This window comes from Nocardia nepalensis (assembly GCF_048910785.1).
GTDB lineage: Bacteria > Actinomycetota > Actinomycetes > Mycobacteriales > Mycobacteriaceae > Nocardia > Nocardia nepalensis.
Genome location: NZ_JBKBET010000031.1, coordinates 768,358 through 814,051, shown reverse-complemented (window position 1 = coordinate 814,051; position 45,694 = coordinate 768,358). Strand labels below are relative to the sequence as shown.

40 protein-coding genes and 7 pseudogenes (1 of these 47 cut by a window edge) are annotated in these 45,694 nt (G+C 64.4%); 31 read left to right on the top strand and 16 right to left on the bottom strand.

What is annotated here, in order from left to right; genetic code table 11:
- The first annotated feature begins 71 nt into the window (after positions 1-71).
- The 3 genes from istA (at position 72) to ACHQ4I_RS28580 (ending at position 4,343) form a co-directional block, all read left to right on the top strand.
- Entirely contained in the window at positions 72-1,313 is a 1,242-nt protein-coding gene (gene istA, locus ACHQ4I_RS28590; protein ID WP_420771243.1) for an IS21 family transposase, read from the top strand.
- Positions 1,313-2,107: an IS21-like element helper ATPase IstB gene (gene istB / locus ACHQ4I_RS28585; RefSeq protein ID WP_420771240.1), complete on the top strand. Its 795-nt coding sequence runs from the start codon at positions 1,313-1,315 to the stop codon at positions 2,105-2,107. The genes istA and istB overlap by 1 nt, the downstream gene beginning before the upstream one ends.
- 1,519 nt (positions 2,108-3,626) lie before the next feature.
- Entirely contained in the window at positions 3,627-4,343 is a 717-nt protein-coding gene (locus tag ACHQ4I_RS28580; protein ID WP_420774936.1) for an MmyB family transcriptional regulator, read from the top strand.
- A 132-nt stretch (positions 4,344-4,475) separates the two neighbouring features.
- On the opposite strand, the gene ACHQ4I_RS28575 is transcribed toward ACHQ4I_RS28580, so the two are convergent.
- Positions 4,476-4,622, bottom strand: a complete 147-nt coding sequence (locus tag ACHQ4I_RS28575) for a hypothetical protein (protein ID WP_420774935.1) — start codon at positions 4,620-4,622, stop codon at positions 4,476-4,478.
- A 254-nt stretch (positions 4,623-4,876) separates the two neighbouring features.
- Between ACHQ4I_RS28575 and ACHQ4I_RS28570 the strand changes: the two are divergent.
- Positions 4,877-5,209: pseudogene (locus ACHQ4I_RS28570) on the top strand (recombinase family protein); the annotation flags it as partial.
- A 360-nt stretch (positions 5,210-5,569) separates the two neighbouring features.
- Here the strand turns inward: ACHQ4I_RS28570 and ACHQ4I_RS28565 are convergent.
- Both ACHQ4I_RS28565 and ACHQ4I_RS28560 read right to left on the bottom strand, forming a co-directional pair.
- Positions 5,570-6,202 carry a TetR/AcrR family transcriptional regulator gene (locus ACHQ4I_RS28565; RefSeq protein ID WP_420774934.1) on the bottom strand — a complete coding sequence of 211 codons (633 nt, stop codon included), beginning with the start codon at positions 6,200-6,202 and terminating at the stop codon, positions 5,570-5,572.
- Positions 6,202-7,056 (bottom strand): hypothetical protein, encoded by an 855-nt coding sequence (locus ACHQ4I_RS28560; protein ID WP_420774933.1) that lies wholly within the window; start codon positions 7,054-7,056, stop codon positions 6,202-6,204. The genes ACHQ4I_RS28565 and ACHQ4I_RS28560 overlap by 1 nt, the downstream gene beginning before the upstream one ends.
- Positions 7,057-7,229: 173 nt before the next feature.
- On the opposite strand from ACHQ4I_RS28560, the gene ACHQ4I_RS28555 reads away from it, so the two are divergent.
- The 15 genes and pseudogenes from ACHQ4I_RS28555 (at position 7,230) to ACHQ4I_RS28485 (ending at position 20,438) form a co-directional block, all read left to right on the top strand.
- A complete protein-coding gene (locus ACHQ4I_RS28555) occupies positions 7,230-8,606 on the top strand; it encodes a cytochrome P450 (RefSeq protein ID WP_420774932.1) in 1,377 nt (458 codons plus the stop codon).
- On the top strand, positions 8,606-8,863 hold the full coding sequence (locus ACHQ4I_RS28550; RefSeq protein ID WP_420774931.1) for a 4Fe-4S dicluster domain-containing protein: 258 nt from the start codon (positions 8,606-8,608) through the stop codon (positions 8,861-8,863). The genes ACHQ4I_RS28555 and ACHQ4I_RS28550 overlap by 1 nt, the downstream gene beginning before the upstream one ends.
- A complete protein-coding gene (locus tag ACHQ4I_RS28545; protein ID WP_420774930.1) occupies positions 8,856-10,259 on the top strand; it encodes an FAD-dependent oxidoreductase in 1,404 nt (467 codons plus the stop codon). Before ACHQ4I_RS28550 ends, ACHQ4I_RS28545 begins: the two co-directional genes overlap by 8 nt.
- Positions 10,256-11,092 carry an MlaE family ABC transporter permease gene (locus ACHQ4I_RS28540; RefSeq protein WP_420774929.1) on the top strand — a complete coding sequence of 279 codons (837 nt, stop codon included), beginning with the start codon at positions 10,256-10,258 and terminating at the stop codon, positions 11,090-11,092. The genes ACHQ4I_RS28545 and ACHQ4I_RS28540 overlap by 4 nt, the downstream gene beginning before the upstream one ends.
- Complete coding sequence (locus tag ACHQ4I_RS28535; protein ID WP_420774928.1) at positions 11,089-11,964, top strand: ABC transporter permease; 876 nt, start codon at positions 11,089-11,091, stop codon at positions 11,962-11,964. Before ACHQ4I_RS28540 ends, ACHQ4I_RS28535 begins: the two co-directional genes overlap by 4 nt.
- Positions 11,965-11,968: 4 nt before the next feature.
- Entirely contained in the window at positions 11,969-13,012 is a 1,044-nt protein-coding gene (locus tag ACHQ4I_RS28530) for a Mammalian cell entry related domain protein (RefSeq protein ID WP_420774927.1), read from the top strand.
- A pseudogene (locus ACHQ4I_RS28525) lies at positions 13,009-13,293 on the top strand (MlaD family protein); the annotation flags it as partial. The gene ACHQ4I_RS28530 and the pseudogene ACHQ4I_RS28525, both read left to right, overlap by 4 nt.
- A gap of 153 nt (positions 13,294-13,446) precedes the next feature.
- On the top strand, positions 13,447-14,022 hold the full coding sequence (locus ACHQ4I_RS28520) for an MCE family protein (RefSeq protein ID WP_420774969.1): 576 nt from the start codon (positions 13,447-13,449) through the stop codon (positions 14,020-14,022).
- Complete coding sequence (locus ACHQ4I_RS28515) at positions 14,007-14,987, top strand: MlaD family protein (RefSeq protein ID WP_420774926.1); 981 nt, start codon at positions 14,007-14,009, stop codon at positions 14,985-14,987. Before ACHQ4I_RS28520 ends, ACHQ4I_RS28515 begins: the two co-directional genes overlap by 16 nt.
- A gap of 7 nt (positions 14,988-14,994) precedes the next feature.
- Complete coding sequence (locus ACHQ4I_RS28510) at positions 14,995-16,107, top strand: MlaD family protein (RefSeq protein WP_420774925.1); 1,113 nt, start codon at positions 14,995-14,997, stop codon at positions 16,105-16,107.
- Positions 16,104-17,111 carry an MlaD family protein gene (locus ACHQ4I_RS28505; RefSeq protein ID WP_420774924.1) on the top strand — a complete coding sequence of 336 codons (1,008 nt, stop codon included), beginning with the start codon at positions 16,104-16,106 and terminating at the stop codon, positions 17,109-17,111. The genes ACHQ4I_RS28510 and ACHQ4I_RS28505 overlap by 4 nt, the downstream gene beginning before the upstream one ends.
- Positions 17,108-18,061, top strand: coding sequence for an MlaD family protein (locus ACHQ4I_RS28500; protein WP_420774923.1), 954 nt, complete (start codon positions 17,108-17,110; stop codon positions 18,059-18,061). The genes ACHQ4I_RS28505 and ACHQ4I_RS28500 overlap by 4 nt, the downstream gene beginning before the upstream one ends.
- A gap of 431 nt (positions 18,062-18,492) precedes the next feature.
- Positions 18,493-18,765 carry a hypothetical protein gene (locus ACHQ4I_RS28495; protein WP_420774922.1) on the top strand — a complete coding sequence of 91 codons (273 nt, stop codon included), beginning with the start codon at positions 18,493-18,495 and terminating at the stop codon, positions 18,763-18,765.
- Positions 18,766-18,879: 114 nt separating this feature from the next.
- The gene (locus ACHQ4I_RS28490; protein ID WP_420774921.1) at positions 18,880-19,308 is read left to right on the top strand and encodes a toxin-antitoxin system HicB family antitoxin; all 429 of its coding nucleotides are present in this window, start codon (positions 18,880-18,882) and stop codon (positions 19,306-19,308) included.
- Between the two features lie 116 nt (positions 19,309-19,424).
- Positions 19,425-20,438, top strand: a complete 1,014-nt coding sequence (locus tag ACHQ4I_RS28485) for an Lrp/AsnC family transcriptional regulator (protein ID WP_420774920.1) — start codon at positions 19,425-19,427, stop codon at positions 20,436-20,438.
- Between the two features lie 6 nt (positions 20,439-20,444).
- Here the strand turns inward: ACHQ4I_RS28485 and ACHQ4I_RS28480 are convergent, their stop codons facing one another.
- The 10 genes from ACHQ4I_RS28480 to ACHQ4I_RS28435 are packed head-to-tail and all read right to left on the bottom strand — an operon-like array spanning position 20,445 to position 30,068.
- The gene (locus tag ACHQ4I_RS28480; protein WP_420774919.1) at positions 20,445-21,500 is read right to left on the bottom strand and encodes an Lrp/AsnC family transcriptional regulator; all 1,056 of its coding nucleotides are present in this window, start codon (positions 21,498-21,500) and stop codon (positions 20,445-20,447) included.
- A 60-nt stretch (positions 21,501-21,560) separates the two neighbouring features.
- Positions 21,561-22,175, bottom strand: coding sequence for a hypothetical protein (locus ACHQ4I_RS28475; RefSeq protein WP_420774918.1), 615 nt, complete (start codon positions 22,173-22,175; stop codon positions 21,561-21,563).
- Between the two features lie 28 nt (positions 22,176-22,203).
- A complete protein-coding gene (locus ACHQ4I_RS28470) occupies positions 22,204-23,133 on the bottom strand; it encodes an MlaD family protein (RefSeq protein ID WP_420774917.1) in 930 nt (309 codons plus the stop codon).
- Positions 23,134-23,153: 20 nt separating this feature from the next.
- Complete coding sequence (locus ACHQ4I_RS28465; RefSeq protein ID WP_420774916.1) at positions 23,154-24,161, bottom strand: MlaD family protein; 1,008 nt, start codon at positions 24,159-24,161, stop codon at positions 23,154-23,156.
- A complete protein-coding gene (locus ACHQ4I_RS28460; RefSeq protein WP_420774915.1) occupies positions 24,158-25,252 on the bottom strand; it encodes an MlaD family protein in 1,095 nt (364 codons plus the stop codon). The genes ACHQ4I_RS28465 and ACHQ4I_RS28460 overlap by 4 nt, the downstream gene beginning before the upstream one ends.
- On the bottom strand, positions 25,252-26,271 hold the full coding sequence (locus ACHQ4I_RS28455; protein ID WP_420774914.1) for an MlaD family protein: 1,020 nt from the start codon (positions 26,269-26,271) through the stop codon (positions 25,252-25,254). Before ACHQ4I_RS28455 ends, ACHQ4I_RS28460 begins: the two co-directional genes overlap by 1 nt.
- Positions 26,259-27,275 (bottom strand): MlaD family protein, encoded by a 1,017-nt coding sequence (locus tag ACHQ4I_RS28450; protein ID WP_420774913.1) that lies wholly within the window; start codon positions 27,273-27,275, stop codon positions 26,259-26,261. Before ACHQ4I_RS28450 ends, ACHQ4I_RS28455 begins: the two co-directional genes overlap by 13 nt.
- Positions 27,272-28,339 carry an MlaD family protein gene (locus tag ACHQ4I_RS28445; RefSeq protein ID WP_420774912.1) on the bottom strand — a complete coding sequence of 356 codons (1,068 nt, stop codon included), beginning with the start codon at positions 28,337-28,339 and terminating at the stop codon, positions 27,272-27,274. The genes ACHQ4I_RS28450 and ACHQ4I_RS28445 overlap by 4 nt, the downstream gene beginning before the upstream one ends.
- A 2-nt stretch (positions 28,340-28,341) precedes the next feature.
- Positions 28,342-29,208, bottom strand: a complete 867-nt coding sequence (locus ACHQ4I_RS28440; protein ID WP_420774911.1) for an MlaE family ABC transporter permease — start codon at positions 29,206-29,208, stop codon at positions 28,342-28,344.
- A gap of 2 nt (positions 29,209-29,210) precedes the next feature.
- Positions 29,211-30,068, bottom strand: coding sequence for an ABC transporter permease (locus ACHQ4I_RS28435; protein ID WP_420774910.1), 858 nt, complete (start codon positions 30,066-30,068; stop codon positions 29,211-29,213).
- Positions 30,069-30,499: 431 nt separating this feature from the next.
- Between ACHQ4I_RS28435 and ACHQ4I_RS28430 the strand changes: the two are divergent.
- The 4 genes and pseudogenes from ACHQ4I_RS28430 to fdhD all read left to right on the top strand — a co-directional run.
- Positions 30,500-31,186: pseudogene (locus tag ACHQ4I_RS28430) on the top strand (Rossmann-fold NAD(P)-binding domain-containing protein); the annotation flags it as partial.
- A gap of 105 nt (positions 31,187-31,291) precedes the next feature.
- Positions 31,292-32,164, top strand: a pseudogene (locus ACHQ4I_RS28425) (NAD(P)(+) transhydrogenase (Re/Si-specific) subunit beta); the annotation flags it as partial.
- 276 nt (positions 32,165-32,440) lie between these two features.
- Positions 32,441-34,749: pseudogene (locus tag ACHQ4I_RS28420) on the top strand (FdhF/YdeP family oxidoreductase).
- Positions 34,746-35,576, top strand: coding sequence for a formate dehydrogenase accessory sulfurtransferase FdhD (fdhD, locus tag ACHQ4I_RS28415; protein ID WP_420774909.1), 831 nt, complete (start codon positions 34,746-34,748; stop codon positions 35,574-35,576). The pseudogene ACHQ4I_RS28420 and the gene fdhD overlap by 4 nt, the downstream one beginning before the upstream one ends.
- Positions 35,577-35,621: 45 nt before the next feature.
- Here fdhD and ACHQ4I_RS28410 read toward each other — a convergent pair whose 3' ends face one another.
- The gene (locus ACHQ4I_RS28410; RefSeq protein ID WP_420774908.1) at positions 35,622-35,813 is read right to left on the bottom strand and encodes a ferredoxin; all 192 of its coding nucleotides are present in this window, start codon (positions 35,811-35,813) and stop codon (positions 35,622-35,624) included.
- 77 nt (positions 35,814-35,890) lie between these two features.
- Here ACHQ4I_RS28410 and ACHQ4I_RS28405 point away from each other — a divergent pair, with 77 nt between their 5' ends.
- The 4 genes from ACHQ4I_RS28405 (at position 35,891) to ACHQ4I_RS28390 (ending at position 40,315) form a co-directional block, all read left to right on the top strand.
- Complete coding sequence (locus ACHQ4I_RS28405; protein WP_420774968.1) at positions 35,891-37,306, top strand: FAD-dependent oxidoreductase; 1,416 nt, start codon at positions 35,891-35,893, stop codon at positions 37,304-37,306.
- Positions 37,303-37,932 (top strand): TetR/AcrR family transcriptional regulator, encoded by a 630-nt coding sequence (locus ACHQ4I_RS28400; protein WP_420774907.1) that lies wholly within the window; start codon positions 37,303-37,305, stop codon positions 37,930-37,932. The genes ACHQ4I_RS28405 and ACHQ4I_RS28400 overlap by 4 nt, the downstream gene beginning before the upstream one ends.
- Before the next feature lie 89 nt (positions 37,933-38,021).
- Entirely contained in the window at positions 38,022-38,906 is an 885-nt protein-coding gene (locus ACHQ4I_RS28395) for a hypothetical protein (protein WP_420774906.1), read from the top strand.
- Between the two features lie 26 nt (positions 38,907-38,932).
- Positions 38,933-40,315 carry a cytochrome P450 gene (locus ACHQ4I_RS28390; RefSeq protein ID WP_420774905.1) on the top strand — a complete coding sequence of 461 codons (1,383 nt, stop codon included), beginning with the start codon at positions 38,933-38,935 and terminating at the stop codon, positions 40,313-40,315.
- On the opposite strand, the gene ACHQ4I_RS28385 is transcribed toward ACHQ4I_RS28390, so the two are convergent.
- Positions 40,293-40,739 carry a hypothetical protein gene (locus ACHQ4I_RS28385; RefSeq protein ID WP_420774904.1) on the bottom strand — a complete coding sequence of 149 codons (447 nt, stop codon included), beginning with the start codon at positions 40,737-40,739 and terminating at the stop codon, positions 40,293-40,295. The genes ACHQ4I_RS28390 and ACHQ4I_RS28385 overlap by 23 nt on opposite strands.
- 29 nt (positions 40,740-40,768) lie before the next feature.
- Between ACHQ4I_RS28385 and ACHQ4I_RS28380 the strand changes: the two are divergent.
- From ACHQ4I_RS28380 to ACHQ4I_RS28365, 4 genes and pseudogenes are all read left to right on the top strand, one after another.
- Positions 40,769-41,530 (top strand): annotated as a pseudogene (locus tag ACHQ4I_RS28380) (thiolase family protein); the annotation flags it as partial.
- Between the two features lie 26 nt (positions 41,531-41,556).
- Positions 41,557-42,117, top strand: coding sequence for a hypothetical protein (locus ACHQ4I_RS28375; protein WP_420774903.1), 561 nt, complete (start codon positions 41,557-41,559; stop codon positions 42,115-42,117).
- A gap of 2 nt (positions 42,118-42,119) precedes the next feature.
- Positions 42,120-43,264, top strand: a pseudogene (locus tag ACHQ4I_RS28370) (acyl-CoA dehydrogenase family protein).
- Between the two features lie 270 nt (positions 43,265-43,534).
- Positions 43,535-44,530, top strand: a complete 996-nt coding sequence (locus tag ACHQ4I_RS28365) for a lytic transglycosylase domain-containing protein (RefSeq protein WP_420774902.1) — start codon at positions 43,535-43,537, stop codon at positions 44,528-44,530.
- Positions 44,531-44,555: 25 nt separating this feature from the next.
- Here ACHQ4I_RS28365 and ACHQ4I_RS28360 read toward each other — a convergent pair whose 3' ends face one another.
- On the bottom strand, positions 44,556-45,694 hold the 3' portion of the coding sequence (locus tag ACHQ4I_RS28360; RefSeq protein WP_420774901.1) for a protein kinase domain-containing protein. It continues 2,140 nt past the right edge of the window; the window shows 1,139 of its 3,279 coding nt (coding positions 2,141-3,279); the start codon falls outside the window, past its right edge; it ends in the stop codon at positions 44,556-44,558.

The following is a 45,694-nucleotide window of genomic DNA, read 5'->3' as shown; positions in this document are numbered from 1 at the left end:
TGTCGCTTCCGCCTGAAGACTGACCCTCTGATTCCGGGTGAATGCTGACCCACCCTGTGAACGATCATGAGGTGCTGAACGTGGAGGACTGGGCGGAGATCCGACGGTTGCATCGCGCTGAGGGGATGGCGATTCGCGCGATCGCTCGTCGGATGAAGGTTTCGAAGAACACGGTGAAGAAGGCGCTCGGTTCCCATGAGCCGCCGCGGTATCAGCGCAAGCCGAAGGGGTCGGCGGTCGATGAGTTCGAGCCGCAGATTCGGGCGGTGCTCGCCGAGTTCCCGGATATGCCGACGACGGTGATCATGGAACGTGTTGGCTGGCAACGCGGCAAGACGGTGTTCTTCGAGCGAGTGCAGCAGCTGCGGCCGTTGTTCAAGCCGGTGGACCCGGCCTCGCGCACTGAGTATCAGCCCGGCGAGCTTGCTCAGTGCGATTTGTGGTTTCCGCCGGTCGATGTTCCGTTGGGGTTCGGCCATGTCGGTCGTCCGCCGGTGTTGGTGATGGTCAGCGGCTATTCGCGGGTCATGGCGGCGACGATGATCCCGACCCGGCAAAGCCCTGATCTGCTGGCCGGGCATTGGGCGTTGATCTCGGATTGGGGGCGTGTTCCGCGAGCTCTGGTCTGGGACAACGAGTCCGCGGTCGGGCAATGGCGCGGCGGCAAACCGCAGCTGACCGAGACGATGAACGCGTTCCGGGGAACGTTGGGCATCAAGGTGATTCAGTGCCGGCCAGGCGATCCGGAGGCCAAGGGGCTGGTCGAGCGAGCGAACGGATATCTGGAGACCTCGTTCCTGCCCGGCCGTGTGTTCACCAGCCCGGCTGATTTCAACACCCAGCTGGGTGAATGGTTGGTCAAGGCCAACCACCGTCACCATCGGCGGTTGGAGTGTCGCCCGGTTGATCGCTGGGATGCCGACCGGCGCTCGATGCTCGAGCTGCCGCCGGTGGATCCGGTGGTCGGATGGAGGCTCACGACCAGGCTGCCTCGCGATCATTACGTCCGGTTGGACTCCAACGACTACTCCGTTCATCCGGTCGCGATCGGCCGGCGAGTGGAAGTCCGCGCCGACCTGACCGAGGTGGTGATCACCCTGGCCGGCGCCGAACTTGCTCGCCATCAACGGTGTTGGGCCGATCACCAATCCATCACCGATCCCGATCATGCGGCCGCAGCCGCAGATCTGCGCCGATCCCGGCGCCTGGTCGCGGTTCCCGCGATCGACACCGATGTCGAGCATCGAAACCTGTCCGACTATGACCGCATGTTCGACCTCGACGAGGCGAGCAGCAGCGAGGAAATCGCCTGATGGCCACCAAGACCGCCAATGGTTCACGCAACGTAACCTCCGAAATCGCTTATCTCGCAAGAGCACTCAAGGCACCGACACTCGGCAGCGCGGTTGAGCGACTGGCCGAACGCGCCCGCTCGGAAAACTGGAGCCACGAAGAGTTCCTGGCCGCCTGCCTGCAACGAGAAGTTTCCGCCCGCGAATCCCACGGCGGTGAAGGACGCATCCGCAGTGCTCGATTTCCGTCGCGAAAATCGTTGGAGGAGTTCGATTTCGACCATCAGCGTTCGCTCAAACGCGACACCATCACCCACCTCGGGACCTTGGATTTCATTACCGCCAAGGAGAATGTCGTCTTCCTCGGTCCACCTGGCACCGGCAAAACGCATCTGTCGATCGGGCTCGGGATCCGCGCCTGCCAAGCAGGTCACCGCGTCGCGTTCGCCACCGCTGCCGAGTGGGTCTCCCGGCTGGCCGAGTCTCATCACGCCGGAAAACTGCAGGCAGAGCTGATCAAGCTCGGCCGGATTCCGCTGATCATCGTTGACGAAGTGGGCTATATCCCGTTCGAATCCGAGGCCGCGAACCTGTTCTTCCAGCTCGTCTCGTCCCGTTACGAACGAGCTTCGCTGATCGTCACCAGCAACAAACCCTTCGGCCGCTGGGGCGAGGTCTTCGGCGACGACGTCGTCGCCGCCGCAATGATCGACCGCCTCGTCCACCACGCCGAAGTCATCTCAATGAAGGGAGACAGCTACCGACTCAAAGACCGAGACCTCGGCCGCGTCCCAGCGGCCAAGACCAACGACTAACCAAACCAGCAGGGGTGGGTCCGGATTCAACCGGAACGACCGGGTCACGATTCAACCGGAGTTGACACGGGCGTCATTTACACCGAATACTGCACCGAGGCGTGCTCCTCGCGCACGCGGGGATGATCCGGACGCCGCCCCGATCCTCAGCTCTATCGCCGAGTGCTCCCCGCGCATGTGGGGATGATCCGCCGAGGCGGTGGCGTTCGAGCACGAGGAACGGGTGCTCCCCGCGCCCGCGGATGATCCGCTGGAGGAGATCGCGACGCCCGCGATCGAGGCGTGCTCCCCGCGCACGCGGGGATGATCCGACACCCGAGCCTCGCGAGGAGCCCGGCGCGCGGTGCTCCCCGCGCACGCGGGGATGATCCGGCGACATCAGCGACCTGGGCGGCGGTGAACAGGTGCTCCCCGCAGGCGGGGATGATCCGCCAACATGATTGCGGCCCTTGCGTCGCATCGACGTGCTCCCCGCGCACGTGGGGATGAGCCCTCGTAATGACGACGACCTGCCCTCTGCCCTTCTCGCGCTTGTGGCTGGGGTCTGGCTGAAACAGATTCTCCTGCTGGATCTTTACTGGATCTTTTGGTCCGAATACGCCCGAATGCGATGTCAGGTAGGCGCATGGTCAAGACTTGAGTCTGTGCAGGTAGATGTAGGAAACCGAAGCCATCCGAAGGTGGCTGTATCGGTGTCCGTCATAACCCAGAGATCTCAGGTCCAGATTGTCCAGAGGAACGGCAGACTCACCGGTGATGATCCTGCCCGATGGTCATCGATTGGAGTGTGATGGAAGGGGTTTCGGAAATATTCTAAGGTCGTCGCATGCCGCTGCCCCGGGACTGATTGGATAGCACAGTGATTGCTGTGTCTGTGCAGAGTTTGACCCATGCGACGGTAGATTGAGCCTGCGAGCGAGCGGTCGCCCTACGGTTGTCGCTCAGGTGGTCACCATTTACTCTCTATTTTCATCCGCATACGACCGAAATCGATCAAATATCAACACATCCCAGCTTCTCGCCCTCTTGGAATATTCGACCAGCTAAACCGGTGAAATCGAATGCAACCGAATCCGATCGAATCGACTGGTCAGCCGTAGACTGCGAATCCATTGGTCGCGGGTTCGGGGATCGACTCTTGTGGCGAAGCGACGAAGCGATGTCGGACATCCCCCAGTCTGCTCTATGGCGGATCGCACGTGAGTCGAGGACTGTGTCCTGACCCCGTCAGTTCGGTCCGTGGCTCGCCTGGGTATGCCAGCGCTACAGCGATCTGCTGCGTGCGTTGTGTGGACGTGGCGATGGTTGGAAGGCTCGCTGATCATGTTTACGTCACAGCAGGTGCTGGAGCGGTCCGCCATTTCCGGTCGTCCATGACGCTGCCGGTCGAGTACTGGGTTCGTGTCGCGTTAAGTCGGCTATACGGCTGTCTCGAGAAGTGTATCCACGTGAAAGGTGGTTCTGAGCTGCGTCTTTGCGCTCCGGTGGAGGCGTTGCTCATGGCTACCTCTTTCCGTGGTTGTCCTGGCTGGAACAGGGGCGCCAGATCAATGTCAGTGTGCAGGTGTTGAATTCGGTTGCGCGGACGTTGTCGTTGGATGCTGCGGAGAAGGCGCATTTGTATCGGTTGGCGGATGTGCCGACGGTGCCGACCGCGTATGCGGGGACGGCTCTGCCGGAGGAGCTTCAGGTGATTTTGGATCATTTGGAGCCTTTGCCGGGTGTCGTGTTGAGTCCGCGTTATGACGTGCTCGCGCACAACAAGTCGTATGAGGCGCTGTGTCCGGGTTTCGTGATGGGGGAGCGTAATGTGGCTCGTCGGGTGTTTTTGACTCCGGAGTGCTGTAATATCTATCACCATAATTGGGATGACTTGCGGCGCATGGTCGGTTATTTGCGTGGTTCGTATGCGAAGAATCTCGGTGATCCGAGTTGGCAGGATTTCATCTCTGAGTTGTGTGCTGAGAGTGAGACTTTCGCGTCGTTGTGGGAGCGTAATGATGTTGCGGTTCCGGCGAGTCGGACCAAGCAGATCCGTAATTTGGCGGTGGGGGAGTTGGAGATGTTCTTGACGAGTATGTCTTTGCCTTCGCTTCCGCATGCGTGGATGCAGATCTATACCCCGGTCGATGAGGTGGCGTGGGTGAAGTTGCGTGAGTTGTTGGCGATGGGTGAGGAGCAGCGGCTAGGTCCGTGGGTCGAGCATCGCGAGCAGTTTCATGCTGCGGCGGGGTAGCGGGCGCCTTGTTGCGTGGGCTGCGGTGGACCGATCGTGTTGACGTCGTGATTCGTTGCGCGAGGGATCCTGGTTACGGCGTAGGCGATACTGTCGGCAGGGTGCTCATTGGTCTGATGCGTAGCCTCCGTGCTACCAGCGGCGCAGTATGGCGAGCTGTCGTTCGGTGAGGGGGCCGGCCAGTTGTTCTTGGATCTTGTCGAGGTAGGCGAGTTCTTCGGCGGTCCACTCGCGGCGGTCCTTACGCGCCCGCAGTATGCGCTGGGCTCGAGCCCGCACACACGCCGCTGATTGGCTGGCCGTGGGTGCCGATGCCGAATGCGTGATGCGCGCAGCGCGCAGACATGACCGGCATAGTCGTGAGATCTTTTTCCGGACAAGAAAGTTCGCTGTATCACCTATGCGACGACTTGATGAATCCGAGGCCGAAGGTCGCCAGCATCTCCCGGGACCAACGCGCGCGGCTGAGGGGGACGGCGTGGAGGTAGGTGAACGTGGTGAAGGCACATGCCGGGGCGAGCACCGCGGCTGCCATGTCCAAGAGCTGGTGTTGGGTGGCGGGGGAGGAGTGCCCAGGGCAGGCCGCTGACCACCACGCCGGCCTTTTCGATGTCGCGCTCGTCCAGCAGGTGGCGCAGGTGTACGGCGTCGTGCTCCAGGCAGCCTTGGACTACATGCGCCCCGGCGACATGCTCACCGTGCAGGAAGCCGACCGCCTCGGCCGCAATCTCCTCGAAGGCGTGACTGTGCTCGCGACCCTGTTCGAGCAGGGCATCGCGGTGAAGATCCTCGACGGCATCGGCGCCGGCGAGCACACCGAACGAAACTTCCTGCTCGACTTGGCACTTGCGCTGGCCGAGGACCGGCGCCGCGACATCGTCCGCAAGACCCGCGACGGCCTGGACGCAGCCGCCCGGCGTGGCAACCTCGGGGCCGCCCGCGTGTGGTCGATGACGACAAGCGCCGCGCCATCCTCGCCCGCCGCGCCGAAGGCCAGTCCCTGCGCGAGATCTCCCGCGGAGTCGGCGTCAGCCTCTCGCTGTGGTCCACGCAGAAGTGAAGGCCGCCGAACTCGGCACCTCCGACATGCCTGTCCCGGCTCCTGCGCCGGTTCCACCCGTAGTGACCGCGCCGAAACCCTAGCGCTGATCAGTGCATATGCCCACAGGACGTCGGGGAAATCGGTGTGCAGAGTGGTGTTCAACGCTGATGGTGCGGTCTGTGGGCTATGGATGGTTCGGGGTCGGGAGCAGCCGGGTGACCAGGACTTCGGCGGCGTGTCGGATTGTGGCCTCGTCGGACTCTTCAAGGGGGCCGTTACGGAAGTAGGTGTAGCCGGCTACGACGTGGATGAGTAGGTCGACGAGATGGTCGACGGGGAGGGGGAGCGGTTCGCCGAGTTCGGCGGCGGCCAGCAGTAGGGCATCGGTCATTACGCGGGCGACCATGGTCAGTGGTGAGGGATCGCCAGTGCTTCCGAGCTGTGCCAGCGCGGCTGGGTTGGAGGTCGCAAGGTGGCGCAGCATCGGCTGGCGGACCGCGGTCGCCAGGGTGCTGGCGAACAGCTCGACAGCTCGCTCCGCAGCAGTAGGGCGTTGCGCTGAGGCATTGACGATTTGCGTGAGTACAGTGCCGATTTCGCGTTGAAAGGTCCGCTGGATGACCGAGTCCTTCGAACCGAATCGACGAAAAATCGTGGCACGGGAAACCCCGGATCGCACCACGACGTCGTCAATCGTGAAACCCGTGCCGAGCTCGAGGAACAGCTCGCGCGCCACGTCCATGACGCGGTTGTCGGTTGGGTTCTCCGGTCCGCTCAGTCGCAGTAACGCGGTCAGCGTGGGGAGACTCGACGTCATTATTCGGATGCTACACGCGTTGGGATTTTGTCCAGTTGCTGTGCGTCAGCCCGGTGCCGGGCTTCGCCGTGCAGCTTGGCTTGTGCGGTCTCCTGCAGCCGCCGCAGCCATGCGGAGCGGAAGATCGCCAGGCACAGAACGAGATTGAGCGTCACCGCGGCGATCGCGGCGACCCACATCAGCGGGGTTGGCAGGTCGAGGTTGAGCCCGAGATACATCGGCCAGGTCGCGCAGACGGCGAACGAGATGAATCCGACCGGAATCGCGGGGATCAGCCACAACTCGTGCCGTCCGCGCCAGTACATGTGGGCGTGGACGAGCAGGATGCCGCCAAAGATCGGGAAGGCACCGTTCTGAATGATGGAGTACAGCGGCAGGCCGAAGATGCGAACGGGGTTGTTGCCGTAGTAGTTGTGTGCGCCGAGCTGGGTGAAGGTGATCTCGACCATGCAGTTGACGATGGCGCCGCCGACCCACAACATGACGATCGAGCGGAACGACGGTCCCTGCTTCAGAACTCGGTAGCACATCCAAAACCCGAGCGGGAAGTAGCTGGCGTAGGTCAGCAGTAGGTAGAACGGCATCGGCCGGTTCAGGACGTCGACGAACACCCATGGCGAGTTGTATGGGTACCAGGTCGCGCCGAGCCAGTCCCCGGGGGATTCGAGGAAGAAACACAGGGATCCGCCGATGATCAGGTAGATCCACAGCATTCTGCGTTCGCGCACCGCCAAGGCAGGGAACAGCACCAGCGAGATCGCGGTGGCGATGATCGCGGCGATGGTCCAGGCCCAGGCTGCGGAGTTGTCCGCGACCATTTCCGTCGGTGGTTGCAGCCAAGCGAGATTCGACATCGGAACGCCTTCCGGATACACGCCGTAACCCATCGACAGGTCGCGACACGGCGAAGAAATTGAGTCGAGAAAGAGATTGACATCTCATTCGGTGAGATGTCAAATGGTGTACCAGCTCACAAGATGAGACTATTTAGTCAGAAAAGTCTCAGATCGAATATAGGAGTCTCCACGTGTCTTCCCCAGCCACTGCTCCCTTGACGTCGCCGCTACGACTGTCGAAGCTGCCGCCCGGACCGCGCGGACTACCCGTGGTGGGTGTGGCGCCCATGCTGGCGGCGGACTTCTGGGAATACCCGCGCAGGGTTGCCGCCGAATACGGCGACATCGCCCAGTTGCCGATGCCGACGAAGCGAAAGTTCTTCCTCATCAGCCACCCCGATCTGGTTGCCAAGGTCTTCGTGAGGGACGCCGGCAATCACTGGAAGGGCGACATGCTGCGCACGATCAAAGAGGGGCTGCCCGCCTCGCCGATGCCCACCTCCGACGGCGAGGAGTGGCAACGCGTGCGGCGGCTGGCGCAGCCGCATTTCACTCTGCGTGGGATGAAGCATCTCGCGGGCCTGATCGAGGAGACTGTGCAGTCCCACGTCGACGCGCTCGACCGGTACGCGGCGACGGGTCAGGTCGTTGACATGGAGACGCTGCTGAGCACCATGTCGATGGACGTACTCATGCGCGCGATGTTCACCCGCGAACGTTCGCACGACGAATTGGTGCGCGTGGGCAAGGACTACCAGAGCTTCGCGATCGGCGGTGGGCTCGGCTGGGCGCTGTTCTGGGTGCCGGAACGGATTCGGCATCTGGTCACAGTGAAGGCAGACGCGGCACGGGAACGGCTGCTGGCGTTCATCCGCGAGATGATCGCGGAGCGCCAGGCCGATCCCATCGACAGTCCGGATGTGCTCAACGCCTTGATGAACTCGCGTTTCGACGACGGGTCGACGTTGACCGACGACGAGCTGACCGCGGAGCTGTTCGGGCTGATCTTCGCCGGCTTCGAAACGACATCGGCAGCGTTGGCGTGGACACTGGCGTTCCTGTCGGCGAACCCCGCGGCACGGGCGGCGGCCGAGGCCGAGGCTGAGGCCCTCGGTCGGGTGCCGAAGTTCGACGATGCTGCCAAACTGACCTATCTGCGTGCGTGCTTCGACGAGGCTCAGCGAATCCAGGGCATTCCCTTCTACTCGCGCGACTCCTACGAGGACCAGGAACTGGGTGGGTACACCATCCCCGGGGGGTCGACCCTGTTGTGCAGTCCGTATGCCCTGCAGCACGATTCGCGCTTCTGGCGGGAGCCGGACAAGTTCCTGCCCGAGCGCTTCCTCGAGGACGAGATCGAGAAGAACGCCTGGCTGCCGTTCGGCACGGGACCGCGCCGTTGTATGGGAATGCATCTGGCGAACACCGAGGCCGGCTTGTTCCTCGGCTATGCGCTTCAGAAGTACCGGTTCGTGACGGTGGAGGGGTTCGAGCCCAAGCGGTTCTTCCACATGTCGACCTCGCTCAAGGGCGGATGCCCGGTGCGGATCGAGCGGCGGACCACGTAATGGCCTATGTGATCACCACCGCCTGTATGGGGACCAAGGAAGCGTCCTGTGTCGGTGTCTGCCCGGTCGACGCGATTCATCCGCGCCCGGACGAGCCCGATTTCGGCATCGTCGAGCAGCTCTACATCGACCCCGAAGGTTGCATCGACTGTGATGCGTGCTTCGGGGAGTGCCCGGTGAACGCAATCTATCCGGACCGGCGTGTGCCAGCGGAGTTCGCCGGGTCGGTACAGGCAAATGCGGACTACTATGACTGAGCGCACGCGGGTCGCAATCGTCGGCGCCGGACCGTCCGGGTTCTATACCGCTGCGGAATTGATTGCGCGGCTGAAAGATTCGGTCGAAATCGACTTCTTCGACCGGCTACCGACACCGTTCGGTTTGGTCAGATCCGGTGTGGCTCCGGACCATCCGAAGATCAAGTCCGTCACCCGGATTTTCGATCGCGTGGTCGCGAACAACGCCCAGATCGTACGCTTCTTCGGCGGCGTGCAGATCGGCGTACACGTGCGCCACGAGGAACTCGCCGAGCACTATCACGCGGTCGTGTACGCCGTCGGTGCCACCCGCGATCGCAAGCTCGGTATACCGGGCGAACATCTATCCGGGTGCCACGGCGCGGCGGACTTCGTCGGTTGGTACAACGGCCATCCGGATATGCGGCAGCTGCCGGTCGACCTCGGCGTCGAGCGCGCGGTCGTGGTCGGCAACGGGAATGTGGCGCTGGACATCGCACGCATGCTGACCACACCGATAGAGATACTGGCGCAGACCGATATCGCCGACCATGCGCTGACAACCTTGGCGAACAGCACAATCCGCGAGGTCGTTGTGGTGGGACGACGTGGTCCCGCCGAGGCCGCCTGGACGAATCCGGAGCTCTCGGAACTGGGGGAGATTCCGGGGGTCGAGGTAGAAATCCCGACGGTGGGCATCCCGGCCGGCTGGGATCGTCCGGAATATGTTGCGGGCCTGAGCCAGACCAGGCAGCTGAATGTCGCGCTCACGCGGCAGTATCTCGCTGGGCAGGAGGATCGGCACGGCTCTGCGGAGCAACGCCGCATTCGCCTGCAATTCCTGTCCACACCGACCGCGATCATCGGTGAGGAGAGGGTGGGCGGGATGCGAGTCGCGCACAACTCGTTGCGGTACAACACAACCGGGGTTGCAGTTGCCGAGCCGGGGGATTCCGGGGAGATCATCGAAGCCGGACTGATCATCAGTGCGGTCGGCTTCGAAACCTCTGCTGTTCGCGGGGTTCCGGTCGACGCGCGGCGCGGCACGATTCTGAACGAATCGGGTCGGGTGCTCGCGGACAGCCTCGCCGCGGATTTGTCCGGCGTCTACGTCTCGGGGTGGGCCAAGCGAGGACCCTCCGGTGTGATCGGCACCAACAAGCCCTGCGCCCACGACACGGTAGACAGCCTGATCACCGATCTCCAGGCGGGGCGGCTCAGGCGCTCGACACGGGACAGGTCTTCGCTCGAGGAACTGGTGCGGCGACGCTGCCCGAACCATGTGACCTGGACAGGCTGGAATGCTATCGATGCCGCAGAGCGCGACAATGGCGCACGCCTCGGACGTCCCCGGGTGAAGTACACCGATCCGGCCGCCATGATCGCGATCGCGCACTGCGAAGCAGTCGCGGAATGAACGTTTCAGCGCCCCGCGTGGCGGCTCTCAAATCCCTCGGTATGCGCATTGCGACAACGCCGGTTCGGGGTGTGCCGACCATCGGACGTTTCGCGCTGCTGACCGCCGAAGTGCTCGCGCTCATCGTCGTCGATGGGATCCGTATGCGGTTGCCGGCTCAGGAATACTGCTCGCAGGCGTGGGCGCTGTTCAAGGTCACCGCCGCCCCCGCGGTCATGATGGCCGTCCCGTTCGGTGCCATGGTGTCAGTACAGACCTCGGGCATCATCAACCAGGTCGGTGCCAGTTCACTGGTCGGCGCGGCCAGCGGAATCGGTGTGCTACGCCAAGGGGCGCCGATCACCGCAGGGCTACTCATGGGTGGCGCGGCCGCCTCGGCGATCGGCGCCGATCTCGGTGCGCGCGCGATCCGTGAAGAACTCGACGCCATGCGGGTCATGGGCGTCGACCCGGTGCGCCGGATGGTGGTGCCGCGGGTGCTGGCGCTGCTGTCCATCGCGCCGATTCTGTGCACGCTCATCATCGCGACGGCGGTGATGGCTTCGTTCACACTCGCGGTGGCTGTCAACGACGTAACGCCGGGCAGCTTCTGGAATTCCTTCGGAGCGTTCGCATCCGTGGTCGACATGTGGTTCGCCATCGGTAAGTCCATGGTTTTCGCGCTGCTGGTCGCCGTGATCGCCGCGCTGCGGGGAATGGATGCCAAGGGCGGGCCGCGGGGTGTCGCGGACGCGGTGAACTCCTCGGTGGTGCTGTCCATTATCGCGATCGTGCTCGCCAATCTGGCCATCACGCAGGTGCAGACGATGTTCTTTCCGATGGAGCTGTCATGATCGCGAGCAGGGGTACGCCGGGTCCGCTGGTCGCCGCGCGGCTGCGAACGCGGGCGCACCGGACGGGTGCGGCGGTCGTGCGGACCCTGGGTACCGCGGGCCAGTGGATCGTATTCATCGGGCAAACGCTGTGGCTGTTGCCGATCACCGTGCTGCACTACCGCAAGCAGACGGCAAAGGTCATGAACGGAATGGCCTGGGGCCGTGGCGCGATCATCGTCGACGGTGGCGTCGTGGCCGTGCTGCTGATCCTGGGGATAGCCATCGGCGCGTCGGTCGCCATCGAGGCGTTCGCCGCCCTCGATCTGCTCGGATTCGGGGCGATGGCGGGCATCATCGGCGGCTTCGCGAATGTGCGCGAGATGGGGCCGATCGTGGCCGGCATCGGTTACGCCGCACAGGTGGGGTGCCGGATGACGGCCGAGATCGGCTCGATGCGCATCGCCGAGGAGATCGATGCGCTCGAGACTATGGGAATCCGGCCCATTCCCTTCGTCGTCGGTACCCGCTTGATCGGCGGAATGATCTGTGTCGGACCGGGATTCCTGCTCGCGCTGGTAGTCAGCTTCTGGGTCTCCCAGACGGTCATCGTGACGGCCTTCGGCCAGCGGGCGGGCACGTATCACCACTACTTCGTTCAGTCGCTGTCCGCGGGCGATATCTGTTACTCGCTGATCAAGGCCGTCGTCTTCTGCGCGGTCGTCACGATCGTGCATTGCTATTACGGCTATTTCGCCCGCGGTGGGCCAGAGGGCGTGGGGTCGGCATCCGGGCGGGCAGTGCGCGCGAGCATGGTCGCCATCATCACGCTGGACTTCTTGTTGACCGTGGCGCTGTGGGGGTTGCAGCCGACATTCGTATTCAAAGGGTGAGCCGATGCTACTTCGTGGTACGGAACAAGACGAGACGCGCAAGCTGGCCCTCATCGGCTTGGCCGGGATTCTCTGTATGGTGCTCGTCGGTGGATTGGTCGTCATGTTGCGTCCCGGGCGATCCGGCACCGAAGGCACGATCGACCTCGGCATCGAGGTGCCCTACGTCGGGCAGGGGGTCACCGAAGGCACCGGATTGATGCTGCACGGGCTACCGGTCGGAGCTGTCGAGACGGTATCGCGCCGCACCGGGGGCGGGGTGCTGCTGGGAATCAGCTTGCGCGCCAACGCGATCGAGGGACTCACCGACAGTTTCGATATCGACTACCGACCGGTCAACTATTTCGGGATCACCGGCGTGAATATCGTTCCGGGCGCAGGTGGTAACCCGCTGCGATATGGCGAAACCCTCAGCAAGGCACCGCTCGGCAACTTCACGATGCAGGCGCTGCTGTCCAGCGTGGGCGGTGTCTCGGGCGGTGTCCTCACCGAGAAATTCATCTCGGTGATCGACCGGGCTACTCGGTACACCGACGGCCTGACTCCATTCGTCCGGGTCCTGCTGCAAGCCGCGAATGCGCTGACGAGGGTACAGATCGTACCGACAGAGACACTGCTCGAGAACGCCGCAGGGCTCAGCGCCTCGTTCCCGAGTTTTCTGCACGGGACCCTCGACGGTTCGAACAAGCTGATCGGAACCAAATTGTCGACCGTCACCGATGCCTATTTCACGGATGTCGTGACCGCAACGCTGGATCTGTTTGCCAATCAATTGTTCGGGGCGGTCGGAACGTTGTTGCGCAGTCACGGTGAAGAATTGACGCCACTGACCGGAATTCTCGGCGTAGCCGCCGACACGGCTGCGGTCCTAGCCACCAGAGCCGACGCCGGACCGGAATCGCACGAATTGCTGCAACGGTTGCGCACGCTCTTCACGGCGGCCGACGGCCGGCCCGGAGCAACCGTGCACATCGTTGTCGATCGGTTGCCCGCATTCGCCGGACCCCTCGCGATCCTGGGCGCGGCGGCGCAAGAAGGTCAGCGATGATCATCAACGTGCGAGCAGCGGCTCTCCGGCTCGTCATCGCCGCGGTGGTGGGGGTTCTGCTTTTCATCGCTTTGACCAATGCGATCCGAAACCCGGTGACCGGCCACGTCCGCGGTTTCGTCGCCGAATTCACTGATGCCTCTGGCCTGCACACCGGCGCGGACGTCCGTGTTCGCGGTGTCCAGGTCGGCAAGGTCACCGGAATCGATCTGCATCATGAATCCGGACGCACCGTCGCGCTGGTTCGATTCGACCTCGACGACCGATACGACATCGACGCCGAAACTCGGCTTGCGGTGAAGTTCCAATCCCTCACGGGCGTTCGGTACGTGGATGTTACGAACGAAGTCAGCGGCACCTCGCCACACCGCCGCACCCATGTGCCGTTGGATCACACTGTTCCGTCGCTGGACGTCACGAGATTGTTCAACGGTTTGCAACCGGTGCTGGAGACATTGAGCCCCGACGAGATCAACACCTTTACCAACACCGTCTCGACGGTTTTCGAAGGGGACGGTAGCGGCCTCGCGCCGATGCTGGATGGCATCAACCGGCTGACCCGTTACGCATCGGATCGGCAACAGATAATCGGACGACTGATGGACAACCTCGCCACGGTCGCCGACACCCTCGGGGGAAAATCACCGCAGGTCATCCAAATACTGAAGTATTTGAATCGTCCGCTGGACGCGGCATTATCGGTGCTCGACGAGTTCCGTAAATCCAAGCTGTACGGCCCGGAATTCACCGGAACGGTGGTCCATCTGCTCGACAATATCGGCCTCGGCCGCGATACGAATGTCGACCAGCTGCTGTCGAAGGCGTTCACTTCGGCGGGCGCAGCGGCAAACGCGTTGCGCGCCTTGCCGACCGTGCTCGACGGACTGTCGGCGACGCCGCGCCAGGCCGACGGGTCACCCACCGGCTGCACGAACGGGCAGGCTGACCTGCCGCTGCCTGTCAAGGTACTTCTCAACGGTCAGAAGGTGATCCTTTGCAAGCCCTTGTGAACCTCGGCCGCCGCCCGATGCTGTGCGGCATCATCGCGATAGCGCTGGCCGTTGTCGTCGCCGTCGCGTTGGCGGTCGTGTACGTGAGACCGCCCGGCCGGCAGGCGGTCGTGTTCTTCACCGACGACTCCGCCGCCATCCGTGTCGGCGACAGTGTCCGGATCGCGGGGCTGCCTGTCGGAAAGGTCACCGAGCTCAGCCTCGAGCACGATCGGGTCCGGGTCGAGACCGCGGTCGCCTCCAGCGCTTTCGTCGGCGATCAGTCACAGATCGAGGTGAGGATGCTGACGATCGTCGGCGGCTATTACGTGAACCTGGTGCCGCTGGGGGATCGGCGGCTCGGCTCCGCGGTGATCCCCGAAGGGCGAGTTCGCCTGCCCTACAGCGTCATGCAGACGTTGGCGGACGCCACAAAGGTGACGGATAACGTGAAACCCGCACCGGTGGAACAAGACCTCGATCAGTTGCAGGCGGGGCTGACGGGCTCGCGGATCGACTCGCTTCGTTCCATCGTCGCCGCCGGCGATGATCTGATCGACACGATCAACCGGCAACGCGGTCAGGTGTCGAAGATCCTGGACGTGTCCAATGAGTATCTGCGTGCGTTCAACGAGTACCGCGACGGGTTGGTGAACCTGATCCGCAACGCCGCCATTCTCGAGACGACGCTCGTTCAGTACGGCGACGGATTCGCCACGGCCCTGATGGGTTTGGGTGAGGTCGCTCAGCGAATCTCCCGGGTCGCGGACTTCTACGTCGCCCACCGCGACGAGGCATTGGCGCTGATGGCGCAGATCAAGACCGCTGCCCAGAGCGTCGACCAGCATCTGCAGCCGATGATCGACGACCTGCGGGGAGTCCGTGGGCGGATGCAGGATCTGCTGTCCGCGCTCGGGCCGGGTGGGCAGCAACCGCTGCTACTTGCCACCGACCTCTGTATCCCACTGCCCACCAAACCGTGCTGAGCTGCTGATGAACAAGAAACTGAGGATCACGCGGCGCACGGCGGTACTCGCCGCCGCCGTATCGGTCGCACTCGCCGGTGCGGTGCCGCTGACGAAGTATGCGGTGACCACCGTGGGCGCCACCGCGAAGACGAACGGGTTCTGCGCCGAACTCGACGACGCGATCGGCCTGTATGTCGGCAACCCGGTGACCCAGATGGGATATCCCATCGGCACGGTCGAGCACGTCACCGGTGCCGGCAATACCGCGGTACGTGTCGACTTCTCCCTCGACCGTGACCGGACCATCCCGGCCGACGTGAGAGCGCTCATCCGCTCGACATCGATCCTCGCCGACCGCAGCCTCGAACTGGTCGGCAATTACGTCCAGGGGCCGAAACTCGCACCGGGAGAGTGCATTCCGCTCACCCGGACGGCCACACCGAAGAGTATCTCCCGAGTTGTCGGCTCGACCACACGGCTCATCAACGGCATCACCAGCAGCGACTCGGCCAACCTCGCCGACACGATCACCGGACTCGACTCGGCGATGACGGACTCCGGCCCGCGGATCAACAAGCTGCTGACCGGCGGCGCCGACCTGATGAACAATCCCGACAAGACCGTCGCCGATATCGGGCTCGTCCTCGGCAACCTCGCCGAATTCACCTCGGTGCTCCACGAGAACACCGGGCCGCTGCGAAACATCATCGAGGCGATGCCCGCGACGACGCCCTATCTGTCGGACGCTTTGATCGGAAGCACCGACATCATGTTCGCGCTGACGAGCATCGTCACCGGAATCACCGATCTGGAACGCAATCTCGGCGGCGAGACCCAGCACATGCTCGACGCGCTCCCCTCCGTGATTCATCTGGCCACCACCCGCGCACCCGATATAGCCGCCGTGCTCGACCCGATTCCGGGGCTGATCGGCCTCGCCGCGACAACATCGAGCGGTGGATTCGGCATCGATATCGCCTACCGGCAGCCGATGGTATCCCTCGACACCCCCGATCCAGGTCAATTCTGCGATGCGCTCAATGCCGTTGCGCCGCAGAGCTGTACGACAGTGGCGGGCCGGGCCCGCACGACTCATGTGGGATTGCTGCAGCTGGCGCTGGTAGGAGCGAAGCCATGAACCGGATCCGAATTCGACGGTGCGGCGCGGTCCTCGCTGTGACGTGTGCACTGGTCGGTACCGCCGCTTGTGCGCAAATCAATGTGAAAAACGTTCCGGTGCCGGGGACAACCGTCGGCGACGGATACAACCTGACCCTGCAATTCTCCAGCGTGCTCAACCTCCCCGAACGAGCACGCGTGGTATTCGACGGAACCAGGGTCGGTCGGGTCACCAGACTTCACATCGCCGGGTCCAGCGTCGATGTCGAGATCCGTGTCGAATCCGGTGTCGCGATCCCCGCAAATATTCATGCCGTGCTGCAGCAAGACACCATCCTCGGGGACACCTACGTTGCGCTGCTGCACGATGAAAACGACATCGCAGCACCGAAACTGACTGCAAATGCGACTGTCCCGGTCACACAGACGTCCGCGCCGCCGCAGCTGGAGGACACGATCGCGGTGCTCGCCACCTTCATCACCAGCGGGAGCATTCAGCGTGCCCAGACCACGATTTCCCGGCTCAACGCCGTGACCCCGGCGGACAACATCGAACTGCAGGGAATCGTCCACCGGGTAGCCACCGACCTGGGTGCACTATCCGACCGCCTCGATGAGGTCGACACTTGGCTCGACGGTGTGGATCGCACTGCCGCGGACCTGCACGAGCAGGCCCCGGTGCTCGCGTACTTCACCTCCCCTGCCGGCCAATTGAGCTGGTACAGAAATACTTTCGGACTCAGTTACATGGGGAAGCTGTTGCCTTCCATCGGCAGCATCTACCAGGGCGGCTTCTGGCTCGTGCCGATGCTGCACTCACTGGTCGACGCGACCGGCGCTCTCGAGGAATCGGGCACTGATATCCTCGGCGACGGACCCGCGTGGCTGCGTCTGCTCACCGAACAGGTGCTGCCGTTCGCCCATGACCCGTCCATCGACGTCAGCTCCATCACGACGAGTGACGGACGTGATCTCACCGGTGACATCACTGCGGTGCTTCGGATGCTGGGGGCGATCCGATGAGCCTGCGCACCATCGCCTCTGCGGCCTCGCTCATCGCCATTGTCGCCGCGAGCACGATCTACATCTCGAATCTGGGCGTCGCGCTCGGCCCGCCGGAGCACCGGATCACCCTGGTCATGACGGTCGGCGAGACCAACGGGCTGGCGGTCGGGTCCAATGTGCTGCTGCGTGGCATACCGATTGGCAAGGTCAGTGCCCTCGAGCCGAGGGTGGATGGTGCGGTGGTCACCTTCTATTACGACGCGGCACACCACATTCCCGAAGACACTCAGATCCAACTCGACAACATGTCGGCGCTGGGCGAGACCTACATCGAGATGACGCCGAACGTCGTGGACGGTCCGAAGTTGCGAGACGGCCAACATCTTTCGACGCGCCAGGTCATTCAGCAACCCACCGTCTCCGACCTCGCCGCGAGTCTCGTCGGACTGCTTCAGCAGGTCGGCCCGGACGAGGTCGCGCGAATCGTGAACGAGACCGATACTGCACTGCCGGCGCAGGAGGATGTCCTCGCTAGGCTCTCACGCGCCGGTGATCTGCTGTCCGCCACGGTCGATGGCCGGCCGGGCCAGGGCCGGGAAATCCTCGCGAACCTACAGGATCTACTGAAGAACGCCGGATTCGTGGGGCCCGCGCTCGCCGCGACCGGCCCAGAACTTCCGCCGGTGGGCGCCGGATGGCAGAGCGCCATCGCGGGATCCTTCGACTTGGTCGAGAAAACTGGTGCCCCGCAATCTATCTCGGACTTCGGCGCCTTCCTGGAGCGGATTCTGCATTTCCTCGACAAATCAGCGCCCGATCTGAAGGTCCTGGCCGAAACGCTGCTGCCCAACGTCACCTCGATCGGGACCGCGGCCCGCCACATTGATACGGGAGCCATGTTGGGCAGCGCACTAGCGGCGGTTCCCAGGGAAGGAGCACTCACCCTGCACATCGACTCAGGTCCATAAGCCCCACCCTCCCAGCGCAGTGAAGGAATCCCCATGACGAATACGACCAAACGGTCGAGATTTGCAACAACCGAATCGAAGATCGAATCGACGCCCGAACAGGACACGGAGTCCGCGGAATCCGGAAGGCTGCAAGGGGAACCGCGACGTGGCCGTCTGCGGCTACCGCTCCCCGAGGCAATCGACACTGGCACGGTCAGCGTGAAGACCCTGCTGGTGTCGGTTCTCGTCATCGGCGTAGCGGCAGGTGCCGCTGTGCTGGCCTGGCGGGACCACAACGCTCGAAACGACTTGTCACCCTGCGGCAACAAGGCGCCGACAATACTCACGCCGAAAAGATCGCCCTCGACTACGCCGTCGGAGCGGCTCAGATGAATTTCCAAGACCTCAGTTCATGGCGCGGAAAACTCACCGCTGGAACGAGCCCGGACATGAGCAAGAAGCTGACCGATGCGGCAACCTCGATGGGGCAGATAATCGTTCCTCTGCAGTGGGTTTCGACTTCAACGCCCATCGCCGCGAAGGTCACCAGCAGCGGAAGCGGTGTCTACCAGGTAGCCACCTTCGTCAATGTGACAACGAAGAACTCCCAGTCGCCCAACCCGCTACAGTCCACGGCGACTTACGACATCACCATCGACAGCAACAACAACTGGCTGATCACCAACATCGGCGGCATCGCCGGCGTGACCGCACCGAAATAGGGACTGTAAGAATTCCCCCGCAGCCCGATCGCTCGGCCGCGCGACCATCGCCCGCCTGCAAAACCAGTGTTCAGAGCACCTTTAGCAGTGGAATGATCTCGCTATCATCAATCCATGTCCGAACTCGGGAAGGCGCTCGAGAAGGCTAAACAACTGTCGCAGCGAGTCAGCTACGACGACCTCTATCGAATGGGCACGTCCTATCTCGGGCTGCCGCGCCAGGTGATGGTCGATGTCGTGAATCGGGTGCGCGGTGCCGTACGGGATCTGGTGATGGAGGATCAGGCGGTTGTGCAGGCTTTGTCGGAAATAACCGCCAGCGGCACATTCATGGTCGAAGTAGACCCGGAACTGCACGAGCGGCTCATAGGCGAGGCGCTGCGGCAGGGTATCTCGCTGAACGAACTGGCCGCGCAACGCCTCGCCGCCTCGCCCTCGACTCCACTGCGGTCTGCCGAGGAGATCGTCGGCGAGGCTCTGACGCGGGTGGACAGAACCATCGAATCCGCTTGGACGGCAGCGACCAACTGGTTCCGCCGGTAGTCACCTCGCGCCTGGCAGATTGCACCGCTGGTCAACAGATTCTGGGAGTGGTCGTGTGGCTTGGTGGGAGCCATGGATAAGGGCTGTTCATGAGTGCGTCTGAGATACTGCTTGGCATGACACGCGATGTGCCGGTGACGGGGGCTGCCGGGATGGAGGGGCAGCCTGAGACGGTGGCGGGGCGTGGTCCGGGGGTTCTCGATGATGTGGATCGGGCGTTGGTGGAGCGGCTTCGACATGACGGACGTGAAACCAATCGGTCACTGGCGCAGGCGTTGGGGATCAGCGAGGTGACCGTTGCGGCGCGGCTGCGGCGGATGGAGCAGAACGCCATCATGCGGGTGGTCGCGGTCACCGACATGCAGGTGTTCGGGCATCGAGAGTTCGCATTCGCGTTCTTTACGGTCGCGAAAAGGTCAGCGTTGGAGGTCGGCGCCGAGTTGGCGAAGCTGCCCGAAGTGATCGCGGTGACCATCTCGACGGGCCGCTACGACCTGATCGCGCCACTGTTAGGGCGCGATCAGAAGCATTTGGCGGAGCTGTTCGGCAGCACTCTCGCCGGCATTGCGGGTGTAGACGAGGTGAGAGGGCTGCTCGCGCTCGATGTGCTGAAGTTCGACTCCCGGTGGGCGCTGCTGGCCGCCGATTCCGGTACGACCCCCGAAGCTCAGCCGAGCGAGACCGTCGACGAATTGGATTTGTCGGTGATACGCCTGCTCCAAATCGACGCACGCCGCAGCAATCGCAGTATCGCCGCCGAACTCGGGGTCTCCGAGGGCACGATCAGAGCCCGGGTCAAGCGCTTGATCTCCGACCGGGTGATCAGGATTCAAGCGATCTCCGACGTCTATGCCTTCGGGATCGGCGCGCATGCGTATGTCGGGATCGTTGCCGACGGTGGCGCCGCTGATGATCTCGGACGCCGGTTGGCGGCACGGGACGACGTAGTCCAATTGAGCCGCACACTGGGCGAATTCGATTTCGTGGCGGTACTCATCGGGAACGATCGGGCTGGCCTGGCATCGGCGTTGATCAACGAGATAGCCGTACTTCCGGGTCTGCGTCGAACGGAGACCTTCGAAACATACACGTCCACGAAACACACCTACGAGTGGTCGTGGATCGTATAGCGGCCCTTACGGATCGAGCCGCTTGAAGTAGGGCGTGAACTTCACGACGTCGACCAGTTGCAGGGTGTCGATGGAACGCACGCCTGCCAGAGCGCGCAGGCGCTGCTTCACCAGATCCACCATTTCGTTCTGGTCGCGCACGGCGATCGTCGCCGAGATATCGGCGCTGCCGAGTGTCGTTGCCACGAACACGATTCCCGGCAATCGCTCGATCTCGCCGACCACGGCCCCCAGGTGCCGCCGTTCGACGCGCATGCTCAGCGTCGCGAGGGCGCCGACCATGCCGAGGGTGACCGGCTCGATGATCGCCTCCACGCGCAGAAGTCTTGCCGCGACCATCCGTTGCAGGCGGGTTCGTACGGTGCCCTCGGAGACTCCGAGCCTGCGGGCGATTCTGCGGTTCGAGTGGCGGCCGTCGACCAGCAATTCCTGGATGATCCGGGTATCGAGGATGTCCAACTCGATGACCGGGTTGGGCAGATGGAGTTCGGCGGCGTTGTGCGCCATGAAGAAGCTGCGCCCCTCCGGCGACATGGCGGTCCAGGTCGCGACGTCGAAGGCCATGGTGGCTATGCCGTCGATACCGGGCAGCAGATCGGTGGTCAAGTGGTGCAGTTCGGCCCGGTTCTCGGCCACGAAATAGCACAGGACATCCGAGTCTCCGAAGACCAGCGCCACCGCCAGGCAGGTGGGCAGGGCAGCCAGGTCGGCGGCGACCAGGCGCGCCGAGCGGTCCGCGACCACGACCTTCACGATGACGAACCAGTCGAAACCGGCCCGCTCCCAATCGAAGACCGGCGCGAAGGTCAGGGCGTGAGCATCCATGAGCCGGCGTACGCGGGCGCCGACGGTCGCGTAGCCGATGCCGATCGCGGCGGCCAGATCGCGGTTGGTCATCCGGGCGTTCGCGGTCAGCAGTTCGAGCAGCTTCAGATCGACCTCATCGAGCTGGGTGAGCTGCTTCGCCCGCGCCGAGCCCGTCCGCTCACGGGCGGCCGCGTGGACGTCGACCCGCGGCGGCCGCAGCAGTTTCGGCGTTCCGAACGCCTTAGGTTGTCTCATCTTCGAGCCCCCGACCCGTAGGACGTCAGTGAATTGTGTGCGCTATTGAATTGATGTGCGCTACTTCGCCGCGAGCGCGGTGTCGATCCCACCGACCTCGGTGATGGTCCAGTCGTGGGACTTGTCGATGGTTAGCCGATAGGTGGCGGTGGACTGCACGCCGTCGGGCGCCTGCGCGTTCTTGGTCAGCACGCTGACGAAGCAATCGACCGCGAACAGGCCGTTGGCCTCCGATCGCACCTTGGCGACGATGGGGGTCGAGGTCGAGGTCCATTGCAACGGCGTGATGATCTGCTCCATCGACGCCGCGGCCTGCTCGAGCTTGTTCGACATCTCCGGCGTGGTGCCTTTGGTCAGCCGGGTCTGCCAGGACTGGAGATCCTTGAAGTCCATATTCGCCGCTCCGACAGCGTAATCCAGCGCGACCTGCTCGGCGTGCGCGCGGTCGGCTGCCTCCGTGTGCAGCTCGTCGAGCCGGTTCTGCCGGGTATGCAGCTGCCAGCCCAGCACGGCCGAGGTGATAACCAGCAGCGCGATCAGCCCGCCGACCACCAGCGTCTTGACCTTGATCGCGCCATCGCCGATCGATACGGCCAGCTTTCGCGGCGCGGTGGACCCGAGCTCGACGCTCTTGTCGTCAGTGACGTCCTCGGCGTGAATTGTTGTGGTGGACATGACGTACCTCGGTTCTGGTTGATCGGTTTCAGTGGGGGACGGACACATGGATGGCGATTGCGCCGTCCACGCTGTTGGCGATCGCGTTGTCGAGCAGGGTTCCGATGTCGACGGTGCGAATGGCGGCCGCGGCCGCCTGGACCGCCGGAGTCACGGTGAGCGCCAGGACCTTCAAGTCGGGCGCCGCCTTGTCGAGGAAATTCTGGAGCTGGGCAATGAACGGTCCTGTGCCGGTGATGAGACCGCCGGGCAGTGGCGCGATGTCGAGCGCGTCGGCCGAGGCGTTCACCCAGCTACCCATGCCCACCCCGGTCTTGCGCATATCACCTGTCATATCGCTGAGGGCGGTCGGCAGCCAGGAACTATCGGCGAGCAGCGCTTGGAAATTCGTGAGGAAGGCGGTCAGGTCATCGGCGCGGCTGGTAGTCGTTTCGCTGATCAGTGACCATGCCCGGGACAGGTCGACCAGGACGACGCCGTCCTTGGGGAACGCCTGGTGGAGTTCGTCAGTGATCGTGCGCAACTGGTCGGGGTGCACCTGATCGAGCAGCCGGGTCAGCCGCGCCGAGAGTTCCTGTACCGTCGTCGGAACCGTGATCTGTTCGGGCGGGATGACCGCGTGGTCGGCGAGGTACGGGCCGTGCTCAGTGGCGGGCAGCACCGCCAGATAGGTCTCACCGAGCGCAGAGAGATTGTCGATGCGCAGACGGCTCCGGTCGGGAATCCGGTAGCTGTCTTGGTACTTCCATCGCACCTCGACCCCGGTCGCGCTCGGGTTCAGAGCCTCGATATCGCCGATCGCGATCCCACGCAACAGCACCTTCGAGCCCACGGTCAGCCCATCGCTGTCGGGCACTACGACCGACGCGTGGCGCATAGGTGTCCGGCTGCCGAGCCCGAGGCCCAGCACGTTCATGTAGAGCACCGAGCTGACCGCGATCGCCAGCATGCCCGTCATGGACAATCCTGTGCGGAGGTTCATCGCGCGACCCCCAGCATGCGCAGAATGTTCCCGATGCCGGGAGTGAGGTCGGTGCCGTCCGCCGCGCGGATCGACCCGACGTTCACCGAAGGATTCCTTAGGAAGGGAACAAGAATCCGGTTGATGAAGTCTGACAGTGCCGCAGCATCTCCGGGCACGTCCTCGGCCGTGGACCGGACCGACGCCGCCGCAGATGCGAGAGATTCGAGCATCGGCACGAGCCAGATCCCGCCTTCGAAGATGCTGCCGATCGAAGGCAGCACCGTGCCGACGTAGCGCAGGACGTTGTCGTTCAAGTGCCGCCAGTACGTCACGCCGGAGTCGGAGAACATCACCGAGAGGGCCTGGCTGTTCTCGTCGACCGACACGGCGGTGTTGTTCAGCTGAGCCAGGAATCGGTCCAGCTCGTCGGTTTGCCGGGACAAATCCTGTAGATCGGTGGATACCGTCGTGGCGAGCCGATCGACATCGGGCGCCGGCGGCATCACGGTGTTGATGCGGACGATGGCGTCCTGGATCTTCTGCACGCTGCCGCCGTTGATGAAATTGGACAGTACGGCCATGACGTCCTCGAGCTGCGGTGGCGAGACGGTCCTGGCCAACGGGACGACCGCGCCCGGATCGAGAACGGCGGTCGAGTGGTGTGACCCGTCGCGTTCGAGCGCGACGTAGGTGTCGCCCAGCAGGGTGTTCTGGCGGATGGCTGCCGTGATGTCGGCAGGGATCCGGGTCCCGCCCGAGATCTGGGCCGTGACCGCCACTGAACCGCCGGTCAGCCGCATCGACCGCACTTCGCCGATGCGAATGCCGTCCATCGTCACGTGTGCCCGATCGGGCAGGTTCATCGCGCTGGCGAATTCGAACACGACGGCGTAGCCGCCTCGAACACCGGTGCCGGGGATCGGAACCTGGTTGGGGTCGGGCCCGCACGCCGCAGTGGCGATCGCGGTGCAAGACACTAGAGCGGTGAGCAACAGCGTTGTCCGCGTGCGACCCGGCTTCACTTGTTCTCCTTCGCCAGCACGAGATCGAGCAGGTTACGGCCCGAGAGTTGCTGGCGGCCATCGATGTTCGCGCAGCTTCCGGGCAGGACGGTGTTCATGGCATCGCAGACCGCGGGCCCGCCGGCAAGATCGACCCGGAGGGTCGGAGCCCGGAACTGCACCGCGCCGCTGTCGTTGCGGGTGGTCTTGGCCATGAATTCCGCGACCGACGGGATGACAGCCAGGACGCCGCGGATATCGTCGGCCCGAGTCGCGGCGACATGAATGAGGTCGGCGAGGTTGTCTGCCAGCGGCCAGATGTCGCCGCCGTACTGGGTCTGGATCTCGTTGATGACCGCGATGAGTGGAGCGATGCCCTGGAGCAGACCCTGGACTCCGGGCCAGAGGTCCGTGGGCGCCGAGCCGAGCGTCGTCGGCAGCTGGCTGATCAGCTGCCGGATGAGATCCCACTGGGCGAGCGTCTGTCCGGTCAGAGGTGCGCTGCTGGCAATGATCGACCCAATGGCGGCCACCATGCGGTCCGGGTCCGCCATGGCCTGCTGTGCGTGGCGCAGTAGCGAATTGACGTCGCCGCCCTGCCCGGCCAGCGCCTTGGCCAACCCGTCGACGGCGCCCTCGACCGGACGCGTGCCATTGTCGGGTGTCAAGCGATCGATGAAATCCGCTGCGGAGCCGGTGATTTCGGACAGGCTCTTCGGCGTCGCCGCATTCGTGAGAGACACGCATTGCCCGGGTTCGAGCCGGGGGCCCGCGTGATAGTTGCCGACGAGCTCCAGCGTCCGATCCGCCAGGACGGACTTGGATCGGGTCACCGTCTTGACATCGGCCGGGTAGCTGCGGCCGGATTCGAGTGTGAACGACACCCGCACGTGGTCACCCGCCGCCTCGACCCGATCGACGCTGCCCACACGAAAACCCATCTGTGTGACCGGGTTACCGGGATAGAGGCCGACCGCATCGGGCATGAGGGCGCAGAATCCGGCTGTCCGGTCGGAACCGCTGCGCCCGACCAGGACATAGCCGCCGGCACCGACGGTCGCGATCGTGGCGGCCACCGCGACTCCGGTGAGCAACTTTCGTTTCTGGATCATCAGCACACCTGCCCTGGAACCGGGAGACAGATCTGGGACGCGAGGATCTGCCCGCCGCCGAGCCGTGCGATGCCGTCGGGACCCAGCCAGGCGGTGATCTGGTCGCGCAGGGCGGTGAGCTGGTCGATGGTGGGACCGGCCGATCCCTGAAAATTCGAGATCGCTTGCTTCAATTGATCCACCGCCGCTCGCAGGTCCTGCTTGTGATCGAGGAAGTACTGCTCTTCGGGAACGAGCCGGAGCACTGTGTCTCCCAGCAATTGATAGGTCTCGTTGAATCCGGCACGGTTGATGTTGTAGGTCGCGACGACAGTGTTCAGATCGCGGAGAAACTGGAAGATCAGGTCACGCGACTCGTTGAATTTGCCCGAGTATTCAGAGGCGAGATCGAGGGTGGTGCGGATCTGTTCGCGCTGCTTCGCCATGATCTGGGCGATGCTGTCCAGACCCGAGATGACCGAGGCAACGGAACCCGGATTGTGCTGTAGTCCGGCCGCCACCTGGGCCAGATCGCCGTGCACCGTGTCGCCTTCGACCTTGTCGGTGACCGCCGGCGCTTCCTGGAGCACGTCGGCGATGGAGTAGGGCATCGAGACATGATCGGACGAGATCACCTGGTTCCCCAGGGATGAAGTGCCGATCGGGATGATCGTGACGTAGTAGCCGCCGACCGGGGTGAGCATCCGTACCTCGACCCGGGAGTCCTTCCCGACGAAGACGTCGTCGCGCACCTGCATCGTGATCCGGACCAGGTCCTGACCGAGGACCACCTTGCCGACCTTGCCGATCGACATGCCCGCGACCCGGACGTCTTCGCCGCCCTGCAGCGCCGCGGCGTCGGCGGTCTCGAATGACACCGCTCTCCGTCCGAGCGGGTGCGCGTACAGCACGATCGTCGCGATCACGATGGCCATCACCACCCCGAACACCGCCGTTCCCAGCGCGACATCGTTGCCCGCGATCCTGCGAATCACGTTCGCGGCGGCCCGATTTCCCATCCTGATTCTCAGCCTTTGCATACCGTCACCTTGCTGCCGCTCAGTAGTACGTCGACCATTCCCGGAAGCTCGGCACGGCCTTGCGAACAGTTCGTCGTCGTTCCGGTTCCCGTGGTCGTCAGCCCCGGGATCTGGAGGCCCTCGAAAGCGACCGGCAGCATTCTCAGCGCTTGGGCGGCGTCCGCGAGGGATGCGAAGGCTGTGCTCATGAGCTTGTTGAAGTCCAGATCACGCTCTAATCCGAGCTGCGTCACCAGCCGGGACACCGGCCGCATGAATTGCGGGCCGAACAGCGCCGTCTTGCGGAATTCGTCGAGCACGGTCATCGCCGCACCGAGCGTGGTGTCGAGGCTGCGGATGAATTCGATGACATTCGAGGACTTCCCGCCGAGCGAGCTGTCGATGCGCGCGAAATTGTCGACGAGCGTCGAGATCAGCTGCTCGCGATCGCGGGCCTGGTTCGCGAGTCTCTGCAGACTGTCCAGCATCGGCGCCAGCCCGCTGCCGTCGCCCTGCAACACCGTGAGCGCGTTGGAGGCGAAGGTGTTGAGCTCGTCGGGCCGCAGCGTCCGCAGCACGGGTTGCAGACCGTTGAACAGGCGCGTGATGTCGAACGACGGCTGGGTGCGGTCGGCCGACAAGTGATCGACTGGAGCGCCCGCGTCATCGGGGGTGTCCATGTCGATGTAGCGAATGCCGGTCAGGTTCTGATATTTCACCGCCAGCCGCGTGTTCGCGGTGAGCCGCCGGGGTGCGACGAGCCCGAGGTTCACCCGTGCCACCGTCTGGCCGTGCTGAACCAGCAGATCGATGCCGCGGACCTTGCCGACCTGGAGGCCGCGAATTCTGACATCCGAGTTCACGTGCAGGCCCGAGACATCGGTGAAGTCCGCGGTGAAAGACGTCGTGGGGCCCGAGGCGGGACGCTGGATCGCGTTGACCACCAACGACAGCAGCAGCCCGGCGACGATCACGGCCGCGCCGAGTTTTACGGCGAGCGCGATGATGGTCCGGCGGTCGCTCATCGGTTTCCTCCGGCAGCCGAGGGGGCCATGCCCAGCGGCGCAGCGATTCCCGGGAGGCTGTCCAGCACGAGCCGGAGGTTGAGGGTCCGCGCGCCGTCGCCCCCGGAGAACGCCTGATCGCATTGCGCGACGAGTTGTTTGAAGCGTGGTGTCAGCGCGCCGTTGGCCAGGACCGCGGGGATGGCATCGGTCAGCGCCTGGACGGCGTCGGTCACGGCCGGAAGTTCGGCCGCATGCGAGGCCAGCAGGTGTCCGGCGGCGCCGAACAGGTTGCCGCTGACCAGATTCAGCGCCACATCGGCGTCGGCGAAACGCTTGTCGTTGACGCCGAGTGCTCCGTCCGCCCGCCGGTTGTAGAGGGTGTCGAAGACCCCGTACAGTCCGGGTACCGCTTCGCGGTTGAAGCTGGGCAGGACCTGGAGAATGTCGTCGACGTAGCCGAGGGAGGTGCTCGGCAGCGCCTGTTGGGTTCTGGCGACCCGGTCGGCGACGACGATGCCGGTCTGGATCATCGGATTGAGGCCGTTGGTGTACTTGATGACCTGATCGAGCGTCGCGACCATGTCGTCGGTGAGCGTTCCGCTGACCACGAACGAGCCCTTCTCGAGCATGGTGGACATCGAAAAGTCGCCGAGCGGCTGCTTCGGCAGGATCCGCCCCGCGGTCAGCGGACGGCCCGCGGCCGCGTCGCCGGTGATATTGATGGCCGTGACGCCGAAGTAGTTCTCGGGCCGGAAATCGATATCGAACGAGTCGGTGAGCCCGTGCACGCGGTCCGGGTGCAGCGCCACCCGCACGCGCACCGCGCCCGTCTCCACCCGGTCGAGTCCGGTGACCTCACCGACCGGTACGCCGTGCAGGATCACGTGGGTGCCTGAGGCGATCCCGGGCGCGACGTATGGCGTGTCGATGTCCAGCAGCAGTTTTCCGTTGTTCTGGGTATGCCGATGAATGCCGATGCCCAGCGCGAGGGCCGCGGTGAGCATCACGATGCTCGCCACCGCCGCCAGCGTCACCGCTCGTTGCTGGGTCCGGTCGGAACCACGGAGAAAGTCTTGTTCCACAGTTACCCCTTGAATTCCATGACCGGGCTCAGACCCCAGATGCTCACGGAAAGAACGAAATTCATGGCGACGACCACGATGAGGCTCATCCTGATCGCGCGGCCCGACGCGGATCCCACCCCGGCCGGCCCGCCGTGCGCGAAGTATCCGAAGTAGCAGTGGACGAAGGTCACCACCGCGCAGAAGGTCACCGCTTTCAGCAGTGAGAAGCCCACTTCGGCTGGGCTGAGGAACTGGCTGAAGTAGTGGTCGTAGGTTCCCGGCGGCACGCCTTGGAACAGCTTGATCACCGTGCCGCCGGTAATGAAGCTGACCACGAGCGCCAGCAGATACGCGGGGATGACGCAGAGCATGCCGCCGATCAGCCGGGTGCCGACCACGAAGGGAATGGCTTGCAGGCCCAGCGCTTCGGTGGCGTCGATCTCCTCGGCGATGCGCATCGCGCCGATTTCGGCGGTCATGCGGCACCCGGCCTGGGCTGCGAATCCGATCCCGGTGAGAATGGGCGCGATCTCGCGAATGTTCGCGAACGACCCGATGATTCCGCTCAACGCGCCGAATCCGAGCAAGTTCAGCGCGTTGTAGGCCTGCACCGCGATCGCGACGCCGACCGAGAAGCCGAGGATGAGCATGAGGCTGACCACGCCGCCGTCGACCACGAGCGATCCGCGGCCCCAGGCCATGCTGTTCATGGTCTTGAACGTCTGCTGCCGATAGAGCCTGACCGTCTTCGGCAGCAGATACACGGTTTTGGCGACGAAAATGGTCGCGCGGCCGATTTCGCCGAGCGAATTGTGCAGCGCGCGCCGCAGTGGATCCGTCAGGATCCGCGTGCGGGGGAGGGGAGTGTATTTCGAAGGCGCATTCATGGCTATGAGACCTGAGTCGGGAAGAACATCGACTGAAGCTGCGTGATCACCAGATTCGAGACGAAGATGGCGACGACGCTGAGCACCACCGACGCGTTCACCGCGTCGGCGACGCCGCGGGGCCCGCCCTTGGCCTCGAGTCCGCGCAGGCTCGCGACCAGGACGACGATCGCGGCGAAGACGAGGGCCTTGATGATCGCGAAGACGACGTCGGTCACCGTGGCGAACGCGCCGAGGGACTGCCAGAAGCTGCCGGGGACCAGGTGACTCACGGTGACCGCGATGAACAGGCCCGCGAACACGCCCGCCGAGACGATGACGATGCACAGGATCGGCGCGATGCAGATCATCGCCAGGAAGCGCGGCATGACCAGGCGCTCGACCGGATCGATCCCCATTACGCGCATGGCGTCGATTTCGTCTCTGATGGTTCGAGATCCGATATCCGAGGCGACCGCCGAGGCGGCCGCACCGCTCATCAAAAGCCCGGTGGCCATGGGCGCGCCTTGGCTGATGACACCCAAACCGCTTGCGGCACCGGCCAAGGAGTTGGCTCCGACCTGCTGCATCAAGCCGCCGACCTGGACCGAGACCTCGGCGCCGATGGGGATGGCCATCAAGAGAGCGGGCAGGGAGGTGACCTTGAGCAGCGTCCACATCTGGGTCAGTAGCTCGAGGAGCGGGAGTCGAAGGCGCATCGTGTCGACCACGCTGTAGCGCACGACCGCGGCGCTGAGCTGGGCGGTCCGGCCCGCGGTGGCGAGCGAGAGCCTGGCCTTGTTCTGGAAATAGCTGCCGACTACGGATCCGCGCCTGGTTACGGACCGGGCGTGGTCTGGCGGTTTCGACTGGTTACTCATGTTGAGGCACCTTGCTGCTGAGTAGCTCGGGCGAGTGACCCGTGGATCGTTGGCATCGGGGCGAGCTGAGACCGGTGTCGCCGGATGCATCCAACGTGTTGCCGATCACTTTCGAGTGGGTTCACCATGCCACATCTATGTCCCGATTGGCAACAATGTACGTAGCTGCTGCGCATCTTCGCTACGCATAATGCGACTGAAATGTGGTTCAGTGTTCTGTCTGCGTTTCAGATATCCGGATGCTATGTAGGTGTGGCCCTGAAGTCGTGTGCAACGGGTTACCCTGGGCAATAATGCGCAACAGAAACGTTCATTAGCTACGCACTCTTGACAATGGAATGAACAGAACGGCTACTATGCGCATGTCGGATCCGCTTTCGGTATGGCAGGGCGGTCGTGGACGTGAGGAAGGGATTTGATCCGTGGGGACACTGGGAACCGTCGTTGCCGAGAGGTCGCGCCCCGCGCGTATCGGCGTCGTCCGGGAAAGTGATCCGGACGAGCGTCGCGTAGCGCTGGTGCCGCAAGTCATTCCCGCCCTGTTGAAGCGGGGCGTCGAGGTCGTCGTGGAGTCGGGAGCGGGCCTGCGGGCGCAGATATCCGATACCAGCTATCTCGAAGCCGGTGCGACAATCGGTGACCCGTGGTCGGCGGAGGTGGTCGTCAAGGTGGCCCCGCCGAATGTGGCCGAGGTCCGCGCCCTGTCCGCCGGGCAGACGCTGATCGGATTCCTCGCGCCTCGCAGTGCGGACAACAAGATCGGGGAATTGCGGTCGGCCGGTGTGAGAGCCTTTGCCATGGAGGCGATTCCGCGCATCTCCCGCGCCCAGGTCATGGACGCGCTGTCGTCGCAGGCGAATGTCGCCGGCTACAAGGCCGTGTTGCTCGCCGCCTCCGAATCGACTCGATTCTTCCCCATGCTGACCACCGCTGCGGGCACCGTGAAGCCCGCCACCGTGCTGGTGCTGGGCGTGGGTGTCGCCGGTCTGCAGGCGCTGGCCACCGCCAAGCGCCTCGGCGGGCGGACCACCGGTTACGACGTGCGGCCCGAGGTCGCCGACCAGGTGCGCTCGGTCGGTGCGCAGTGGCTGGACCTGGGTATCGACGCTGCCGGTGAGGAACGTCATCGGTGGTTTCGTCGTGACCGACCGCATGCTGGGCATGTTCAAGGCGAAAAGGCATGTCGCGCAGGATCAGAACGCCGTCAATCCAGGTGAGTAATCATGGACAATCTGGTCAATATCCTCTACATCGTCGCGTTCGCGCTGTTCATCTACGGTCTGATGGGCCTCACCGGTCCCAAGACCGCGGTGCGCGGCAACTGGATCGCCGCGGTCGGCATGGTCATCGCAGTCATCGCGACATTGATCTCCATCCGCGGTAGCAGTAATTGGGTCGTGATCGCCATCGGTTTGGTGGTCGGTGTGGCATTGGGTGTTCCACCTGCCAAGTTCACCAAGATGACCGAGATGCCGCAGCTGGTCGCGGTGTTCAACGGCGTCGGCGGTGGCACGGTCGCGCTTATCGCGTGGGCGGAATTCCTGGATACCAACGGGTTTTCGCATTTCCCTCCCGAGGAGTCGCTGACCACGCACATCGTGATCGCCTCCTTGTTCGCCGCCCTGATCGGGTCGGTATCGTTCTGGGGTTCGCTGGTCGCGTTCGGCAAGCTCCAAGGGGTGCTGCCAGGTCGTCCGATCGGGCTCGGACGCCTGCAGCAGCCAGTGAATCTGGTGGTTCTAGCCGGTGCTCTGACCGCGGCCGCGGTCATCGGTATCGGTGCGACCAACGGCGGCGCTTCGCAATGGTGGATGATCGGCCTGCTGCTACTTGCCGCGATCCTGGGCCTGATGGTCGTGCTGCCGATCGGCGGCGCGGACATGCCGGTCGTCATCTCGCTGCTCAACGCCCTCACCGGTCTGTCGGCCGCGGCCGCGGGTCTGGCGCTGAACAACACCGCCATGATCGTGGCGGGCATGATCGTCGGCGCGTCCGGCACCATCCTGACCAACCTGATGGCCAAGGCCATGAACCGGTCCATCCCCGCCATCGTCGCGGGCGGATTCGGTGGCGGCGGCACCGCGCCCGGCGCGGGCGGCATCGACAACCCGCTGTTCTACGCCGACCACACCTCCATGCTGTTCGGCGACGCCAAGAAGTCCGTCGGCGCGGTCACCGAGGAACTGAAGGCGCTATAGCTCGCTGACCACACCGGACTCGCGCCATCCCGGCTGGTGCGATGCGCCACTCTTCCCTTCGCGGTGGCGCACATGTGCCGTCACCGGGCACCTGCGATTTGCCCGGTGGCGGTACTGAAATCCGTTGGCAGTACTGAAAAGACAGATTGAGTCACGCCAGGAGGCTGTAGGTCCATGCATGATCCCGCGCCCAGCGCCGATATCGACGAGTCCGACCTGTCGGTCTCCGCGCCGCACACACGGGCGGCGGGAGTCAAGGCAGTGACAGTCGCGCTGGATCGTGCCGTCGCGGAAATGGGCGTGACGCGCACCGCGAAGACCTTGGTCCGGCTCAACCAGCGCCATGGATTCGACTGCCCGGGTTGCGCTTGGCCGGAGCCGACCGGTGCGCGCCGACCCGCCGAGTTCTGTGAGAACGGTGCCAAAGCGGTCGCCGAAGAAGCGACCCTGCGCACGGTGACTCCCGCGTTCTTCGCCGAGCATTCGATCGATGAGCTCGCGGGCAAGTCCGGCTATTGGCTCGGGCAGCAAGGCAGGCTGACGCATCCCATGGTGGCGTGGCCGGGAGACACTCACTATTCGCCGATCGCGTGGTCCGAGGCGTATCGCCTGATCGCCGACACACTCCGTGGCTTGGATTCGCCGGACGAGGCCGTGTTCTACACCTCCGGCCGCACCGCCAACGAAACCGCGTTCCTCTACCAGCTGCTGGCCCGCAGCTTCGGCACCAACAACCTGCCCGACTGCTCGAACATGTGCCACGAGTCCTCGGGCACCGCGCTGGTCAGCTCCATCGGCATCGGCAAGGGGTCGGTCACCATCGACGACTTCGAGCGGGCGGACGTGATCGTGGTCGCAGGCCAGAACCCCGGCACGAATCATCCCCGGATGCTCTCGGCGCTGCACAAGGCGAAAGCGCACGGGGCCACGGTGATCGCCGTGAACCCGTTGCCGGAGACCGGGCTCATCGGATTCAAGGACCCGCAGACTATTCGGGGGCTCACCACCGGAGTGCGGATCGCGGATGAATTCCTGCAGATTCGCCTCGGTGGCGATATGGCCCTGTTCCAAGGTTTGGGCAGGTTGCTGTTCGACGCCGAGGACCGCGCGCCGGGCACCGTCGTCGATCGCGCGTTCGTCGACGCGCACAGCGCGGGCTTCGCCGAGTACGAAAAGCACATGCGCGCAGTAGATCTCGACACGGTCGTCGAGGCGACCGGCCTCACCCGAGCACATCTGGACCGCACCGCGCAGCTGCTTGCCGAGTCCAAGTCCACCATCATCTGCTGGGCGATGGGCCTGACCCAGCAGGTGCACGGCGTCGCCACCATCGAGGAGGCCACGAATCTGCTGTTGCTGCGCGGCATGATCGGCAAGCCGGGCGCGGGCGTGTGCCCGGTGCGCGGGCACTCCAATGTGCAGGGCGATCGCACCATGGGCATCTGGGAGAAGATGCCCGAGACCTTCCTGGATTCCCTCGACAAGCGGTTCGGTATCACCAGTCCCCGTGAACACGGCTGGGACACGGTCGATTCGATCCGCGCCATGCGTGACGGCCGCGGCAAGGTGTTCTTCGGCATGGGCGGCAATTTCGCCTCCGCGACCCCGGACACCGAGGTTACCGAGGCCGCGCTGCGCAATTGCGAGCTCACCGTGCAGGTGTCGACGAAGCTCAACCGCAGCCATGTGGTGCGCGGGCGGACCGCGCTCATTCTGCCGACGCTGGGCCGCGCCGACGCAGACCTGCGCAATGGTGTGCGCCAGCAGGTTTCGGTCGAGGACTCCATGTCCATGGTGCACCTGTCCACCGGCCGCCTGCGCCCGGTGAGCGATGAGTTGCGCAGCGAGATCGCCATCGTGTGCGAGCTCGCGCAGCGGCTGTTGGGCCCCGATCACCCGGTGCCGTGGACGCAGTTCCAGGACGATTACGATACGATTCGCGACGCCATCGCGGAGGTAGTGCCCGGTTGTGCCGATTACAACGCGAAGGTGCGGGGCCGCAATGGATTTCAGCTCCCGCATCCACCGCGTGATGCCCGCGAATTCCAGACCGCCACCGGGAAGGCCAATTTCGCGGTCAACGACCTGCATTGGCTGCCCGTCCCACCGGGCCGCCTGATTCTGCAGACGCTACGGAGCCACGACCAGTACAACACCACCATCTACGGCCTGGACGACCGCTACCGCGGCATCCGCAACGGCCGGCGCGTGGTATTGGCTCCAACCCAGCCGACATCGCCGCGTTCGGTTTCGCCGAAGGCGACTTGGTGGACGTGATCTCGGAATTCGATGACGGCTTCGAACGCCGCGTAACCGGCTTCCGTCTGGTCGGCTACCCCAGCCCGCGCGGCAATGCCGCCGCCTACTACCCAGAGACCAACCCCTTGGTTCCGCTCGATCACGTCGCCACCCGCTCGAACCCCCCAGTCTCCAAGGCGATTACCATTCGGCTCGAACGCCACACGCCCGAGGCGCGTCGGTGAGCCGGGTTACCGCGCGTCGCAAGATGCTGCGGGTCACTCCCGCGGCCTGGATCGAGCGTCCCGACAGCCTGGCCGTCGAGGAACCGCTGGAACTGCGGATCGACGGTGAGCCGCTGACCGTGACCATGCGGACGCCGGGCCACGATGTCGATCTCGCGCACGGGTTTCTGCTGAGCGAGGGCATCGTCGCCGCGCCCGGTGAGATCGTGTCGGCGCGCTACTGCGCGGGCACGGGAGCAGACGGCCGGAACACCTACAACGTGCTCGACATCCGATTACGCACGCCCACAACGTTTTCGCCCCGGTCATTCTTGACCAGCAGCTCGTGCGGGTTGTGTGGCAAGGCGGCGCTCGACGAGGTACGCACTCGCAGCCGCCTGCCGCTGCCGCTCACAGGACCCGAGCTGGACCCGGCCGTGCTGTCGGATCTGCCGCGGCGGCTGCGTGCGCGCCAAGCTGCGTTCGATCTCACCGGCGGCCTGCATGCCGCAGGTCTGTTCACTGCGGACGGCTCCACGGTCGCCGTCCGCGAGGACATCGGCCGCCACAATGCCGTCGACAAGGTCCTCGGCTGGGCGCTACGCGAAAATCTGCTGCCCGCAGCCGATCTGGTCTTGGTCGTTAGCGGCCGGGCTTCCTTCGAACTGGTGCAGAAGGCGATCATGGCGGGTATGCCGGTACTGGCCGCGGTGTCGGCGCCCAGTTCGCTTGCGGTCGATCTGGCGGCCGACGCCGAACTGACGCTGGCGGGATTCGTACGCGGTCACACGATGAACGTGTACACGGGCCTGCACCGAATCCGTCGCGGGCACGGTCGGCCGGACTGATCAAAGTCCGACCTGCCGGAGCCCCGGACCCGCTTCACGATCGGGTCAGTCTTCGGACACGGAGATCGCCATATTCGGGCATGCCGCTGCGGCCAGTCTTGCAAGCGACAGCGGATCCTCGTGCGTGGTCGCCGTGATGACCGTCTTGCCGTTTCCGTCGAAGTCGAACAACCCGTCGGACACTGCAATGCACTGTCCCTGGCCGTCGCAGAGCGCGTAGTCGATCGAGAGCTTCATGGATTCCCTTTCCCGAAGGTGGATGGTACTAATGTTACTAATATAGTATGACTAGTAACATTCTGGAAGGGGAACACATGAATATGGCGCTCCGTCCGTTGCGTGTGGCCATCGTCGGCACCGGCCCCGCCGGCATCTACGCGGCTGATGCCCTCATGAAATCGGGTGTCGAGGTTGCGATCGATCTCTTCGAGCGCATGCCGGCACCGTTCGGTCTGTTGCGCTACGGGGTCGCACCAGATCATCCGCGGATCAAGGCGATCGTTGCCTCCCTGCACAAGATTTTGGACAAACCGCAGATCAGGCTGCTGGGCAACGTCGACGTCGGTGTTGACATCACGGTCGAAGAGCTGCGCGGCTTCTACGATGCCGTGGTGTTCGCCAGTGGCGCGAATGCCGATCGGGTGCTGGGCATCCCGGGAATCGAGCTCGAAGGGTCGTACGGGGCAGCCGATTTCGTCTCCTGGTACGACGGGCATCCCGATGTGCCTCGCACGTGGCCGCTGGCGGCGAAACAGGTCGCGGTTCTCGGTGTCGGGAATGTCGCACTCGATGTCGCCCGGATTCTGGCGAAATCTGCCGACGAACTGTTGCCCACGGAAATCCCGCCCAACGTCTACGACGGGTTGCGAGTGAACCGGGCGGTCGAGGTCCATGTCTTCGGTCGGCGCGGACCCGCGTATGCCAAGTTCACCCCGCTCGAGCTGCGGGAGCTGGATCACTCGCCGAATATCGAGGTCATCGTCGATCCAGGTGACCTGGTCTACGACGAGCAGGCGCGAGCTCTGCGGCAGAACTCCAAGTCGGTGCAGCTCATCTGCAATACCCTCGAGCAGTGGGCATCGCGTACCCCCGGCGATCGGCCGTGCAAACTGTTCCTCCACTTCTTCCAGGACCCGGTCGAGATCTTGGACGACGGCAACGGCCGGGTCGCTGGACTGCGTACCGAGCGCACGTTGCCGGGCGCCGCCGGCGATGCGACTTCCGTTGACAGCCGGGTCGATTGGAGGGTGCAGGCGGTGTACCGGGCGATCGGCTACCGGTCCGCGCCGATCGTGGGGCTGCCCTTCGACGGGCGGGCGGGTGTAATCCCAAGTGAGGCGGGTCGCGTCATCGCTGATGCCGAGGCCGATGAACCCGGCGTCAGGTATCTGCCTGCCACGTACGTCACGGGTTGGATCAAACGTGGACCGATCGGGCTTATCGGCCACACCAAAAGCGATGCGAGCGAGACGATCGCGTCGTTGCTCGCCGACGCCGGGGGTTTCGCGCCGCCCGCCGATCCGGAGCCGCGGGCGATCGTCGACTTCCTCGAGCGCCGTGGTGTTCCCTTCACGACCTGGCCGGGCTGGTATCTCCTCGATGCCTATGAAAGGGATCTTGGTGCCCATGAGGGACGGGAGCGGATCAAGGTCGTCGAGCGTGAGGTGATGGTCGCTGTCAGCCGGTCGTTCGATGAGACGAGCGATCGGCGTGTCAGTATCGAACCATGATGTCGGCAGAGACCCGCACCGTCCTCGAGGCCTTCCTGCCCGCCGCCGACGGCGGTGCGATCAAGGTGCCCGAGAGTCGCACCGATAGAGCCATTCTTACCGCGGCGGCGGCCGTGATCAGCGCTAATGGCGAGCGCAACCTCACCATCGACGAGGTTGCAGAACGTGCCGGGTATACCCGGATGACGGTCTTCCGGCGATTCGGTAGTCGTGAACAACTGCTACTGGCGACGTACACCTACGAGCTGCGGAAGGTGCTGGACGCGGTCGCGAATGCGGCCGATTCGGCGCACAATCGGCTCGAACGGGCGGAAACTGTTGTCTGGCAGTTGGTTTCCGCCGCCCAAGGAAATCCGATCGCGCAGCGTCTGGCCCAGGTCGAGCCGACGGCGGTCGTTGACCTGTGGCGCGGAACGGAATTCGCAGGTCAGGCATGGGGTGCGAGCCTGATTTCGCGCCTGCTGCAAGACGGTCACCTCGAGGATCCGCTGGACGCGGACGAAGCTGATTTCGTCGGCGACGTCTTCATGCGGCTGGTCGTCTCGCTCTTGCTGGTCCCCGGCCAGTCCGAGGATGAGCAGCGGATCTTCGTCCGTAAGGTTGTCGCTCGCGTTCTTCCGCGCTGATTTCCCGACCTGACGTCCCGACCCGACAGGTGTGACTTGAATCCCGTTCGGCTCTTGTTGTCATGCTCACAGAATGTTACTAATAGAGCATGAGAAGTAACATTAGTAACTCCGCGATGTTGTTCCTGGCCGACCCGCCCGTGCAGATGCCCGGGCAGGGGCAGATTCCACTCCCTGCTGATCCACATGCTGACCAGACCGTCGCGTGGGTCGTGACTGTGCTGCTCTACGTCGGTGCGGCTGCGGCGGTGGGCTGGGCGTCGTGGAAGTTGGTCCGCGAACGTGAAGCGCTGCCGCTGGTCCTGGTAGTGGCCGGGGTGCTCGCCGCCAATATCGAGCCGCTGGGCGACGCCACGGGCGCAATCGTGTACGCCGCGGATATTCCGTGGTTCCACTACACGATCATGGGCAGGTCGATGCCCGCGTTCATTCTCATCGGGACCATGCCGTATGTCGCCATGGGCGGGTACTACGCCTACCGCTACATCGCCGAGGGCAGATCCCTACGCGACATCATCATGCTGTCAGCCGTTTATGTCGGCATTCCGGAGATCGTTGTCGAGATGGCGTTGCACCACTTCGGGATCATCACCTATTACGGCGACAACCCCACCCGAATTCTCGGCATCCCGCTCTACTCCATCGTCCAGAACACGACGCTGCTGCCGGTGTACGGCATCGTCGTCTACTTCTGCGTTCGGTATCTGCGCGGCGCGAACCTGCTCTGGATCATCCTGTTCATCCCTGCGGTCACCATCGGCTACATCGTCGGTGTGAGCTGGCCGGCCTACCAGGCGGTGCAGTCCTCGGCGCCGTGGCCGATCACCTGGCTCGCGGGAATCGTCGTCTGTGTGACGTCACTGGCCGCGACCTACATGCTGCTCCAGATTCCTGCGCTGCGCGAACTGCGTGAGCGCGCGCAGCGGTCCCCCGAAGCGGTCGCGGGACGGCATTCCGTTCCCGAAAATGCTTGAAATGAATTGTGAGAGAGGATATTTCGATGGATACAACCAGTGTTGACCGAGCCGGGAGCGGTATCGATCCGGCTACCGCGCCGCTTCCGCCCGGTCCCCGTGGCCGGGAGGCGCTGGAAGTGTGGCGAGGCTTCCTGCGCGACCCTTACCTCTACCCCGGGGAAATCACCAAGAAATACGGCGACGTCGTCTCCCTGCCGATACCCGGAGCGAAGATCGTCCTGCTCGGGTCGCTCGAGAACATCAATCGTGTTGCCGTGGCCAACGCCGAAAACTACCGGCGCTCGGATTGGGTTGCCGCGCAGATGAACCCGGTCGAACACAAGTTCAGGTTCTTCGCCTTCGACGAAAGCGACTGGGCCCGCGGCCGCGCGCTGCTCAAACCGCACCTCACCAAGAAGTCGCTGCTGGGACTGGAATCCCTGTTCGCAGACGCGATCTCGGACCAGCTGGACCACTGGGAGCGGTACGCGAACAGCGGCGAAACCTTCGATCTTCAGCGCCGCATGAAGGTGCTGACGACCGCGGTGCTGTTCAACGCGCTGTTCTCTCGTCGCCTGACCGAAGCGCGTCTGCTCTGGGTCATCGACCGGCTGGCCGGCATCATGGCCGCCACCACCGCGCGCACCCTCATGTGGTCGGCGCCCCGCTCGTATCCGCGGCTGTGGGAACACCGCGGCATCGTCGCGCAACGCGAACTCGATCTGTTCCTCACCGACCTGATCGCCGAGCGCCGCGCCGCGCCGATCGAGCGCGACGACATCCTCAACGTGCTGATCAATGCCACCTATGACGACGGCCAACCGCTCGAGGACAGCAAGATTCTCTCGGAGATGGTGGGACTGGTCATCGGTGGCTACGACACCACCTCCGCGGCACTGACGTGGGCCTTCGGACAGATCGCCACCCATCCCGAGGCGGAGCGTCGACTGCTCGAGGAGCTGGGGATCGGTGGCGCGGACCTTTCACCCGGCGAATCCATGAATCTTGCCTACGCGCGCGCCTGCTTCGACGAAGCGCAACGCCTCCAAGGCGGCCTGATCATCAACCCGAAGGTCGCGGTCCAGGACGACGTGATCGACGGCTACCGCATCACGGCGGGCACGACGGTGGTCAGCTCGAACATCTCGATCCACCGCGACGAGCGCTACTGGAACGACCCCGGCAGCTACCGTCCCGAGCGCTGGCTGGACCGCTCGGTCCGACGCGACGCCTTCATCGGGTTCGGCCGTGGATCACGTCTGTGCCTGGGCATGCACATGGCCTACATGGAGGGAATCCACACGCTTGCAGCCGCTTTCGCGCGCTATCACATCGAGGTGGACCCACGCCACGAGCTTCGACCCAAGTACCGGATGGCCGTGGAAATGAAGGGCGGCCTGCCGGTCAAACTGACCAAGCGCGGCTGAGCGCATCGATGTGGGGTAGCGGGACCTGCGACAGGCCGCCCCAGCACATCCCGGCTGTCGTCGCGACCGCCTGATCCATCGGGATCGGGCGGTCCGCGTCGAGCCAGTAACGCGCCGAGGAGGATCCGATTCCGGTCAGGCCGATGGCCAGCATGCGGGCGCGGCGGGGGTTCATGCCGGAATTTCGGACGAGGAAGCCGGCGATGATGGCGACGCAGTCGTCGATGGCCCGGTCGGTTCGGCGGCGCACACAGGGCACCTCGGGCAGTTCCGACTCGAAAACCAGGCGGAAGCCGTCGGGGTCTCGATCGATGAAATCGAAGTACGCCCACACCGCCGCGTACGTCTGCTCTCGGATGTCCGTGGTGGAGAACAGCGCCTGGCGAATATCGCTCACCAGCCGGTCCAGATACAGCTCCAGCACTGCCAGGTAGAGGTCGAGCTTTCCCCGGTAATCCCGAACTGGATCCGCGGATCATCGACGACATCGTCCTCGGCGTGGTCTCGCCCGTCGGTGATCAGGGCGGCGACATCGCCAAGGCCGCGGCGTTGGCGGCCGGCCTACCCGACACTGTGGCGGGCGTGCAGCTCAACCGGTTCTGCGCTTCGGGCCTCGAAGCGGTGAACACCGCGGCGCAGAAGGTGAGGTCCGGCTGGGACCAGCTGGTGCTCGCCGGTGGCGTCGAGTCGATGTCGCGACTGGCGCTGGGGTCCGACGGTGGCGGGTGGGCCCTGGACCCGGCCACCAATTACCGCACCCACTTCATTCCGCAGGGTGTGTCGGCGGACCTGATCGCCACCATCGAGGGCTTCTCGCGCGAGGACGTCGACGCGTATGCCGTGCGCTCGCAGCAGCGTGCCGCGGCCGCGTGGTCGGGCGGCTACTTCGCCAAATCCATTGTGCCAGTGAAGGACATCAATGGTTCGGTGATCCTCGACCACGACGAGTTCATGCGCCCGGAAACCACTGTCGAGAGTCTGGGAGGCCTGCGTCCCTCCTTCGCGCTCATGGGTGAGCAGGGTGGTTTCGACCCGGACGAGAAGATCAACGTCAACGGCGGCGCCATCGCCATGGGCCACCCGCTGGGCGCGACCGGGGCGATGATCACCGGAACCATGGTCGACGAACTCGAACGCCGCGGGGCCGCGCGCGCACTGATGACCCTGTGCGTCGGCGGCGGCATGGGCATCGCCACCATCATCGAGCGCGTCTGAGTGACCAGGGATACAGAGGAAAACATATGAGCAAGAACATGATTGCCTGGGAGCTCTTGAAGCTGGGGCAGAAGATTCGGCGCAGCATGCGGGAGAACTTCCTCGCCGAGGGCCGCCGCTGGGTCGACTCCAACGCCTACCCGCTCGTCGACGCCATGGTCGAGGAATTCGATCGCCCGGGCCGCCTCGAGGGTCGCGGCTTCTACGAATACGACGACCAGGGCAACAAGGTCGGCCTGTGGTCCGGGTTGGTGGAGAAGTACACCCGTGACGACCACGGTATCCCCTTCGCGGATATGCAGGAACGCATGCTCTTCGCAGAAGCCCTCGACACCGTGCGCTGCTTCGAGGAAGGCGTGTTGCGCACCGTGCCCGACGCCAATATCGGTTCCATCTTCGGCATCGGGTTCCCGGCCTGGACCGGCGGCGTGATCCAGTACATCAATCAATACGCGGGTGGCCCGGCCGGATTCGTGGCGCGCGCCGACGAACTGCGCGGCCGTTACGGCGACCGGTTCGAGGTCCCGGAATCGCTGCGAGCCGACGCCGCAACCGGCGCAGCCTACGCGGGTGCGAAGGAGCTGTGATGATGACCCGAGCAGCGTGGAACGACGACGAAGTCGAAGCCGTGCGAGCTCTGGCCCGGTCCTTCTTCGAGAAGGAGGTCATTCCACACACCGAACGGTTCGTTGCACAGGGACATCCGGATCGCGACCTGTACCGGAGGGCCGGTGAACGCGGCCTGCTCGGTGCCGCGGTGCCCGAGGAATTCGGCGGTGGCGGAGGGACTTTCGCGCACGAGGCGGCGATTATCGAGGAGCAGTGCTACACGGGTGATTCCGCGCTCGGCATGCCGATCCACTCTTCGATCATTGCGCCCTACCTCGTCGAGTTCGGCTCGGACGAACTCGAGCGCCGGGTGCTGCCGAAGGTCGTCAGCGGCGAGATGCTGTTGTCGGTCGGCATGACCGAGCCGGGCACCGGGTCGGATTTGCAGAACATCAAGACACGCGCGGTGCGTGACGGTGACGAGTACGTCATCACCGGCTCGAAGATCTTCATCACCAACGGCTGGCTGTGCGACGGTATCATCATCGCCGCTAAGACCGATCCGACCCAGGGCGCTGCGGGTGTCTCGCTGATCTTCGCCGAAGTATCCGATGACACAACGGGTTTCACTCGCGGCCGCATCCTGTCCAAGATCGGCGGCAAGGGTCAGGACACCGCAGAGCTGTTCTTCGACGGCCTGCGCGTCCCCGCCGCGAACCTGCTCGGCGGAGTCGAGGGGCAGGGTTCTATCAGATGATGCGGCTTCTGGCCCAGGAGCGGCTGGTCTGCGCCGTCATGGCGGTCGCCATGATGGAACGCGCGGTCCGGCTTATCGTCGAATACACCAAGGGCCGTGAGGCTTTCGGTAAGCCGCTGTTCGCGATGCAGAACTCCAGGTTCGAACTCGCCGAGTGCGCGGCCATTGCCACCGTGAGCCGGACGTTCCTCGATGACTGCATCGCCAAGAGCATTCGCGGTGAGCTGGATGTCCCCACCGCGGCCATGGCCAAGTATTGGCTCACCGACAAGCTCGGCACGGTGGTGGATCGCTGTGTGCAGTTGTTCGGCGGCTACGGCTACATGACCGAGTATCCGATCTCGCAGCTCTACACCGACGCCAGGGTGCTTCGCATCCTGGCGGGTGCCAACGAGGTCATGAAGGACCTGATCGCCCGTTCGTTGTAACGGCATACCCCGCAGGCATGGCCCGCCCTCCGAATCTGACGATGTGGACCCGGCTTGGGGTGGTCCCAGTGCAATCGCCTGTCCTGCCGGTCCACATCGGCAGCGAGCGGCTCCCGGCCTTAACCCGCTCCCGGCTGGGAGCCGCTCGCATTTTCCTGACTGCGCGATGATGTCCTCGACAGGCAGACCAATGCTCGTATGCGTTATAGATAGCGATTGAGACTACGCAATCTATTGTAGATATCTGCTATGACTGTTAGATTGCGTTATGTGGAGCTGCTACCAATCGATCTGATCAAGGAGTCAGCTCGGCGATCCCGCAGAAAGGCTCGAATCATGGTGACGCTGCGTCCGGCAACCCTTCCGCTCCTCGCGATCGCGGGGATGATCCTGTCTGGCACCGCCGTGGCGGCATCGCCACCCGCGTGGGCGGCGGACAGTGCCGGGGCCGCACCCGCCGCTGGCTCCACCGAGGTGCAGCCCAGCGTCCCCGGGATTCCGGCGATCGCCATGGCGGCCTATCGGAATGCCGAGCGCATGATCGCTCGGTCAGATCCGGGGTGTGGTCTGTCCTGGAGCCTGTTGGCCGGGATCGGTCGCATCGAATCGGGCCACGCCAATGGCGGCAGCACCGATGTACACGGGACGACCCTGAGCCCAATTCTCGGCCCCGTGTTGGACGGTTCGTTGCCGGGCAACGAGGTCATCGCGAGTGGCTCGGGAGGATACGTCCGGGCGATCGGGCCCATGCAGTTCCTGCCGAGCACCTGGAGCGCGTACGCCGCCGATGGTGACGGTGACGGCGACGCGAACCCGAACAATCTGTTCGACGCGGCGCTGGCGGCTGGGAAGTATCTCTGTGTGGGGGGTCTTGACTTGCGCGACCCGAACCAGCAGGAGCAGGCCGTCCTGCGGTACAACCATTCGGCGGCGTATGCGTCCAACGTGCTGGGCTGGGCGGCTGCCTACCGCGGCGGTGGCGATCCGCCCGTACATGTGAACGTCGAACCCGACCCGGGCCTGGGCGCGCCGGCGGAGGCATCCGGCGGGGCGACACCGACGGAATCCCCAACTACACCACGCGAACCCGTCGAACCGGCTACCCCGAAGACCGATGGTTCCGACCCGGTCGTCGATCCGCCCGTCCCGGCGACGATTCCGCCTCAACCTTCGCAGCCGATGATCGAGATCCCCGGTCTTCCGCCCATACCGTGCGGGATCTTCTGCCCGGCACCGCCTGTGGGTGCGGCGAACACCGCGGGGTAGCCGTCCCGGGTCGCGGCGGCATGGATCAGTTCATTGTTGCCAATATGGGTTCCGCGCCCTCGTCGCGGAGGACTCGCAGGAGACCCAGCTCGCGGCATCGGGTCGCCGTCGGCGCCAGTTCCCTTATCGCGGTGTCGCGCTGACCGGAATCCCAGAGACATCGAGCCAGCAACGCTTCTGCCGTGATCAGGGCCCGGGCGCGTCCGCGTGCGGCCAGCGTTTCGACCAGGGACCGGGCCTCCTCGAGGGGTATCGGGCCAGGAGCATTGCCGAGGGTGTAGCGGATGGTGTTGGTGCGGTGGAGATCGCGCAGGAGCGGCGTTGCGTTGGAGGGTTCTTCGACGGCTTCCGTCGGCCGACCCGTGATCCCGAGCCGAAGGCGTTCGCCGACAATGCTCGCGGCCAGGCGCGGCAACGACTGCTGCTCGGCCAGGCTCATCCCCGCCGCCAAACGGGCATCGGCCGCGGCCAGATCGTGGCGTGCGGCTTTGACTTTCGCGCCGGCGACATAGATCGCGATGAAGAAGTCGACTGTTCCCGCGGTCGGCGTGGGGTCCAAAGCTTGGTCGAGGAGCTGCTCGGCGGCATCGAGTTCGTCACGCTCGTAGAGCAATTCGCCGAGCAGGGCGCCGGCCAGGCGAGCGGCCATACCTGGAGAAGAACGGCCCCGGGTTGCGACCTGGTACGCCTTGCGCAGGTAGTACTCGGCGGCATCGATGTCCAACTGCTCGTGGGCGGCAATGCCGCTGAGGCAGTAGGCGTAGGTCTCGGTGAAGGGTCCCGTCGCATTCTCGAGGTAGGCAGCGGCGCGTTCCCGGCAGGTCCGGGCCGCCACGTAGTCGCAGCGGGCCAAGGCCGCGAACGCGGAGACGACCGCGACGCCCGCCGGGTACCAGGGCTCGAGCGGGGCGGCCTCATCCGGTACGGCCGTGAGCAGTTCGTCGTCTACGACGCGATCGGCCATCATGGCGGTGATCGCGTCGAGCAGCTCGCAGTGCGCACGCAATCTCGCGGCGTCCGCAGCGGTGCCGTCGGACAGCTCCGTCATCGCACGCAGGCGATCGAGCGCGGCGCGAGCCGCTGAGGTCTTCCGCAGGGTGAGGTTCGCTAATGCGGTCATCAACTGCAATCCCGGCCGGGTGGCAGCGGCGTCGGCGGGAATCG

Coding starts and splice junctions, on each gene's coding strand:
- ACHQ4I_RS28480 (WP_420774919.1), bottom strand. CDS start 21,500: ATGAGACAACCTAAGGCGTTCGGAACGCCGAAACTGCTGCGGCCGCCG.
- ACHQ4I_RS28495 (WP_420774922.1), top strand. CDS start 18,493: ATGAGCAAGAAGCTGACCGATGCGGCAACCTCGATGGGGCAGATAATC.
- ACHQ4I_RS28545 (WP_420774930.1), top strand. CDS start 8,856: ATGACTGAGCGCACGCGGGTCGCAATCGTCGGCGCCGGACCGTCCGGG.
- ACHQ4I_RS28410 (WP_420774908.1), bottom strand. CDS start 35,813: ATGAAGCTCTCGATCGACTACGCGCTCTGCGACGGCCAGGGACAGTGC.
- ACHQ4I_RS28550 (WP_420774931.1), top strand. CDS start 8,606: ATGGCCTATGTGATCACCACCGCCTGTATGGGGACCAAGGAAGCGTCC.
- ACHQ4I_RS28450 (WP_420774913.1), bottom strand. CDS start 27,275: ATGAGCGACCGCCGGACCATCATCGCGCTCGCCGTAAAACTCGGCGCG.
- ACHQ4I_RS28390 (WP_420774905.1), top strand. CDS start 38,933: ATGGATACAACCAGTGTTGACCGAGCCGGGAGCGGTATCGATCCGGCT.
- ACHQ4I_RS28440 (WP_420774911.1), bottom strand. CDS start 29,208: ATGAATGCGCCTTCGAAATACACTCCCCTCCCCCGCACGCGGATCCTG.
- ACHQ4I_RS28375 (WP_420774903.1), top strand. CDS start 41,557: ATGAGCAAGAACATGATTGCCTGGGAGCTCTTGAAGCTGGGGCAGAAG.
- ACHQ4I_RS28455 (WP_420774914.1), bottom strand. CDS start 26,271: ATGCAAAGGCTGAGAATCAGGATGGGAAATCGGGCCGCCGCGAACGTG.
- ACHQ4I_RS28470 (WP_420774917.1), bottom strand. CDS start 23,133: ATGACGGGCATGCTGGCGATCGCGGTCAGCTCGGTGCTCTACATGAAC.
- ACHQ4I_RS28460 (WP_420774915.1), bottom strand. CDS start 25,252: ATGATCCAGAAACGAAAGTTGCTCACCGGAGTCGCGGTGGCCGCCACG.
- ACHQ4I_RS28535 (WP_420774928.1), top strand. CDS start 11,089: ATGATCGCGAGCAGGGGTACGCCGGGTCCGCTGGTCGCCGCGCGGCTG.
- ACHQ4I_RS28395 (WP_420774906.1), top strand. CDS start 38,022: ATGAGAAGTAACATTAGTAACTCCGCGATGTTGTTCCTGGCCGACCCG.
- ACHQ4I_RS28400 (WP_420774907.1), top strand. CDS start 37,303: ATGATGTCGGCAGAGACCCGCACCGTCCTCGAGGCCTTCCTGCCCGCC.
- ACHQ4I_RS28405 (WP_420774968.1), top strand. CDS start 35,891: ATGAATATGGCGCTCCGTCCGTTGCGTGTGGCCATCGTCGGCACCGGC.
- ACHQ4I_RS28565 (WP_420774934.1), bottom strand. CDS start 6,202: ATGACGTCGAGTCTCCCCACGCTGACCGCGTTACTGCGACTGAGCGGA.
- ACHQ4I_RS28505 (WP_420774924.1), top strand. CDS start 16,104: ATGAACCGGATCCGAATTCGACGGTGCGGCGCGGTCCTCGCTGTGACG.
- istB (WP_420771240.1), top strand. CDS start 1,313: ATGGCCACCAAGACCGCCAATGGTTCACGCAACGTAACCTCCGAAATC.
- ACHQ4I_RS28530 (WP_420774927.1), top strand. CDS start 11,969: ATGCTACTTCGTGGTACGGAACAAGACGAGACGCGCAAGCTGGCCCTC.
- ACHQ4I_RS28560 (WP_420774933.1), bottom strand. CDS start 7,056: ATGTCGAATCTCGCTTGGCTGCAACCACCGACGGAAATGGTCGCGGAC.
- ACHQ4I_RS28485 (WP_420774920.1), top strand. CDS start 19,425: ATGACACGCGATGTGCCGGTGACGGGGGCTGCCGGGATGGAGGGGCAG.
- ACHQ4I_RS28475 (WP_420774918.1), bottom strand. CDS start 22,175: ATGTCCACCACAACAATTCACGCCGAGGACGTCACTGACGACAAGAGC.
- ACHQ4I_RS28490 (WP_420774921.1), top strand. CDS start 18,880: ATGTCCGAACTCGGGAAGGCGCTCGAGAAGGCTAAACAACTGTCGCAG.
- ACHQ4I_RS28500 (WP_420774923.1), top strand. CDS start 17,108: ATGAGCCTGCGCACCATCGCCTCTGCGGCCTCGCTCATCGCCATTGTC.
- ACHQ4I_RS28435 (WP_420774910.1), bottom strand. CDS start 30,068: ATGAGTAACCAGTCGAAACCGCCAGACCACGCCCGGTCCGTAACCAGG.
- ACHQ4I_RS28540 (WP_420774929.1), top strand. CDS start 10,256: ATGAACGTTTCAGCGCCCCGCGTGGCGGCTCTCAAATCCCTCGGTATG.
- ACHQ4I_RS28510 (WP_420774925.1), top strand. CDS start 14,995: ATGAACAAGAAACTGAGGATCACGCGGCGCACGGCGGTACTCGCCGCC.